Origin of the sequence: Streptomyces sp. NPDC086554 (assembly GCF_040686095.1) — a bacterium.
Lineage (GTDB): Bacteria > Actinomycetota > Actinomycetes > Streptomycetales > Streptomycetaceae > Streptomyces.
This window is the reverse complement of sequence record NZ_JBFBJK010000019.1, coordinates 166,239-216,656: the sequence shown is the minus strand read 5'-3', so window position 1 is coordinate 216,656 and position 50,418 is coordinate 166,239. Positions and strand designations below refer to the sequence as shown.

Annotated in this window: 43 protein-coding genes and 3 pseudogenes; 23 read left to right on the top strand and 23 right to left on the bottom strand. The window is 69.9% G+C overall.

Going from position 1 to position 50,418, the window contains the following annotated elements:
• Nucleotides 1-462: 462 nt before the first annotated feature.
• The 5 genes from AB0O76_RS29480 to AB0O76_RS29460 all read right to left on the bottom strand — a co-directional run bounded on the left by AB0O76_RS29480 (nt 463) and on the right by AB0O76_RS29460 (nt 6,404).
• A complete protein-coding gene (locus AB0O76_RS29480) occupies nt 463-1,209 on the bottom strand; it encodes a thioesterase domain-containing protein (RefSeq protein WP_365497102.1) in 747 nt (248 codons plus the stop codon).
• 171 nt (nt 1,210-1,380) lie between these two features.
• Entirely contained in the window at nt 1,381-2,577 is a 1,197-nt protein-coding gene (locus tag AB0O76_RS29475) for a beta-ketoacyl-[acyl-carrier-protein] synthase family protein (protein ID WP_365497125.1), read from the bottom strand.
• Nucleotides 2,578-2,609: 32 nt separating this feature from the next.
• Complete coding sequence (locus tag AB0O76_RS29470) at nt 2,610-2,876, bottom strand: phosphopantetheine-binding protein (protein WP_365497100.1); 267 nt, start codon at nt 2,874-2,876, stop codon at nt 2,610-2,612.
• A 140-nt stretch (nt 2,877-3,016) separates the two neighbouring features.
• Nucleotides 3,017-5,326 (bottom strand): MMPL family transporter, encoded by a 2,310-nt coding sequence (locus AB0O76_RS29465; protein WP_365497098.1) that lies wholly within the window; start codon nt 5,324-5,326, stop codon nt 3,017-3,019.
• Nucleotides 5,327-5,447: 121 nt separating this feature from the next.
• Nucleotides 5,448-6,404: an acyl-ACP desaturase gene (locus AB0O76_RS29460; protein ID WP_365497096.1), complete on the bottom strand. Its 957-nt coding sequence runs from the start codon at nt 6,402-6,404 to the stop codon at nt 5,448-5,450.
• Between the two features lie 560 nt (nt 6,405-6,964).
• Here AB0O76_RS29460 and AB0O76_RS29455 point away from each other — a divergent pair.
• Nucleotides 6,965-7,168 carry a hypothetical protein gene (locus AB0O76_RS29455; RefSeq protein WP_365497094.1) on the top strand — a complete coding sequence of 68 codons (204 nt, stop codon included), beginning with the start codon at nt 6,965-6,967 and terminating at the stop codon, nt 7,166-7,168.
• Here the strand turns inward: AB0O76_RS29455 and AB0O76_RS29450 are convergent, their stop codons facing one another.
• On the bottom strand, nt 7,169-8,341 hold the full coding sequence (locus AB0O76_RS29450; RefSeq protein WP_365497092.1) for a hypothetical protein: 1,173 nt from the start codon (nt 8,339-8,341) through the stop codon (nt 7,169-7,171).
• Nucleotides 8,342-9,024: 683 nt separating this feature from the next.
• Between AB0O76_RS29450 and AB0O76_RS29445 the strand changes: the two genes are divergently transcribed.
• Nucleotides 9,025-9,579: a GNAT family protein gene (locus tag AB0O76_RS29445; RefSeq protein ID WP_365497090.1), complete on the top strand. Its 555-nt coding sequence runs from the start codon at nt 9,025-9,027 to the stop codon at nt 9,577-9,579.
• Nucleotides 9,580-9,854: 275 nt separating this feature from the next.
• Here the strand turns inward: AB0O76_RS29445 and AB0O76_RS29440 are convergent, their stop codons facing one another.
• Nucleotides 9,855-10,094: an Imm49 family immunity protein gene (locus AB0O76_RS29440; RefSeq protein ID WP_365497124.1), complete on the bottom strand. Its 240-nt coding sequence runs from the start codon at nt 10,092-10,094 to the stop codon at nt 9,855-9,857.
• A 17-nt stretch (nt 10,095-10,111) separates the two neighbouring features.
• On the bottom strand, nt 10,112-10,519 hold the full coding sequence (locus AB0O76_RS29435; RefSeq protein WP_365497088.1) for a hypothetical protein: 408 nt from the start codon (nt 10,517-10,519) through the stop codon (nt 10,112-10,114).
• 117 nt (nt 10,520-10,636) lie between these two features.
• Here AB0O76_RS29435 and AB0O76_RS29430 point away from each other — a divergent pair.
• Nucleotides 10,637-10,789: pseudogene (locus AB0O76_RS29430) on the top strand (GNAT family protein); the annotation flags it as partial.
• Nucleotides 10,790-10,945: 156 nt separating this feature from the next.
• On the opposite strand, the gene AB0O76_RS29425 reads toward AB0O76_RS29430, so the two are convergent.
• The 3 genes from AB0O76_RS29425 to AB0O76_RS29415 all read right to left on the bottom strand — a co-directional run bounded on the left by AB0O76_RS29425 (nt 10,946) and on the right by AB0O76_RS29415 (nt 14,787).
• Entirely contained in the window at nt 10,946-11,944 is a 999-nt protein-coding gene (locus tag AB0O76_RS29425; protein ID WP_365497086.1) for an urea transporter, read from the bottom strand.
• A gap of 87 nt (nt 11,945-12,031) precedes the next feature.
• Nucleotides 12,032-12,598 carry a hypothetical protein gene (locus tag AB0O76_RS29420; RefSeq protein WP_365497084.1) on the bottom strand — a complete coding sequence of 189 codons (567 nt, stop codon included), beginning with the start codon at nt 12,596-12,598 and terminating at the stop codon, nt 12,032-12,034.
• A complete protein-coding gene (locus AB0O76_RS29415; RefSeq protein ID WP_365497082.1) occupies nt 12,595-14,787 on the bottom strand; it encodes a hypothetical protein in 2,193 nt (730 codons plus the stop codon). The genes AB0O76_RS29420 and AB0O76_RS29415 overlap by 4 nt, the downstream gene beginning before the upstream one ends.
• A 608-nt stretch (nt 14,788-15,395) precedes the next feature.
• On the opposite strand from AB0O76_RS29415, the pseudogene AB0O76_RS29410 reads away from it, so the two are divergent.
• Nucleotides 15,396-16,869, top strand: a pseudogene (locus AB0O76_RS29410) (NF041680 family putative transposase).
• A gap of 307 nt (nt 16,870-17,176) precedes the next feature.
• Here AB0O76_RS29410 and AB0O76_RS29405 read toward each other — a convergent pair.
• Nucleotides 17,177-17,944 (bottom strand): oxygenase MpaB family protein, encoded by a 768-nt coding sequence (locus AB0O76_RS29405; protein ID WP_365497080.1) that lies wholly within the window; start codon nt 17,942-17,944, stop codon nt 17,177-17,179.
• 347 nt (nt 17,945-18,291) lie between these two features.
• Here AB0O76_RS29405 and AB0O76_RS29400 point away from each other — a divergent pair, with 347 nt between their 5' ends.
• Complete coding sequence (locus AB0O76_RS29400) at nt 18,292-21,465, top strand: BTAD domain-containing putative transcriptional regulator (protein ID WP_365497078.1); 3,174 nt, start codon at nt 18,292-18,294, stop codon at nt 21,463-21,465.
• On the opposite strand, the gene AB0O76_RS29395 is transcribed toward AB0O76_RS29400, so the two are convergent.
• Together AB0O76_RS29395 and AB0O76_RS29390 are read right to left on the bottom strand one after the other, a co-directional pair.
• Nucleotides 21,446-22,237, bottom strand: coding sequence for an ABC transporter permease (locus tag AB0O76_RS29395; RefSeq protein WP_365497076.1), 792 nt, complete (start codon nt 22,235-22,237; stop codon nt 21,446-21,448). The two genes, AB0O76_RS29400 and AB0O76_RS29395, sit on opposite strands and share 20 nt — an antisense overlap.
• Nucleotides 22,234-23,205 carry an ATP-binding cassette domain-containing protein gene (locus AB0O76_RS29390; protein WP_365497074.1) on the bottom strand — a complete coding sequence of 324 codons (972 nt, stop codon included), beginning with the start codon at nt 23,203-23,205 and terminating at the stop codon, nt 22,234-22,236. Before AB0O76_RS29390 ends, AB0O76_RS29395 begins: the two co-directional genes overlap by 4 nt.
• Before the next feature lie 218 nt (nt 23,206-23,423).
• Here AB0O76_RS29390 and helR point away from each other — a divergent pair, with 218 nt between their 5' ends.
• Both helR and AB0O76_RS29380 read left to right on the top strand, forming a co-directional pair.
• Complete coding sequence (gene helR, locus AB0O76_RS29385; protein WP_365497072.1) at nt 23,424-25,613, top strand: RNA polymerase recycling motor ATPase HelR; 2,190 nt, start codon at nt 23,424-23,426, stop codon at nt 25,611-25,613.
• A 157-nt stretch (nt 25,614-25,770) separates the two neighbouring features.
• Nucleotides 25,771-26,328, top strand: a complete 558-nt coding sequence (locus tag AB0O76_RS29380) for a DinB family protein (protein WP_365497070.1) — start codon at nt 25,771-25,773, stop codon at nt 26,326-26,328.
• A gap of 83 nt (nt 26,329-26,411) precedes the next feature.
• On the opposite strand, the gene AB0O76_RS29375 is transcribed toward AB0O76_RS29380, so the two are convergent.
• Entirely contained in the window at nt 26,412-27,260 is an 849-nt protein-coding gene (locus tag AB0O76_RS29375; RefSeq protein ID WP_365497068.1) for an alpha/beta fold hydrolase, read from the bottom strand.
• Nucleotides 27,261-27,302: 42 nt separating this feature from the next.
• Nucleotides 27,303-27,683: a helix-turn-helix domain-containing protein gene (locus tag AB0O76_RS29370; protein WP_365497066.1), complete on the bottom strand. Its 381-nt coding sequence runs from the start codon at nt 27,681-27,683 to the stop codon at nt 27,303-27,305.
• A 105-nt stretch (nt 27,684-27,788) separates the two neighbouring features.
• Between AB0O76_RS29370 and AB0O76_RS29365 the strand changes: the two genes are divergently transcribed.
• Complete coding sequence (locus tag AB0O76_RS29365; protein ID WP_365497064.1) at nt 27,789-28,196, top strand: RidA family protein; 408 nt, start codon at nt 27,789-27,791, stop codon at nt 28,194-28,196.
• A 77-nt stretch (nt 28,197-28,273) separates the two neighbouring features.
• On the opposite strand, the gene AB0O76_RS29360 is transcribed toward AB0O76_RS29365, so the two are convergent.
• The gene (locus AB0O76_RS29360; protein WP_365497062.1) at nt 28,274-29,293 is read right to left on the bottom strand and encodes an aldo/keto reductase; all 1,020 of its coding nucleotides are present in this window, start codon (nt 29,291-29,293) and stop codon (nt 28,274-28,276) included.
• A gap of 188 nt (nt 29,294-29,481) precedes the next feature.
• Between AB0O76_RS29360 and AB0O76_RS29355 the strand changes: the two genes are divergently transcribed.
• A complete protein-coding gene (locus AB0O76_RS29355) occupies nt 29,482-30,075 on the top strand; it encodes a helix-turn-helix domain-containing protein (protein ID WP_365497060.1) in 594 nt (197 codons plus the stop codon).
• 546 nt (nt 30,076-30,621) lie between these two features.
• A complete protein-coding gene (locus AB0O76_RS29350) occupies nt 30,622-30,828 on the top strand; it encodes a hypothetical protein (protein WP_365497058.1) in 207 nt (68 codons plus the stop codon).
• A gap of 64 nt (nt 30,829-30,892) precedes the next feature.
• Here AB0O76_RS29350 and AB0O76_RS29345 read toward each other — a convergent pair whose 3' ends face one another.
• Complete coding sequence (locus AB0O76_RS29345) at nt 30,893-31,366, bottom strand: carboxymuconolactone decarboxylase family protein (RefSeq protein WP_365497056.1); 474 nt, start codon at nt 31,364-31,366, stop codon at nt 30,893-30,895.
• A gap of 216 nt (nt 31,367-31,582) precedes the next feature.
• Here AB0O76_RS29345 and sigJ point away from each other — a divergent pair, with 216 nt between their 5' ends.
• The 4 genes from sigJ (at nt 31,583) to AB0O76_RS29325 (ending at nt 35,134) form a co-directional block, all read left to right on the top strand.
• A complete protein-coding gene (gene sigJ / locus AB0O76_RS29340; protein ID WP_365497054.1) occupies nt 31,583-32,524 on the top strand; it encodes an RNA polymerase sigma factor SigJ in 942 nt (313 codons plus the stop codon).
• Nucleotides 32,525-32,600: 76 nt separating this feature from the next.
• Nucleotides 32,601-33,209 (top strand): hypothetical protein, encoded by a 609-nt coding sequence (locus tag AB0O76_RS29335; protein WP_365497052.1) that lies wholly within the window; start codon nt 32,601-32,603, stop codon nt 33,207-33,209.
• A gap of 106 nt (nt 33,210-33,315) precedes the next feature.
• On the top strand, nt 33,316-34,746 hold the full coding sequence (locus AB0O76_RS29330) for a serine/threonine-protein kinase (protein WP_365497050.1): 1,431 nt from the start codon (nt 33,316-33,318) through the stop codon (nt 34,744-34,746).
• Nucleotides 34,747-34,783: 37 nt separating this feature from the next.
• Nucleotides 34,784-35,134 carry a hypothetical protein gene (locus AB0O76_RS29325; protein WP_365497048.1) on the top strand — a complete coding sequence of 117 codons (351 nt, stop codon included), beginning with the start codon at nt 34,784-34,786 and terminating at the stop codon, nt 35,132-35,134.
• A 25-nt stretch (nt 35,135-35,159) separates the two neighbouring features.
• On the opposite strand, the gene AB0O76_RS29320 is transcribed toward AB0O76_RS29325, so the two are convergent.
• Entirely contained in the window at nt 35,160-35,924 is a 765-nt protein-coding gene (locus tag AB0O76_RS29320; protein WP_365497046.1) for a LysR substrate-binding domain-containing protein, read from the bottom strand.
• A 58-nt stretch (nt 35,925-35,982) separates the two neighbouring features.
• On the opposite strand from AB0O76_RS29320, the gene AB0O76_RS29315 reads away from it, so the two are divergent.
• Nucleotides 35,983-36,399 (top strand): DUF5997 family protein, encoded by a 417-nt coding sequence (locus AB0O76_RS29315; RefSeq protein ID WP_365497044.1) that lies wholly within the window; start codon nt 35,983-35,985, stop codon nt 36,397-36,399.
• A gap of 19 nt (nt 36,400-36,418) precedes the next feature.
• Here AB0O76_RS29315 and AB0O76_RS29310 read toward each other — a convergent pair whose 3' ends face one another.
• Nucleotides 36,419-37,231: an amidohydrolase family protein gene (locus AB0O76_RS29310; protein ID WP_365497042.1), complete on the bottom strand. Its 813-nt coding sequence runs from the start codon at nt 37,229-37,231 to the stop codon at nt 36,419-36,421.
• Between the two features lie 229 nt (nt 37,232-37,460).
• Here AB0O76_RS29310 and AB0O76_RS29305 point away from each other — a divergent pair, with 229 nt between their 5' ends.
• From AB0O76_RS29305 to AB0O76_RS29280, 6 genes and pseudogenes are all read left to right on the top strand, one after another.
• On the top strand, nt 37,461-38,957 hold the full coding sequence (locus tag AB0O76_RS29305; RefSeq protein ID WP_365497040.1) for an ABC transporter substrate-binding protein: 1,497 nt from the start codon (nt 37,461-37,463) through the stop codon (nt 38,955-38,957).
• Between the two features lie 41 nt (nt 38,958-38,998).
• Nucleotides 38,999-40,780, top strand: coding sequence for an ABC transporter permease subunit (locus AB0O76_RS29300; protein ID WP_365497122.1), 1,782 nt, complete (start codon nt 38,999-39,001; stop codon nt 40,778-40,780).
• Nucleotides 40,770-41,819: an ABC transporter ATP-binding protein gene (locus tag AB0O76_RS29295; protein ID WP_365497038.1), complete on the top strand. Its 1,050-nt coding sequence runs from the start codon at nt 40,770-40,772 to the stop codon at nt 41,817-41,819. Before AB0O76_RS29300 ends, AB0O76_RS29295 begins: the two co-directional genes overlap by 11 nt.
• A gap of 116 nt (nt 41,820-41,935) precedes the next feature.
• Complete coding sequence (locus AB0O76_RS29290; RefSeq protein WP_365497037.1) at nt 41,936-42,643, top strand: dipeptide/oligopeptide/nickel ABC transporter ATP-binding protein; 708 nt, start codon at nt 41,936-41,938, stop codon at nt 42,641-42,643.
• Nucleotides 42,640-43,860, top strand: a complete 1,221-nt coding sequence (locus tag AB0O76_RS29285; protein ID WP_365497035.1) for an MFS transporter — start codon at nt 42,640-42,642, stop codon at nt 43,858-43,860. The genes AB0O76_RS29290 and AB0O76_RS29285 overlap by 4 nt, the downstream gene beginning before the upstream one ends.
• A gap of 553 nt (nt 43,861-44,413) precedes the next feature.
• Nucleotides 44,414-44,524 (top strand): annotated as a pseudogene (locus tag AB0O76_RS29280) (IS5/IS1182 family transposase); the annotation flags it as partial.
• A gap of 38 nt (nt 44,525-44,562) precedes the next feature.
• On the opposite strand, the gene AB0O76_RS29275 reads toward AB0O76_RS29280, so the two are convergent.
• A complete protein-coding gene (locus AB0O76_RS29275; RefSeq protein WP_365497033.1) occupies nt 44,563-45,534 on the bottom strand; it encodes a GNAT family N-acetyltransferase in 972 nt (323 codons plus the stop codon).
• A gap of 110 nt (nt 45,535-45,644) precedes the next feature.
• Nucleotides 45,645-46,391 carry a phosphotransferase gene (locus tag AB0O76_RS29270; protein WP_365497031.1) on the bottom strand — a complete coding sequence of 249 codons (747 nt, stop codon included), beginning with the start codon at nt 46,389-46,391 and terminating at the stop codon, nt 45,645-45,647.
• Nucleotides 46,392-47,129: 738 nt separating this feature from the next.
• Between AB0O76_RS29270 and AB0O76_RS29265 the strand changes: the two genes are divergently transcribed.
• Together AB0O76_RS29265 and AB0O76_RS29260 are read left to right on the top strand one after the other, a co-directional pair.
• Entirely contained in the window at nt 47,130-47,894 is a 765-nt protein-coding gene (locus tag AB0O76_RS29265; RefSeq protein WP_365497029.1) for a DUF2071 domain-containing protein, read from the top strand.
• 41 nt (nt 47,895-47,935) lie between these two features.
• Nucleotides 47,936-48,916, top strand: coding sequence for an LLM class flavin-dependent oxidoreductase (locus tag AB0O76_RS29260; protein ID WP_365497027.1), 981 nt, complete (start codon nt 47,936-47,938; stop codon nt 48,914-48,916).
• On the opposite strand, the gene AB0O76_RS29255 is transcribed toward AB0O76_RS29260, so the two are convergent.
• The gene (locus tag AB0O76_RS29255; protein ID WP_365497025.1) at nt 48,847-50,130 is read right to left on the bottom strand and encodes a hypothetical protein; all 1,284 of its coding nucleotides are present in this window, start codon (nt 50,128-50,130) and stop codon (nt 48,847-48,849) included. The two genes, AB0O76_RS29260 and AB0O76_RS29255, sit on opposite strands and share 70 nt — an antisense overlap.
• Between the last annotated feature and the right edge of the window lie 288 nt (nt 50,131-50,418).

The following is a 50,418-nucleotide window of genomic DNA, read 5'->3' as shown; positions in this document are numbered from 1 at the left end:
GCGCCCACAAGACCATCGCTCAGCACCCGCCCCGAGCATCCGAATCTGCCCCGCTACCAGCACATATACCCGCCCAAACAGGAACGCAGCACTAGGGCCTGTGTGATGTCGTGATCAATCTTGCCGATCTGGACCTGCTTGGAAGGCGGATCCGATAGGAAGACGATCGTGACACGCAGACAACGAGCGTGCCTACCGCATTCAGCGCCTCTCCGCGGGTTCGAATATCCGACGCTACGCGGTACGCGACTACTGACCCAGGGTGGGACGGGGATGAGTCCGATGCCGACCATGCGGCTGTCGAGGATGTCGCTGCGCTGGTGGAGCTGTTGTAAGCCCCGCCGGACGGCAGCGATGAGGTCTTGCAGATCGGCGAAGCCCCGGTTGGCCAGGGAGGGTTCAGCGCAGGATGGACCAGATGCCCTCGACCGGTTGGAGGGCCGGTGCGTACGTGCCGTGTTCTCACCCAGGAGTGGTGAGGAGGTTGCTGATGTCAGTGGTGAGTTGGTGCAGTAGTGCTGGGGAGTGCTGTGCGGGGTAGGTATGGGCGCCAGGAAACAGGCGGGGCCTGACTGGTGCGGTGACCAAGGCATTCCAGGCTTCCAGTTCGGCGGTCGTGGTTACTGGATCGTGCTCACCTCCGTAGAGTGCCAGCGGGATGTCAAGGGGCGGGGCGGCCTGGTGTCGGTAGTGAAGCAGCAGCAGGAGGTCGGCGAGGACCGTTGTGCATACTGCGGCTGCGGCGGGTGTATCGAGGAGTTCTTCGGGGATGGGGCCGATGAGGTCGCGCAGCCCCTGCAGTCCGGCTGCCAAGCGGGCTGGAAGAGCGGCGGTGTAGGCCCCGAGGTGTGGTGCGGGGAGTGCGGAGACGGCCAGTAGTCGAGGCAGCCGCGCGCCGAGATCGCGCAGGTGTCGCACGGTGACGTAGGCCAGCAGGGCGCCTGCACTGTGGCCGAACAATACGTAGGGCCTGTCTTTTTCGCAGGCGCTGATGGCCGCCGCGATGTGGGCGCCGAGCTGCAGGGGGTCGGTCATGGAGGGCTGCGTGCTGCGATCGCCCCGTCCGGGCAGCTGTAGGGATCGCAGTTCCACCCAGGGCGGAACCAGTGAGACCCAGGAGCGGTAGTAGCCCGGCCCGGATCCCGCAGGTGGCAGGCAGTACAGGAGCAGGCTTGCCTCGGGGCGGGCGTCGAGGACGACTGGCTCCACCAAGGTAGGGCTGGAGGGCACCGTTGAGGGGTGTGCGCCAATGGTGGTAGCGGACAGTGGGACGCCACCGCCTTTCCCGGTCTGTGTGGGCGGGGAAGAGTTGAGGAAGCGGAGCCGCAGGGACGCCTGTGCGGAGGGGGCGGCGGACTGCGGCCCCGGGCAGGGTGTGGGTCAGGCTTGGACGAAGACGAGGACCGCGTTCTGGCCACCGAACCCGGCGGACGCGCTGGCCACGGCGCCCAGCCGGGTGGGGCGCGGTGACTTGGTGACGACATCGAGATCGATGTCGGGGTCCAGCGTCTCGTGGTTGGCAGTGGGCGGGATCAGTTGGTGTTGCAGCGTGAGCACGCTGGCGGCCGCCTCGATGGCGCCGGCGGCTCCGAGTGAGTGACCGATGATGCTTTTGACCGAGGTCACGGCAGGCGGCTGGGGGAAAGCCTGGTGCAGAGCGCGTGCCTCGGCCTGGTCGTTCAGGCGGGTTGCAGTCCCGTGCGTGTTGACGTGACCGATGTCGGATGGTGCCAGATCCGCGTCTGCCAGGGCTGCCGTCAGGCAGCGTGCCAGGCCGTCCCCATTGGGGTGCGGCATTGTGGGGTGATGGCCTTCGGCGTTGGTGGCATAGCCGGACAGGTACGCGCGTACGGTCGCCTGCCGTGTTCGAGCATGACGGGCGCTTTCCAATACGAGGACGGCGGCGCCTTCTCCGAGGACGAAGCCGTCGCGGTCGGCGTCGAAGGGGCGTGAGGCACCCGCTGGGTCGTGGTGGCGGGTGGACAGGGCGCCCATGCGGTGGAAGGCGGCTGCGGCGAAGGGGCTGGTGCAGGGGGATTCGCTGCCACCGGCCAGAACGATGTCGCAGGTGCCGGACCGGATTAGGTCCCGGGCGACACCGATGGCGGTGGTACCGGAGGCGCATGCCGTGCTCACGGCGAGGCTCGGTCCGAGGGCGCCGAGGTCAAGGCTGACCTCGCCGGCTGCCATATTCGGTGAATAGCGCGCGATCGCCGTGGGAGACACGGAAAGGTACCGGCGCTCATGAAGTTTTCGGAAGGTCTGCATGCCGGTGTCGTTGCTGCTGGCGCCGACGCCGAGCACGACCGCGACGCGCGTGCCGTCCCAGGAAGCCTTCTCGAGTGCCGCGTTGCGTACGGCTTCGCGGGCGGCCACCATCGCCATGTGCGTGAAGCGGTCCATCCTCCAGGCGGTACGTCGGCCCAGCAACTGGTCAGGGTCGAAGTCCGGCACCCGGCAGGAGAAGGACACGGGGACTTCGGCCTGTGCCATGGCCGGGTCCACGGAGGCGGTGGAGTGCCCTGCACAAAGAGTCGCCCAGGTGGATTCGGTCCCGACGCCAGCAGGTGTGACCATGCCGATGCCGGTGACCGCGACGTCGTGGCAGCTCACGAGGCCGCCCTGGCGGCAGCGAGGTCCTGTCGCGCTTGAGTGAGCAGCTCAGCGGCACGGCTCAGGGTGACGTCTGCGGTGAAAGCCGACGCGTCCTGCGTCAACTGCACACCCGTGCCTTCCTCCAAGATGACCAGCAGTTCAACGAGGGCGATGGAATCCATCTCCAGGTCATTGAACGTGCGGTCAGGGGTGAGCATTGCCGGGTCCAGGCCGAAGTGCTCGGCGAGGTGGCTGGTGATGAGCTGATAGCTGTCGTTCATCTGGTTCCTTCCAGGGAGTGATTGGCAGTCGGATTGCTGCCGGGCGAGTGGGGAGCAGGGGAGAAGCGGGGCTTCACTGTGGCGCGATGACGGCGACAAAGGCCCGTCCTTACCGTGCTGCTCAGGGCTGATCACAGCACTTACGGGACCGGTTCGCTTTCAGCGGGCGTCGCCGAGCAAGGAGCATGAGTGGCCACGCTGCGGTCCCTGCTGGCCGAGGGCGCTTGGAGGCGTGGATGCCGCCGTAGAGGCGGCATCCACCAGTTGGCACGTCCAGCCAGCTGCAGCACGGCAGGAACGAGGATGCCGCGGACGATGGTGGCGTCGACGACGACAGCAATAGCAAGCCCTGTCCCGAGGACCTTCAGCATGCTGATCCCCGATGTCGCCAATGCCGCCATGGCCACGGCTACGATCAGCGCCGCTGCCGTAAAGAGCCGACCAGTGTGAGCGATACCGGTGACGATCGCCTGCCGGTGGTCACCGCACGCCGAAAATTCCTCCCTGATGCGCGTCATCAAGAACAGCTCGTAATCGACCGAGGCACCGAAGGCGAGGGCGAGCACCAGCACCGGCATGGTCATCTCCAATTGTCCGGTCACGGCAAATTCACCGGTCAGGAAACGGCCGTGCCCCTCCTGGAAGATCCACACCATGGCGCCCAGGCTGGCCGTCAGACTCAGCCCTCCCACCAGCACCGCTTTCACGGGCACGAGGACAGAACGCGTGCACACCAGCAGCGTGCCCATGGTGAACAAGGCCGCCAGGGCAATCGCCCACGGCAAACGATCGCCGACTGCCGTAGCGGTGTCGACGGCGTGCGCCGTGCGGCCGGTCACCAGGCGCTCTCCAGGGGCCGGCACCTGGCGCACGCGGTGCACGACGTCCTTGGCGCCCTCGCTCTGAGCCGGTGCGCTCATCAGCACGGAGATGACCGTGCCGTGTACGCCCGACGGCGATGATCCACGCCCAGTCTCCGGCCACGCAGTCCCCGAGCTGTAGCTGCCAGTGGCCGCCCGTACGGCCGTGACACCGCCGATGCGGGACAGGCTCCGGGCGTAGCTGTCCACCTGTGCCGACCGGGCCTCGACGTTCACATCAGGCAGCACCACCTGCACAGTGCGCTCGCTGTCAACGGCGAAGGTCTTCGCAACGCGGTCACTGATGACACGTGCCTGCGCGGTAGCCGGCAGCACCCGCGCATCGACGACGCCAAAGCGTGCATGAAGAAAGGGCACCGCCAAGGTAAGCAGGAACACCGTACTGAGAACCAGCAAATGAACCGGATGCGCGGTGGTGAACCGGGCGATCGCCTGCCAGATACGGCCCTTCTCGGCGCCGCGGCCGCCTGCTGACTCCCGCCTGCGCCAGAGCCCGTGGCCACCGGGCAGACGATGCCCAATCAGCGCAAGCAGCGCGGGCAGCGCTGTGACCGTGACAGCGGCGCCCGCTGAGACCACGACGATGCCGGCGACGGCCAAAGACCGCAGGAACGGCAACGGGAGAACGAGCACGACGGACAGCCCTGCGACGACCGTGATGCCGCTGTATGCGGCTGCCCGCCCAGCAGTGCTCATACTGCGCACAATCGCTTCCTCCACGCCGCGCCCGGCGTCGAGTTCCTCACGAAAGCGCGTGACGACGAACAGCGCGTAGTCCACTGCCAGCCCAAAGCCGAGTGCAGCAGCGATGTTCAGTGAGAACACGGACATCGGCATCAGACCGTTGATCAGCCGCACGACGGCCAAGGACACGGTGACCGCACACACAGCGATCACCGTCGGCACCAGTGAGGCCAGCAGTGACCGGAAGGCAAGCAAGAGGATCAGCACAGTAAGCGGAAGAACGATCAGCTCCGCTCGCAGCAAGTCTCGTTGACTTTGCCGAGTGGTCTCCGCGTTCACCACGGCCGAACCGGTCAGCGCCGTCCTCAGGTCACCAGCGTGCCACTTCGCACCGGGGGCCAACCGCTCGGACACCCGCATGGCCGTGAACTCGTCACCCGACAGATCCAGGCGGATCAGAGCTGCCCGCCCGTCCGCCGACCGCAGCTCTGGCCGCCCGCTCGTCCAGTACGACACCACATGCTTCACACCGGGCTGGGCCCGGGCCCAGGCTGTCAGACGCCGGCCGGAAGCAGCAGCGACCGGGCCGTCCACTGAGCCGGTCGCTCGGGCATACACCGTGACGTCCGCCGTGCTCGCCCCAAACCGATCGGAGAGAAGTTGCTCGGCACGCGCCGCCTCGGTCCCAGTGGCGGTATATCCCCCAGAAGACAGCGTCGTGAACGCACCCACCCCTAGCACGAGCGCGACCGCAGCCACCATCGCGTGAGCGGCAAGGACAAGGCGCGCATGCCGGAGACAGAGCCGCGACAACCGAGCCAGGCGCCCGGCACCGGGGAAGCCTGCATCCGCCGCCAGCGCCGGTGTGCGAACGGAAACACTCATAGCACCCCTGTCGATTCAGCAACGACAAAACGGTGGACACGCTGGATCTGCCGGCCAGACCCCGGAGTACATCGAAGGAAGCAATCTGAACGGAGGCGCTCACAGATATGCCGACAAGTGCTCAACCCGACATCCGGCAGCCGCTTCGCGCGGCGGACAGGTGAGCCTTGACCTTCTCGAAGGCCCGGGCCCGCTCATCGATCCCTGCCAGCACTTGGGCAAGGCGCTCACGGGCCTGCTCACCCGCCGGTCGCAGTCCTGGCAGACTCCACACAGACAACGACCGCAGCAGCGGTACCAGCACCTCATCGTGATGCACCCGCAGGTCATAAACGCCAGCCAGAGCCACATCCATCGCCAGCTGGCCAAAACCAGGCATCTGCACTGCCGGCATCTGGAAACTCTCCACGCATTCACACATCGCTAACAGCACGGCATCGGCGTCGATGTGTAGCGCCGCTTCCAACAAATCCCGATAGAAAACCATGTGCAGGTTCTCGTCCTGCGCAATCCGCGACAACAGGCGTTCACACGTAGCATCACCGCTGTGGCGTCCGGCATTCCGATGCGAGACACGCGTGGCCATCTCCTGCACCGCCACATAGACAACGTTCGCCATCATCGTTTCTTGGCGAGGCTGATAGCCGGTGCGCACCTGAGACATCCGCATCCGTTCCAGCGTCACGGGATCAACCGCGCGACTGGAATGGATATAGGCCCGCAAAGCTGTACTGTGCCTGTCCTCCTCAGCTGTCCACTGGTCGATCCACTCACCCCACGCGCCCTGCCGGCCGATATGCGTCGACAAAGCCCAGTGGTAACCGGGTAGATTGTCCTCCGTCAGCAGATTAAGCATCAGAGCTGAACGAATTCCCGGAGAAAGCGCCGACTGGTGTTCCTCCCACGCTGCCCCGCCAAGAGGACCGTCAAAATTCCGTCCTTCACCCCATGGCACGTACTGATGCGGAAACCACTCCTGCGTCCGTGACAAATGCCGATCGAGCAGTCGACATACCACGGGTTCCAACTCGGTGAGCCAGCCCGATTCAAGAGTATCTGGGTCGGAGGCGGCGTTCATAAGGTGAAGTATTCACCGTCACGTCGTCCCGTCGCGATAGCGCGCGCAGGTAGACGCCGGAAGTGACCCCTATGGAGGGTCCAATATGATCAACTCATAGGCGTCATGCTTCATTCACCATCATCCGCCATTCGGTTTCACTGGCCCGTGCTTTCGACGGGGCGTCCGGTGTCGTTGCTGCGACGCAGGCACGGCGATCGCGAGGTGCCGGGCGCGTGCTCGTCTCGACGCCGGGCTGTACTTGGCAGCAGTTGCCTTCCGCCTCGTTCGGGCCCTGGGATGCGACGGCTCTCCGAGCAGCTCGGTGTGATCCCCGAGGAGTGGCTGCACTCCACCGTCCAGGGCATCCACCACGTCATCGATGACGACCAGATGGGCAAGCTGGGGCAGGCTCTGCGCGGCCAGCTGCAGGGCATGAAGCCGTTCCCGGTAGCTGGGCCCGGTGTGGCCTGGGATCACCGCGGTCACCGTGGCCGTCTACCCGGAGGACGGCATGGCGGCCCTGAACGCCCGCGTGCGCGCGGCCGCCGAAGAGGTTCCCGGTGTCTCCCTTCGAGAGCGTGAGCAGCGGTTTTGGGCTCACGCATCGCTCTCGTACGTCCGCCAGGACTTCGACGGCGACCGGCTCAATCGTGCCCTGCGGGGCGCTGCGTCCGCCGCGGGTCGACATCACGATCGACCGGGTCCATCTCGTCAGTCAGTACCAGCACCCGGACAAGGGCTACTACACGTGGGACACGATCGAGGAGTTCGCGCTGGGTTAGTTAGGAGGAGTTCGGGCTCATTTCGCGGCCCGGCCCGAGGTCTTGGAGCGGGCGGCCATGTCGGCGGCGTAGCTCATCCAGTCGCCGCCGCTTGCCCGCTGCCAGGCGACGGCGACGGATACGTGCACGCCGAGCATTTTCGCTAGGAGCCCTGCGGGCACCTGGGACGCGAGTGTGAACAGGGCCGTGCTGCGGCCCTGCCGCGCCTTGACACCGACTCTGGCCAGGCGCTGCTGCAGCTGCGACTCGTGGATCGGCCGACCCGCTGCACGGCCGGGGAACAGCCAGTTCCCCTTCGTGCCGGATCAGCGTGTTGCTCGCCCGGGTGGCGACCAGCTCCAGCATGAGCGCGTCCAGCGGTTCGGGCAGCTGGATTGGCCGCTCGCCGAGGTAGAGCAGGACGTGCTCCTCGTCCTGGCGTACGCGATCGCAGGTCAGCCGGAGGATGCTGCTGGTGGTCTGGGCATACAGCAGCACCAGGAGACCGGCGACGCGGTCTGCCGCGGACAGGCTGTCGTCATGCAGCAGTCGTCGGGCGACGGTCCAGCGTTCGTCCCCGTTATGCGGGCCGGCCGGGCCGGTCCACCGGATCGCGCGGGCTACGAGATCCGGTGCCGTGTAGCGGCGGTGGACCGCCCAGCGAATGAAGGCCGAGCACTGCTGTAGGTACGACGACTTCGTCCGGGCGTAAGTCTCGACGTCCGTCTGCGTGCACGTGCTGAGGGTCTTGCCCTGGCTCTCCAGCCAGCGCAGGAACGCATCGGCCGCATTTGCGTGCGCGCGGACGTTCCGGAGCTGCTGGTGGGAGGCGGGCTTGTTGTTCAGGCGTCCGCGAAGGCGCCGGAGCAGGTGCCAGTAGATGAAGCCGCGCAGGGCGCGCTGGTGTTCGCCGGGACCGAAAGCGTCGAACTTGTCGCGGACCTCGTCTTCGAGGCGGAGCAAGCCTTCGTCGCGGAACTCCAGCGCCCCGACGGAGACGAGCACCGAGCGGAAGTGGTCGAGCGTCTTGCTGCGCGGCATCGCGTCGAGCGCGGCGTGAGTGACATCGGGGTGCTCGCAGACCAGAGCGGTGATCGTGGCGCGGACGTTCTTCTTGCGCAGCCAGGTGATCGCGTAGTCCGGATGGTCGACCTGGACGAGGCGATTGCGCAGCAGGTCCAGTTCCGGTGCCACGGTGCCGTCGTCGCACGCGAACAGCCCGCGCAGCCCGGCGTCGAGGCTGCACCGTGTGCAGGGCGCGGTGGTCAGCTGCCAGGTCCTGTTGCACAGACGGCACCGCTTCCAGAAGTCGGGGTTGACGCAGCGGGCGCACAGCGGCTCGCCGAGAGTGTCGCCCCTCACGATGCCGCTGTCACCGCACCGTGAACAGACGATCCAGCGGCCCTTGCACAGGTCGCACAGGGGTTGTCCGGTGACGCGGGAGATGGTGCCCCGCCCGACTCGGCGGCAGATGCTACAGGTGCGCTGAGGGCGCGGCCGGCACTGCTGGCACACGGGCCCGGCCTTCGTGCGTCCTGCCACCCGGCGCCGGTTCCCGCACCCCGAACACACCTCCCAGTTCCGCGGGTCGCCAACCCAGCACGACGGGCAGAAGACCTCGCCGTTCTCCTCGGTGTGGCTGACCGGCTTCGCCTTGCCGCACCGGCTGCAGGTGGCGGCGTGCGCCCTGGAATAGCAGTACCCGCACACCCGCTTTCCGGCGAGCGGCGCTCCCAAAGGGACGAAGCCGACCGCACTCGGGGCACGGGGGCACGACCACCGACTGCGCACCGGCCGCGCGAAGGGCGTCGATAAACCGCAGGACCCCCGGCACCGGCGCCAAGACGCCCTCCCCGGTTAGCAGTTCGGGACGCTCGATGACCGCCGCAGCGATCTCACGGCGCCCCGCCGGCCGCCCATGCGCGGCCTCCAGCGACTCGATGATCCTCCCGGCGCTGAGCGACGCGACGGAGCACCTCAGCTTCGAACCGCGCTCCCAAGCGGAAGTGGAGCAAATCGTCGCCCGATCGATCGAATCGGCCACCACCGCCCCGCGGACCGAGTACGCCGTCGCGGTCGTTCTCCGGGACAACAGCGAACTGATCGGGTTCGGCCGCCTGGCCATGGACCCTCACCAGCAACGCGCAGCCACTTTCGGCTTCGCTCTCCGACCCGACGTGTGGGCCAGGGGCTACGGCCTCAAAACCGTCAACCTGCTGCTCGGGCTCGGCTTCGAGGACCTGAACCTTCACCGGATCTGGGGTACCCGCGCGCCGCTCAATGAGGCATCGGCGCGAACGATGCTTAAGGCTGGCATGGTCGAAGAGGGGTGCATCCGCGAGCACATCCAAAAGGGAGGGGCGTGGCGCGACTCCGTTGTCCACGCCATCCTCGAACGCGAGTGGAAGAACCGTGTGCTCCCCGCGGCATGACGCGAGTACAGCTCCTTCGGGTCCCGAAGGGGGCCCGTGTCTCAGTAGGGAGCCCGGTCGGTAGTCACCCGCCGACGCGGAGCCCGGCGGCTGAGGAGTCGGCCTGTTGTGATCTAACCGGAGGGTACGCCCGGCGCACGTGAGTCCGTCAACGATCAGCAGGCGCACCTGGCGCGACCGGACCCCACACCGCGTCCCACCGCAATGACGAGCCACCTCTAAACTTGAGTTTTAACCTTCGGCTGGCATGCCGAGGTGGCGGTGAGGGCACTGGTTCAGCCACTGACCGAAGGCGCGCCTTCCGGGGCACTGAGCACGGCCTGTGGCAGGTAGGCCGATTGGACGCGCAAGTCCCAGCCATGTACTTGGACTGCCAGTGCGGCCAGGGCGACGGTCTTGTGCGGCAGGAGGCTTCGGGGCGGTGCAGCGGACGGTGTGCTCTCCCGGTGATGGACAAGACGGTGCTCCAGGGCTTGCTCGAAGGCCGACTGGTCATCCTCCAAGAGCACGCGCAGCAGATGCTGATCCGGCGTCAGCGTATCGAGCGCACACAGCTGCCGCAGAGCTCGGCAGCGGTCACCGCCTCGCGCAGCTGCGAGACGAACTGGTCCCGACTGCGGAAGCGGGGAAGGCCGTTGACTGTGGCCAGAGTCTCGATCGCGTCGAGCCGGTAGCGGCGGACGACCTCGCCCAGTGCCTCCCACAGCACGTCGTCCCGCTCCCACTCGGGGTCGATGATCGTGAGCTGCCACGCTTCGACGACGCGGGCGAAGGCGCGGCGGCCGACGATGTGTTCGGGCCAGATGGTCCGCAGATCGCGGACGCTGGAGTGGCTGCCGAAGCCCGTGTCGCCCTTGCCGTCGACCGTGGTGACGGTCATGCCCTTGCGCTGTTCGCCGGGCGTCATGCCGTGGCGGATGACGGTGAGGTCGGCCTCCAACTTGCCGGCGATGCGATACGCGCCCCTGCCCTCTTCTGCCAGTCGTCGAGGTCGGACTGGATACGCCGGGTGTGGTGGTGATCCGGGCCCAGCACCCGCAGCTGGTCGGCAACGACTTCAACTGCCCGCGTGCTGGAGAAGCTCGGCTTCGTGCGTGAAGGGACGTTGCGGGAAGACTCTGTCGTCAACGGCGAGGTCTCTGACTCGTGGGTCTGCGGGCTGATCAGGCGGGAGTGGCAGCCGTCGTCCGAGCCGGTTTCCGCCCACTGAGTTCCGTCGCTCGGCACGCGGTATCGGCTAACCCCAAGCAACTGATCACTGCGCCTCATCCACACGCAACAGCAAACCGGACAAAGAGTTGCATACCATCCTCTGAGAGACAGGCCCTACGCGTGGGCCATGGGGCCAGTACTCGTCGCCGCCTCGTCAGGCGGTGCGCCGGATCCGGGAGAAGGCGGGGACCGCGGCGAGGAAAAGCCAGGTGGTGACGATGAAGGGCCAGGTGAGGGTGCGTCCGCCGAAGGGCGCGAAGTAGGCGTTGAGGGAGGCGGTCAGCACGGTGGTGGTGGCCACGCCCGCCAGGGTGTAGGTCGTGCTCGATACAGATCCGGCCAGGAAGATGGTGCCCAACGCGATGGCCACCAGGACCGCGTTGTAGCCGTAGACGCCCACGGCGACCGCACTCGGCGGGGCACCGAGTGCCCAGGCCAGGAGCACCGCGACGGCGCTGCCCAGGGCGGCGGCGAGCCCCGGACGAAGCCCGGCGACGAACAGCGCCACCAGCATGATCAGGCCGACATACCAGTGGGCCGAAAGCCCGATCTGGGAGATGTTGGTGAAGAACCCATGCCACAGATCGGTCCAGGTGTAATCGACGTCGGCGGTGGCCCTGACGGGCAGAGCGGCGGGGCTTCCGCCGTGCCAGACACGTGTGAAGGCGGGGGCTGCGACCACCACTACCGCGCAGACGATGCAGAACGGCGCGGTCAGCACCGGAATCTTCCACGGCGTCAGCGCGGTGGACAGTGCCGCGCAGAGCAGCACGCAGAGGACGGCACCGCCGACGGCCAGCAGGTAGGTGGAGGGGTAGTGGCCCAGAAAGACGAGCAGGGCGATGCCGATCAGGCAGCCGCTGAACCCTTGCAGTCCGATGTCGATGCTGCTCTTGTCGACGCCCAGGGCGTACGCCGTCGCGGTGGAGACCACGGTGCCGAGCACCGCGAAGACACCCGTCTGCCAACTCTCCACGAAGAGCGCAAGCAGGATGAGGCCCCCCGCCCATACGTTCGCCTGCAGGCTGAGCTGCGCGAAGCCACGGGCCAACTGCACCGTGAGGCGGACCGGCCCGGGCGGGGCGGCGGCCTCCGCGGTGTCCGGTGCCGCGGTGTCCGGTGCCGCCGTGTCCCAGGTCTCCGAAGTGGTCATGGTGGTCTCCAAGTCGGTTCGGGTGCGATGCTGATGCGCCGCCATGGGAGGGGGCCCCAAGGCGCGCGACCGCGCGACCCCGAGCCCTCACGGCAGGACGTGGGTCGCCGACGGGGCCGGGTCGAACTGCCACGGTCCGTCTTCCTCGCGAATGGCGAGGACTCGGCCGCTCGCCAGATGCACCCCCGCCCCCGCGAACCAGCGGGCTTCACTGGGATCCCACCAACGATTCCCGACCCGGAGCACCTCGTGGTGCACCACCGTCCGCCCGATCCATGCGTCGCTGGACTGTGCCTCGTTCCAGCTGGCTCGCCAGTGTGCGGCAGCCAGCGGTGCTGTCAGCAGCGCGGCGCGGCCACGTGAGTAGGGGATGGCTTCCCGCGCGAGGATCGACGCCGCCACGTCGGCGTGGACCCCGCAGTCGCCTCTGAGCTCGTCCTGGTGTGCTAGGTCGCACCAGTGCGCCGGCCACCGCACGGGCCCCCACCGGATGAGCACGGGAACGCTGGCGAGGGCGGCTCCCACATCCGCGTACTGCGTGAGCCGGGCGAACACGCCGTGCCTGACCGCTTGGCAGCACTGTTTCGCATGGCTGGCCATACGGGACAGGCCGATCCCGTCGAACTGCTTCAAATCTGCCACCAGGCCCGTCATGACTCCCCCAGTTCCCGCGGCACGGTCCCGCGCCCGAAGTCGTAGGCCATCGAGGTGTCGTACGCGCCGCACATGCCGAACGCGAGGTACTCGCCCTCCCGGACGTCGTCCAGGGAGAGCCGGCATGCGAGCACGTCGTGCTCCATGCAGGATCTGCCCAGAATCCTGCTTCGGCCGGGGAGCAGCGGTACCCAGCGCGATCCGTCGAACCGGGCCACTGGGTGAGGCCGGTGCGGCCCCTCGGGCATGTCGCCCGCGGCCGCGTCGACGACGATGTCGCAGCTCCGGCCGGATTCCCGGCGCACCAGGACCTGTGTCACGACGGCGGCCGTCGGCTGCGTGAGGAGCTTGCCCGGCTCCAGCACCAGCAGCGGATCTGCCTCGCGTGCTGCGGAGGGGCCGTGCGCGAGCACGTACTCCAGCGACGGACGCAGGTGCGGCATGTCGTCGACGTGCCACCCGCCGCCGACGTCCAGCACGGCCGGCGGCTGACCGAGCTGATCCGCCAGCGGATCGGCGGCTCTCAGCGCCGCCGCGCATTCGCGCTGCCAACGTGGCGCGCCCACGATGCTCTGGGCGCAGTGGAAGTGCAGCCCCCACCGGGCGCCGAGCCGTCGGGCCAGCGTGCCGAGCAGCCCAGCCGCCCGGCTCATGACATCGCGCTCGTGCAGCGGGATGCCGAATCGGCTGGTGAGGGCGACGGGGGCGACGCGGATGCCGACGACGTCGGCTGTCAGCTGGAAGCCGTCGTCCAGCAGTGTGTGCACTCTGCTCAGTTCCGCCACGGAGTCGGCGAAGAAGGCCCAGCAGCGCACGCGGTCGGCGGCGGGCCACCACTTCGCGGGCCCGTTGAGGATCGCGCGGTCGGCCGCCAGGCCGAGGCCGTCGGCCACATCGAGCTCGGCCAGGCTGATCGCCTCGGCGACCATGCCGAGGCGTGCGGCCTCACGCAGCACCGCGGGCTGGGGGCACGTCTTGACGCTGTGCGCCAGCCGCACCCTGCCGAGCCCTTCGACCTGCCGCTGCAGGGCGCGGACCTGCTCGGTGAACAGGGAAAGCAGGAGATGTCGGCGCGGAGTGACCCCGTGTCCTGGAGGTTCGAGCAGATCTTCGAACCCTCCTGCCCGTGCGGCTGTCGCGGTACGGCCGTCGATCGATTCCTCGGTCGCCGCAACGCGTTCGGTCGAGAGCAGCCGTCGCCGGCCCAGTGAGGGCATCCCTGACGGATGCTTGTCCGCCGGGCGGGACAACTCGCCAGCCGCCCAGGTGAACGGGGTGATGCCCAGAGACGGGTGGACCGGGATCTCCTCGACCACACGGGTGAAGCCAGGAGCCAGGGGCCTGCCCCGGTCGGCGGCACGCCCCGCGACCAGGGCCGCGGGCAAGTTGGCGCCGCACACCGAAGTACCGTGGATCCAGGCGGGCAGGCGTGGGTTGATCTCCATGAGCGTGAGTTCGCCGTTCCAGCCGCGGATCAGTTCCAGCTCGCCACCGCCGCTCCACAGGGTGTCGGCGACGAGGCCCGCCAGACGGTCATGCAGCGTCCCGTCCAGTTCCGCGACTTCCCCGGCCCACGTCTTGCCTTCGACCGTGATCATCGCCTTCGTCATGAACACCGCGTCGAGGAGTCGGCCGTCCAGGGCGCAGAACGCGATGCTGCACTCCTGGCCCGCGACGTGTGCCTCCAGATGCCATCCGCCGCCCCACGTCTGCTCGACGATGTCACCCAGAGCCATCGCCTCCCCGGCGGTGAAAGCCCGAAACGCGTCGTAGTGCTCGCCCTTCACCCACACGCCGTGAGGAGATCGGCGGACGAATCGTTCGATGGCCTGCCAGCTGGTGTCGGTCTCGTACTCCGGAGAGCGGACGCCGAGCCGTTCGGCGGCATCGAGGGGAGGCTTGCGGACCAGGTCGAGCGCCGACTTCGAAGGGGCCAGAACCCGGTCGTGGGAGCCCAGCTCCGTCGCGAGCAACCGGACTTCCAAGTCCAGGCAGGGGATCAGAAATGCATCGTCGGGCGCCAGAAGGCGGTCTATCTGCTCGCTCCAGGTGGCGAGGTGCATGCGGCTCCATGGCGGCAGGCACACCAGATCGTCGAGGATGTCCGAGTGCAGTCCCGAACTCTCCGCCGAGTAGTCCACGCCGACGAGCCGGAGATCGGGCCAGGCGAGACGCAGGGAGCGTGCCACGCTCAGGCCTGGTGACGGGTTCGGGCCGCTATGCATACCGCTGATGAAGACCGTGCCGACGGTTGTCGCGGGTCCGAAGGGAACCGCCGCCTGCTCCCGCCTGGCTGCGAGGGTGATCTCACGGCCCGGCCGGAACGGCGTGCGGTCACAGGAGACCGCCTCCAGCGCACGGTATTCGCCTGGATATTGCCCTCGACCGGCAGCTCGCCGAGCGCGCTGCACCGACCACCGAGCGATCCCCTTCGACGCCTCAAGTCTCGTGACATCTCGGCTTGCGTCCACTGACTGGCGGAGAGTACGTGCTCGAAGCCCCATGCCGACATCATCAGCAGATGTCTCTCCCACACGCACCCGGTGGCATCCGGCAGGGTGAGATGACGCCCCAGCGCACCGAAGCGGCGGCCTGCGACGGCGCCTCTCCCTGTCCCGGACGTCACCGTGTCGGGCAGACGGCGCGCCTGTCGGCGAAACCTCAGCTTGTCATTTCTGGTCCGGTGTCGAACGCGGCTCGAACTTGGTCGGCGTTTTCGCAGTTCAGCGGACGTGAAGGCGGCCTCCGTCTGATCCTGTGCTCCGTCACAGAGTGGATCAGCGCGAAGGCCGTGGTCGTGAGTTTGGTGCATCAGGGCGTCCTGCGGGATGCGTTCGCGGAAGTGTCACACTTCCGGTCGGAGCTGTACGCGTGTCTGACCGCGCGGGGCGACGCGTTGTTCGAGTTGCGCGACGCGCCGTTGTGCACGGACGGGCCGGTGCGGACGCTGGTTGATCTCGCGCTCGCGCCTGAACACCGTCGTGGTCACGGGGCTCTGTACGGCGGGCTGAACCAGGGGCGGATCGATGTCGCAAGGTTGCGTCGTGCCCTGGTCGGGGCACCGTTGCCGAGGGCTGCGGATGGTCGGCTGGTGCTGGCTGTTGGATGTCTCGCCGTGGCTGCGGCCGGACGCCAACACGTGTGCTGACCGGGCCTTTTGCCACGCGTTCGGCCGGGGCGATGGCAAGCATCATATGGTCCCGGGCTGGCCGTACTCGGTGGTGGCTGCTCTGGAGACCGGCCGCACGTCCTGGACGGCGGTGCTGGACGCGGTCCGCCTGGAGCCCGGCGCCGATGTCGCCGCGGTGACCACGGTGCAGGTCCGCGAGGTCATCGAGCGGCTGGTCGCCGCCGGCCAGTGGCGGCCGGGTGACCCGGAGGTCCTGGTCGTGCTGGACGCGGGATACGACGCTCCGCGCATCGCCCACCTGCTGGCGGGGCTGCCCGTCGAGATCGTCGGGCGGCTCCGTTCGGACCGCGTGATGCGGCGGCCGACATCGCCACGGGTCTACGACCCCGAGGGCGGCCTGCCGGCCAAGCACGGTGGCGAGTTCGTCTTCGGCGACCCGGCAACCTGGGGCACCGAGCAGGCCGTGACGGCCACGGACACCCGGCTCTATGGGAAGGCGACCGCGCAGGCGTGGGACCGGCTGCACCCGCGCCTGACCCGCCGGGCCGCATGGCTCGACCACAACGGCCCGCTTCCCATCATCGAGGGCATCGAGGGCACCGTCATCCGGCTGGTCGTGGAGAAGCTGCCCAGCGGCGGGGTCAACAAGCCGGTATGGCTGCGGTGGTCGGGCACCGGTGCGACCGAAGCGGACGTCGACCGCTGCTGGCAGTCCTTCCTCCGACGATTCGACATCGAGCACACGTTTCGCCTGTTCAAGCAGACACTCGGCTGGACCAAGCCCCGGCTCCGCGACTCGGAAGCGGCCGACCGGTGGACGTGGTTGGTGATCGCCGCCCATGCCCAGCTCCGGCTCGCTCGCCCACTGGCCACCGACCTGCGGCGGCCTTGGGAAAGGCCAGCCGAACCGAACAGACTGACACCCGCCCGCGTCCGCAGAGGCTTCAGAAACCTGCACGCGAAGACCGGGTCACCAGCCGGTGCACCGAAACCGTCCTGGCCCGGACCAGGTCGGCCCCCGGGTTCGAAGAACCGCTGCCAAGCCACCCGCCATGACGTGGGCAGAGTCCTCGCCACCGGCGAGGCATACAGCCGACCCGCCCACCACAAGGTCGGCACCAAACCCCGCAGGGCAGGCTGACAAGCGACTTCGAGGATCAGCACACTGAGCGCATGCGATACGAGGAGAAAGCGAAGCTCACCACAGCGAGGGTCCTGGTCCCGGTGGCCATCCTTGTCACCTCGCCAGTGCTGCTGATAGCCGGAGCACCGGTCCGTCGCCGATACCTCCGCTACGTCTACCGGGATGAAGCTCCACTGATCCTGGACAAGAAGCAGGGCCGAATCAGCGTCCACTGGTTCGTGGTCACCAGCCCTCTTCTCGAATGGCTCTGCTGGCCCACAGAGTCACTCGCTCGACTCATCTCACGCCGAGGTTAAACGACAAGCTAAGTGGCTATGTGCGCGAGTTGTGGGTTCTGATGGGAGCGGCGTACACGTCGGGCGCGCAGCCTCATGCCGGACGAGACAAGAGAACGTATGGCAGCAGGGGCACGGCTGGCTCCACACGCGTGGCGAAGCGGCTCGTCCAGCAATGCATCAGCGGCCGTGCGGACCAAGGGACCGAGGGCAGCCGGGAAACGGTTGGCGAGGAGCCCGCGGGTGGCGCCCCAGAGCTCTGCCGCTTCCGGGGTAGCGGCGAATCTACTCTGCTCGTAACGGTCCATCCAGTGGGCGAACTCACCCCATGTCGGGGGGACATGGCGTATCCCCATACGTCGAGCAAGGCCGAGGTAGAGGATGTGAGAGGCGTCCTTCTCCGCCGGGGTGGATGACCGCCAGGCGTAGGCGTCGCACCATCGCATGGGAGCGACGTCGAAGCAGGCCAGGACATACAGAAAGGCGTCGTTGGAGATGCTCCAGCGGAAGTGGATGCGGTTGAGGGCGGCGACAGTCTCGGAGCCCTGCTCGCTGTCCAACCCATGGCGGAACAGCTGGTACATCATCTGGCCTGTCGCCTTGGCGCGCAGCTCCGTCTGCCCCGTCATCCGCCCGGTGGAAGCCAGGAGTTGGGCGATCTCAGGCACAGCGAACGTACGGTAGAAACCAATGTTGAGACCAAATGCCAGATCCTCGCTGAATTCCGTGAAGGCGACGTCGCGGTAGATCGCCTCTGCTCGCGACAAGGCTGCTTGGCCGTCGAAAGCAGACTCCATCCTGCCCCTCCTCTGTGTCCTCGTACGAATTGTCCCTGAAGGTGTTGGGAGACCAAGACGAGATCGCGGCGCTCGTCGCCTGGTTCGGCGTCCGCGCCCGGGGTGTGCTCGCAGTACTGGGCCGGGCGCTGCCGAGTCCGCAAAGCCCGGACACCGCCGGCAAAGGCCGCAGCCGCGATCGCAGCCGCCCGCTCCTGTGGTGCCAGCCCGTCGTGCTGTGCCGAACGGCGACGTGCCGTCTCGACAACGTCCGCGGGAACCCACGGGATCATCGCCCGCGTCTGACGCGGGCGAACGCGCGGCAGCAGCAGGAGTCGGAGGGCCGGAGCCTTGGTTAACCTGCACTGGTGACCACCGACCTGACCCTGCTGGAGCGTGTCGCCTATCGCGGGCAGGAGGTCACCGCGCCCCGGCTCCGCGGCCTCCTCGCCCTGCTCGCGGGTGAGTTGCGCACAGGCTGCAGCACCGAACGCCTTGTGGCGGGGCTGTGGCCCGACGCGTTGCCGGAGCGGCCGGCCAAGGCGGTGCAGGTGCTCGTGTCCAGGGCTCGGGCGCAGTTGGGCGCCGATGTCATCGCCGGTACGCCGACCGGATACCGGCTCGCCATCGCCGAGGACCAGGTCGACAGCTCCGCCCTGCTGCTGCACGCCGACGCGAGCGCGGAGCGGGCCCAGGCCGGGGACCACGCGGGCGCGCTGGCCGCGGCCGAGGCCGGGCTCGCCCTGTGGGAGGGCGCCCCTGACGGGGTGGGCAACACTGAAGACCCGGTGGCCGCCCTGCGCGCCGAACGCGCCCCCGTCCGCGGTGCGCTCGTCCGCGCGCAGGCGCTCGCGCTGGCCCGTCTCGGGCGGCACTCGGAGGCGGCCGGGCCGCTGGCCTCGGCCGCATCGGAGCATCCGCGCGACGAGGAGGTGCTCGCCGAGCTGCTGCGCGGCGAGGCGGCGACGGCGGGCCCGTCCGCGGCCCTGGCCCGGTACGAGGCCTACCGCCGCGAGCTGCGCGAGGCGCTCGGCACGGATCCGGGCGCCGGGCTGAAGGCCGTACAGCAGGAGCTGCTGCTCGGCGATGCGCCTGTCGTCAGGCACGGTGTGCCGCACGAGCCGAACCAACTCCTCGGCAGGGACGAGGACATCGCTGCGGTGCGCCGCCTGCTGCGCGCCTCGCGCGCCGTCACCGTCGTCGGCCCCGGCGGCCTCGGCAAGACCCGGCTCGCGCACACCCTCGGCCGTGCGGCCGAGCAGCGCGTGGTGTACCTCGTGCCGCTCGCCGCCGTCACCGCGGACGAGGACGTGGCCGCGGAGGTGGCCTCCGCGCTCGGCGCGGGCGAGGGGCGGCACGGCGCCCTGAGCGGCCACGCCGCGGCAGACCCGGTGTCCGGCATCCTCGGCGTGCTCGGCTCCGGGCCCGCACTGCTGGTCCTGGACAACTGCGAGCAGGTCGTCCGGGGCGCCGCCGACCTCGTACGGGCCCTGGTCTCGTCCTCGAAGGACGTGCGGGTGCTCGCCACCAGCCGGGCCCCGCTGAACCTCACGTCGGAGGCGGTCTACGCGCTGCCGGAACTCGGTCTCGACACCGCCGTCGAGCTGTTCACGCAGCGGGCCCGGGCCGCAAGGGCCGGCGTGGAGCTGCCGCCGGACGCGGTGGCCGAGCTGTGCCGCCACCTCGACGGGCTGCCGCTCGCCGTGGAGTTGGCCGCGGCGCGGGTGCGGGTGCTTTCGGTGCCGGAGATCGCCCACCGCCTCGGCGACCGGTTCGCGCTGCTGCGGGGTGGGGCACGGGACGTACCGGAACGTCACCGCACGCTGCACGCGGTCGTGGAGTGGAGCTGGAACCTCCTGACGGAGGACGCCAGGGCGGCGCTGCGCACGCTGTCCGCGTTCCCCGGCGGCTTTGTGGGCGATGCGGCGGAGCAGGTCCTCGGCGCGGACACGCTGCCGCTGCTTGAGCAGTTGACCGAGCAGTCGCTGCTCACCGCCGCCGACACCCCGGTCGGTGTGCGGTTCCGGATGCTGGAGTCCGTACGGGAGTTCAGTGCGGCCCGGCGTGCGGAGGCCGGCGAGGAAGACGATGCCATCGGCCGATTCCTCACCTGGGCACGGGACTTCGGTGTCGCGCACCACGACGTGCTCATCGGCCCCGATGCTGCTTCCCCGAGCCGCTCGAGCGACGAACACTCCCTTACCGCCCGGGAGCGGATCAGGGCCGAGCAGGACAACCTCGTGCCTGCCCTACGGCACGCCCTGGCCCGTGCGGACGGCGCCACCACGGCAGCCGTCACCTCCGTCCTCGCCGCCCTGTGGTTCACCGACTCCAACTACCCCCGCCTCGCCGCGCTCGCGGCAGACACCGGCCCGCCGCTGTCGCGCTACCGCCCCGGTCCTGCGTACGTCGAAGTCACCCGCGCCGCAGCCGTGTTGTGCGCGGCTGCCCAGTTCATGAACTACGGCACGCACGGCGTACGCCACCTCGCGACCCTCCGGCGGCTCCCTGCGGCCCCGCCGGACACGCTGCTGCGCGCCACCGCGACGGTGCTGAGCGCGGTTCCGGAGATGCTGCCTCCCGATCACGCGGTTCTGCTCAAGCTCTGCGCGAGCGAGCAGCCGTTGGTCGCCGGTATCGCCGAGTGCGCGGCCACCTACATCTGGGAGTACGAGCACGACATCGAGCGGGCGATCGCATCGGGCCGCCGGATGATCGCCGCGCTGACCCCGCTCGACCATCCGTCCCTGCAGCTCATGGGTCACTCACGGCTGAGCGAGCTGTGTTTGCGGACGGGACAGGGCGAGGTGGCGTACGGACATCTCAAGGCGGCGCTCGATGCGCTGCCGCGGGTCGGCCACGAGGACGACTACATCGGCATCCGCTCGGCCCTCGTCCTCGCCTGCCTGCAGCGCGGCGACCCGGACGAGGCCGAGTACTGGCTGCGGCAGGCGGACGGGGCCAACACCCCGCAGGAGGACGCCTTTTACAGCCCCGACCTCGGCGGGCACGCCGAGATCGCGCTCTCCCGCGGGCTGACGGAGCTCGGTCTCGGCCTGTGGCGCGGCGCCGTGCAGCGGCTGCCAGAGACCGGCTCGATGCACGGCGACGACCCCTGGCTCGACCCGTGGGCGCTTCAGATCCAGTCGGCGGCGGTGACGGCGCACGCCCACGCCGACCGTCTCGGGCTCGTCGCGGAACCGGTCGACCGGCTGCGGCAACGACTGCGAACGCTGCTTGACGGCCCGCCGCGTACGCCGTTGGAGCTCCCTGTGTTCGGAACGGTGCTGCACGCGCTGGGCATGGCGGAACTCGCTTCCGGCGACGCCGGTGCCAGTGCCAGCGCCGTACGAATGATCGCGCTGGCCGAACGGCTGCGCGTACTGCGCGAGTTCCAGCCGACGATGTCGGCGGCCCGCGCCCGTCAGGCGGCCGAGAACGCCGACCGGGCGGCGTACGCCGACGCTGTGTCGGAGTACGCCGCCCTGGGGCGGGACGAGCTGTGGGAGGCGGCCCGCGCGGCTACTTCGGGTCGCGGCTGAACAGCGCCGTCGACCAGCGGTAGCCGAGCGCGGCAAGGCCCACGCACCAGATGACGGTGATCCACCCGTTGTTGCCGATCTCGCTGCCGAGCAGCAGTCCGCGCAGGGTCTCGATGGCCGGCGTGAACGGCTGGTACTCGGCGAACGGCCGGAACCAGCCCGGCATCGCGTCGATGGGGACGAAGGCACTGGAGATGAGCGGGAGGATGATCAGTGGCAGCGCGTTGTTGCTGGCCGCCTCGGCGTTCGGGCTGGCCATTCCAAGGCCGACCGCGATCCAGGTGAACGCCGTGGCGACCAGCGCGAGCAGCCCGAACGCCGCCAGCCACTCCAGGACTGTGGCGTCGGTGGACCGGAAGCCGATGGCCACGGCGACGGCACCGACCAGGAGCACGCTGAGGAGCGCCTGCAGCACGCTGCCGACGACGCGCCCGATGAGCATGGAGCCGCGGTGGATCGCCATCGTACGGAAGCGGGCGATGATGCCCTCGGTCATGTCCATGGAGACGGAGATCGCGGTCCCGGTCGGGGTGGCGCCGATGGTCATCAGCAGGATGCCCGGGACGAGATAGGCGATGTAGTCGGAGCGGTCGGCGCCGCCGCCACCGATGCCCGCGCTCATCACGTCGCCGAAGACGTAGACGAAGAGCAGCAGCAGGACGATGGGCGTGAGCAGGATGTTGAGGGTGAGGGACGGGTAGCGGCGCGCGTGCAGGAGGTTGCGGCGCAGCATCGTGGACGAGTCGCGTACGGCTAGGGAGAGGGAGCTCATCGGGCGGCCGCGCCTTCCTTCTCGGGGCGGCTTGTGCCGCTGGTCAGGGCGAAGAACACGTCGTCGAGGTCGGGGGTGTGCACGGTCAGCTCGTCCGCCTCTATGCCGGCCGAGTCCAACCAGTCGAGGATGGAGCGCAGTTCGCGCTGACTGCCGTCGCTGGGGATCTGCAACGACAACGCTTCGTCGTTCCTGGTGGTCTCGCGCAGGGCGTCGGCGGCGGACCGGTACGCGACCGGGTCGGAGAAGCGCAGCCGCACGTGGCCGCCGGGGATGAGCCGCTTCAGCTCGTCGGCAGTGCCCTCGGCGGCGATCTCGCCGTCGCTCAACACCGCGATGCGGTCGGCGAGTTGGTCGGCCTCTTCCAGGTACTGGGTGGTGAGGAAGACGGTGACGCCGTCGGAGACGAGTTCGCGGATGATGCCCCACATGTTGTGGCGGCTGCGCGGGTCGAGGCCGGTGGTCGGCTCGTCGAGGAAGATGATCCGCGGGCCTCCGACCAGCGTCATGGCGAGGTCGAGGCGGCGCTTCATGCCGCCGGAGTAGGTGGCGGCGGGCTTGGTCGCGGCCTCCGCCAGGTCGAAGCGCTCCAGGAGTTCGGCGGCGACCCGCCGCCCCTCATGGCGGGCGATGTGGTGCAGGTCCGCCATGAGGAGCATGTTCTCCTCGCCGGTGATCAGCCCGTCGACGGCGGAGAACTGCCCGGTGACGCCGATCGCGGCCCGCACGGACTGCGGGTCGGTGGCCAGGTCGTGGCCGCCGACGCGCAGGTCACCGGCGTCGGCGGTGATGAGCGTGGAGAGGATCTTGACGGCGGTCGTCTTGCCGGCGCCGTTGGGACCCAGGAGGGAGAAGATCGTGCCCTGCGGCACGGCCAGGTCGATGCCGTCGAGGACCGTCTTGTCCCCGTAGGCCTTGCGCAGCCCCGTGGCCGCGATGGCGAGTGGGGGCGATGTCGTGGTCGTCATGGAGCAGAGGGTGCGGCAGCGCGCATTCAGCGCGGTTTCACGATGGTTTCAGCGTCCGCGAGAGAGCCCGTGCGCCCGGGAACAAAAAAGGCAAGGAGAGAACTCGCTCCTTGCCACTCTTAACTTATAGCGCACTGGGGGGCTTGCGGCAAGGCCCCGGTCGTGCCGCACAATCACTCGCCTAAGCCCTGGACCTGAGGAAATAGGTGATTCACGAAGTGCGTGCATTGTTGTCGGTTGATGAGTCGTGCGGTGACAGTGCGTTTGACCTTCCCGACACCCTCTCCCCCAAGGCCGACCCGACGCTGATCGACGGCGACGAGCGGCACTTCGCGGCCATCGCGGAGAGCCTTGAGCAGACGATCGCCGAGGTGTCCGGCCGCCTCGACGCCGAGCGCATGGCGCCCGGCGGCATCGGCAGGGAGGCCATGGACCGGGACCTGGAGATCCACCGGCTGACCGGCCGGCTGCGCGCCCTGCGCCGCTTCGGTCTCGACCTGTGCCTCGGACGCGTGGTCGGCGCGGACAGCCCCGAGCCCGTGTACATCGGACGGCTCGGCCTCACCGACAACGAGGGTCGCCGGCTGCTGCTCGACTGGCGCTCCCCCGCGGCCGAGCCGTTCTTCGCGGCGACCCACGCCAACCCGATGGGCCTGGCGAGCCGCCGCCGGTACCGCTGGACCCGCGGCCGCATCAGCGACTACTGGGACGAGGTGTTCACCGCCGACGGGCTCGACGGGCACGCCGCGCTCGACGACCAGTCCGCCTTCATCGCCAGCCTGGGCAGCAACCGGTCGGACCGGATGCGGGACGTGCTCGCCACCATCCAGGCCGACCAGGACGCCATCATCCGGGCCGGGTCCCGCGGCGCTCTCGTCGTCGACGGCGGTCCGGGCACGGGCAAGACCGTCGTGGCGCTGCACCGCACCGCCCACCTCCTGTACTCCGACCCTCGCCTCGGGCACCGTCGTGGCGGCGTGCTGTTCGTCGGTCCGCACCAGCCCTATCTGAGGTACGTCGAGGACGTCCTGCCCAGTCTCGGAGAGGAGGGCGTGCAGACCTGCACCGTGCGGGATCTCGTGGCCGAGGGGGCGGGAGCGGTGCAGGAGAGCGACCCGGACGTGGCGCTTCTGAAGTCGTCCGCCGACATGGTGAAGGCGATCGAGAAGGCCGTCAGGTTCTACGAAGAGCCGCCCACCAAGGGGATGACGGTCTCGACCGACTGGGCCGACGTCTGGCTGAGCGCCGACGACTGGGCCGAGGCGTTCGAAACACCGGGACCGGGTACTCCGCACAACGAAGCGCGCGAGGAGATCTGGGAGGAGCTGGTCGCGATCCTGCTGGACAAGGCCGACGGCGACGTGCCGATCGACCTGTTCCGCAGGTCGCTGCGGCACGACGAAGAGCTGGTCACGACCCTCAATCGTGCGTGGCCGATGATCGAGCCGACCGATCTCGTCTCGGACTTGTGGTCGGTGCCCGCCTATCTGCGGATGTGCGCTCCCCACCTCGGCCCCGACGACGTGAAGAAGCTGCGGCGCCCGGAGAACGAGGCCTGGACGGTGTCCGACCTGCCGCTCCTGGACGCGGCACGGCAGCGGCTCGGCGATCCGGAGGCGGCACGGCGGCGGCGCCGGCACGAGGCCATCCTGGCCGCCCAGCGCGAGCGCATGGGGCAGGTCGTCGACAACCTGATCGTGGCCGCCGCCGACTCGGGGGCGGACGGTGACGACGGCGAGGGCCTGGTGACGATGTTGCGCGGCAAGGACGCCCAGGTCAGCCTGGTCGATGATGCCGAACTGCCCACTGCCGACCCGGACTTGCTGGCTGGACCGTTCGCGCACATAGTCGTGGACGAGGCCCAGGAGCTGACCGACGCGGAGTGGCAGATGCTGCTGCAGCGCTGCCCGTCCCGGAGCTTCACCATTGTCGGCGACCGCGCCCAGGCCAGGCACGGGTTCACGGAGTCGTGGCAGGAACGCCTCGAGCGGGTCGGCCTCGACCGGATCGACGTGGCCTCCCTGAGCATCAACTACCGGACGCCGGAAGAGGTCATGAAGGAGGCCGAGCCGGTCATCCGGGCTGCGCTCCCGGACGCCAATGTGCCGACGTCCATCCGCAGCAGCGGCATCCCGGTCACCCACGGATCCGTCACGGAACTGCACTCGACCCTCGACACCTGGCTCGCCGCGAACGCCGAAGGAATCGCCTGCGTCATCGGCGATCCCACGTTCCGGGCAACGTCCCGCGTCCACTCGCTGACCCCGGAGCTGTCGAAGGGGCTCGAGTTCGACCTGGTCGTCCTCATCGACCCGGAGTCGTTCGGCGAGGGAATCGAAGGAGCGGTCGACCGCTACGTCGCCATGACCCGAGCAACCCGGCAACTCGTCGTTCTCACAAGCCGGTGACGACATGACGTCCGGGACCTGGCTCGCAGGTTCCGGACGTCATTGGTTCCGCGCCCGACCGGCATATAGGCCAGAATCCGACCTCGATGGCTCTTAGCGTGTTCCTTGACCGACGGAGCGAGAAACACCGAAGCGAGAACACCGGAAGGCTGAGACCATGACTGCAGACGAGCCGATCACCCGCGACCTGGACGAGGCGCCCGCCGTCAGCGGTGAGCGCGCCGAATGGTTGGCGGCGCTGGCCAAGAACCGGCATTTTCTGCGCTTCACCACCCGTGACCTCACCGACGAGCAGGCCGGGCTGCGAACCACCGCCAGCGAGCTGTGCCTCGGGGGTCTGATCAAGCACGTAGCCGAAGTCGAGCAGAGCTGGGGGGACTTCATCCTCGGCGGCCCGTCGGCGATGCCCGACTTCACGGCCATGACCGAGGCCGACTGGGCGCGTCGGGCCGACAGTTTCCGGATGCTGCCCGGCGAGACGCTGGCCGGTGTCCTGGACCGCTACGCCGAGGTGGCCCGCCGTACCGACGAGTTGGTCGCCACGGTGCCCGATCTGGACGCCACATGGCCGCTGCCGAAGGCCCCGTGGACGGAACCCGGCGCGCAGCAGTCGATCCGGCAGGTGTTGATGCACATCATCAGCGAGACCGCTCAGCACTCCGGTCACGCCGACATCATCCGTGAGTCCCTGGACGGCGCCACGAGCATGAGCTGACCGGCGACGGTCCGGCGCGCTGCCGCGCCGGACCGTTTCACGTACGGAGATGACGTGAAAAGGCACTGCCTCTGCGGCAGTTGTCAGCTCGCCGCGAGGTTCGCGAGGAGTTCGGCGGCGGGCTTCGGGCGGACGAGCCAGTGCAGGTGGCTCCCCTCGAGCGTGCGGACGTCGAACGGGTTGTCCGGGGTGAGTGTGTCGGCCTCGCGGATCATGCGGTCCTGCATGGCGAGCGGGATGCTGGCATCGTCGGCAAGACGTACGAAGGTCTTGGGAACCTTCCCCCACGTCGCGGCCTGTGCCCGGTCGGCGGCTGTGCCGATGTCGAGATTCTCGTCGGGCTGGAAGGTGTTCAGGAACGTACGGAACTCGTCATCGGTGAGGTCGGCGGCGAAGGCGTGCCGCATCGCGGCCAGCACCCCGGGTTCGGCGATGCGGAAGTTGGTACGGATCAGCCCGAGTTCGGCGGGGTTGCCGGCGATCGCCGGAGCGAAGGCAGCGGGGTCGACGTCCGCCATCTCCGGCTCTCCGTAGTAGTCGGTGAGCTCGACGGGGCACCAGGCGGATACGTACGCGATGCGGTCGATCAGGTCGGGCCGGGCGTTGGCGACGGCGGTGATCGTGATGCCGCCCCGGCTGTGGCCGACGAGGATGGTCGGCCCGTTCCGCTTCGCGCGTTCGAGGACTTCGATCACGCGGGCGACGTTGTCGGCGAGGGTGACGCCCCGGATGCTCCCTGGTGCCTCGGCGAGCGCGGCGAGATCCTGGGGAGCCTGGTAGGCGGCGGGGAACGTCGCATCGAACCCGTGCCCCGGAAGGTCGACCGCGGCCGATCGGTGCCCGAGCAGGGCGAGTTCGGCCTGCAGCGGTGCGAACGAGAACGAGTTCGCGAAGGCGCCATGAACGAGTACGAATGTCGGAAGACTCTGCATCCCCGCACCTTCCACCGAAACAATCTTCGAATCAAGAAGATCTCAGGAGTCGAAGCTGTGGCGGGAGGCTTCGATGTGGCCGATGTGCTGGTGGGTCCAGTCGCACATGCGGTGGACCAACTCGCGCAGGGCGCGCCCCGGTTCGGTGAGGGTGTACTCGACCCTCGGCGGCACGGTGGGGTACACGGTGCGCTCCACCAGGCCGTTGCGTTCCATCATCCGCAGGTTCTGGGTGAGCATCTTGTGGCTGATGCCCTCGACTCCCTTGCGCACCTCGCCGAAGCGCAGGGTGCTCTCACCCAGCGCGTCGATGATCAGGAGCGCCCACTTGTTGGCCACGTCCGTGAAGATCTCCCGCGCCAACGAGTCCGCGCGCGTCAGGTCCGCGTCCTCGGGCGAGCCGCTGAACTGCTTGGTCACCATGAGGTTCCTCAGTCACCGAAAAGTGCGTTCTTCCAGGTCATCGCACACTCTCCTACAGTTCCCGAGTAACCACAAGAGAGCACGTCATGACATGGAGGCACGCACATGGCCATCACCCTGGTGAACCCCGTCGGACTGCCGGAGATCGACGCGTACCGGCAGGTGTCGATCGCGACCGGGTCGAAGCTGGTCTTCATCGCCGGGCAGGTCGCCTGGACGGCCGACGGGGTCACGGTCGGCGAGGGTGACCTCGCCGCCCAGGTCGAGCAGTGCTACCTCAATATCGGCACTGCCCTGACCGAGGTCGGCGCGACCTTCGACGACGTGGCGAAACTGACCGTGTACGTCGTCGACTGGACCCCCGACAAGATGCCCCTGCTCATGGAGGGAATGGCCCGGGCAGCCGCGAAGCTGGGGAGCACACCGGTCCCGCCGGCCACGCTCATCGGCGTTGCGGCGCTGGACGTCCCCGACCACCTGGTCGAGGTCGAGGCGACCGCGGTCATCGAGTGAGCGGCTCGTTCATGACGATTCGCCTCGGTCATCCGCCGGGGCGCGGGCGTCCAGCCGGAGTGACTGCCCCCGGACGATCAGCGGCGGCGCAGTGACGGTTCGAGGAGTGAAGGCGGGGTGTCGTGCTTCTCGTGGGCGGCCAGGTCGGTGCCGGGAGCGACGATCGCGTCGATGGCGTCGAGTACGTCGGCGGAGAGCACGGTGTCCGCGGCGGCGAGTTGCCCGTGCAGGTGGTCCAGGGTGCGGGGGCCGACGATCGCGCTGGTCACGGCGGGGTGCGCGGTGACGAATCCGAGCGCGAGCTGGATCAGGGTGAGGCCGGCTTCGTCGGCGACCGTGGCCAGCCGCTCGACGGCGTCGAGCCTGGCCCGGTTGGCCGGGATGGTGGTGTCGAAGCGCTGGGGCATGGACTGCGCGCGGCTGGTGGTCATGGCCCGGCCCTCGCGGATCGCGCCCGACAGCCAGCCCGAAGCCAGCGGACTCCACACCAGCACGCCGAGGCCGTACTGCTCGGTCACGGGCAGCACGTGGGTCTCGATCCCCCGCTGCAGGATCGAGTAGCTGGGCTGTTCGGTGACGTACCGGCTCAGGTGATGTTCGCGGGCGGCCCACTGGGCCTGGACGATGCGGTAGGCGGGGAACGTCGATGAGCCGAAGTAGCGGATCTTTCCCGCGCGTTGCAGGTCGGTCAGGGCCGAGAGCGTCTCCTCGTCGCTGGTCTTCGGGTCCCACCGGTGCATCTGATAGAGGTCGATGTGGTCGACGCCCAGGCGGCGCAGGCTGTTGTCGAGCTCGGTGACCAGCCAGCGGCGCGAGCCGCCCTGACGATTGCGCTCGTCACCCATCGGCATAGTCGCCTTGGTGGCGAGGACGATGTCGTCGCGGCGGCCGGCGATGGCCTTGCCGACCATCTCCTCCGACTCGCCGCCGCTGTACATGTCGGCGGTGTCGATGACGTTGATGCCGCCCTCCAGCGCGGCATCGACGATGGCGGTGGCCTCGTCCTGGCCGGTGCGCCCGATCGCGCCGAAGTTCATCGCGCCGAGCGAGAGGGAGCTGACCTGCACGCCGGTGCGGCCCAAAGTGCGGTACTGCATGACCGTGTTCCTCCATTGCGGATGAAGCGTGGTGACAGTGCATGGCTTGGTCGACTGCCGTCCGTCCGCTCTGGCATCATGGGCAAACGGAACGACGTCCCGTTTGACGATACGGAACGCTGTCCCGTTTAGCAATCCCGGCATCGGAAGCCAGGCGACGGAAGCCCGGCAGCGGAGAGGACGGCGCGGTGCACGACAGCGACGAGGACACGGGGCACGCGGCGGTCCGGCCCAAGCGTGCGGACGCCCGGCGCAACAAGGAGGCCCTGCTCGACGCGGCAGCCGCGGTCTTCGTCACCTCGGGCGTGGAAGCACCGGTGCGTGACATCGCGGCCGAGGCCGGGGTCGGGACGGCCACGATCTACCGCCACTTCCCGACGCGGGCGGATCTCATCATCGCCGTCTACCGGCACCAGATCGAGGCCTGCGCCGAGGCCGGTCCCGCGCTCCTGTCGACCAGCGCGACGCCGCACGCCGCACTGGGGCAGTGGATCAACCTCTTCGTCGACTTCCTGGTCACCAAGCACGGTCTCGCCGCGGTGCTGCAGTCCGACAACGCCGGCTTCGACGCACTGCACGCGCACTTCCTCGACCGCCTCGTGCCGGTGTGCTCCCAACTGCTCGACGCCGCGGCCACCTCCGGCGAGATCCGTGCCGACGTGGCCGCGTACGAGCTCATGCGGGGCGTCGGGAACCTCTGCATCGGCGCGGACAGCGACCCCCGCTACGACGCACGCCGCCTGGTCGGACTTCTCGTCGCGGGACTTCGTCGACCCGCCTGAGCCCGGTCGCCGCCCGCCTCAAGGCGTAGGCGCTCCAGGCACCCTGGTTCGCCCGGGCCGCGGCCCACGCGTTGTAGCTGCTGGCGCCGGTCTGGGTCCAGCTGCTGAGGACCTGGCCCTTGTCGGCGGGGACGGCGCCCGCCGGCGCGGCGACCGCCACGCTCAGGGCGAAGGCGGCGGTGGTGGCTGCGGCGGTCAGGGATGTGGCAAGGAGCTTGCGGCGCACGGGTTCCTCCAGTGGGGTACGAGGACTCGGACTGGATACGTGCGTCGGCACGGGCGCGCACGCCACATTGCTCATACCCGTTTCTGATCCCCCATCAGACAACTTGCGTCCGAACGGAGCTCAGGCACAGGATCCTGGCATCGGCCCTGCCGGCGCCGACAGATTCGCACCGCTCCACCGCTGTCACGTGGCATGCAGACCAACGCCGGGAGGCATCGCCTCGTCATGTGGTCCGGTGCGCGACGTGAGGACTTCCATGGCGCTGAACATCGAGGACCGCATCGCCATCTCCGAGTTGATCTCGATGCACGGCCACTCCCGTGGGTCACCACGTCACGAACATCGTCCTCAGCGAGGGAGAGGGCGGCCGGGTGCTCGCCCGCTCCAAGGGCATCGGCGTCAACGCGGACGGCACGAGCGGCAGCGTCACCTACGAGGACACCCTGGTGCCCACCGATCAGGGCTGGCGCATCAGCCACCGCAAGGTCGTCGCACGGCGGGTGCCGCTGAGCGGGCGCAGCAAGTGAACTCCCCCGCTGCTCCCAGGGGGCCGGGTCTTCTTCGGCCCGGCCCCCTGGGGGCGACTACCGGTCAGCCGAACTGGCCGGGCTCGTAGTCGCCTCCGGGCCGCTGAGTGATGACGTTCAGGCGGTTGAAGGCGTTGATGATGGCGATGACCGACACCAAGGCGCCGAGCTGCTCCTCGTCGTAGTGCTTGGCTGCGTTCGCCCACACCTCGTCGGAGACGCCGTCGGCCGCGTCGGCGAGGCGGGTGCCCTCCTCCGCAAGTGCCAGGGCGGCCCGTTCGGCATCGGTGAACACCGTGGCGTCGCGCCAGGCGGCGACCAGGTGGAGCCGCACCGAGGTCTCACCGGCGGCTTCGGCCTCCTTGGTGTGCATGTCGATGCAGAAGCCGCAGCCGTTGATCTGACTGACGCGCAGCAGCACCAGCTCCCTCGTCGCGGCCGGCAGTGCCGACTCCGCGACCGCCTTGCCCGCCGAAACGAAGCCCTGTACGGCCTTGGCCATCACCGGGTTGGTGAGGTAGTCGAGTCGTGTCTGCATGGCGATCTCCCTTTCGTGCCCGGCCGTTCCACCCCGTGGACGGAACAGCTGTTCGCGGGACCGCCTTGGTCCCAGCACTACCGACGAGGCGGCCCCGCGGATTGTGAGGTGACGCGCCGACGTCACATTTCGCGGGGCCGTCTCGTCGTACTGGTGACCACAGGCACAGCCAGTCGTACTGGCGACCAGAGGCTCAGCCAAGGGAGCGGCGACACGATGAGGACCCCATCCGCGCCGGGAGACGGCCGAATCGATCCGGCCCTGAGCGCGATCATGAGCGAGCGGCGTCAGCTGACCGGCCTCGCCTACCGGCTGCTCGGCTCACTGGCCGACGCCGAGGACGTCGTCCAAGAGACGTACACCCGCTGGTACGCGATGTCTCCTCACCAACGCGCGGCCATCGCGTCCCCCGGCGCCTGGCTGACCAAGGTCGCAAGCCGCGTCTGCCTCGACCTGCTCGGCTCGGCACGCGCCCGCCGCGAACGCTATGTGGGCGAATGGATCCCCGAGCCCCTGCCCCACCACACGGACTGGGTCAACGGGCGGCCGGGCGGCACGAGCGCCGACCCCGCCGACCGCGTCACCCTGGCCGAGTCGATCAACATGGCCTTCCTCGTCGTACTCGAATCGATGACCCCCGCCGAGCGCGTCGCGTTCATCCTCCACGACGTCTTCCAGTACCCCTTCGCCGACGTCGCCGAGATCGTCGGCCGCACACCCGCCGCATGCCGCCAACTGGCCACCTCCGCCCGCCGTCGCATCCGGGCCTCCGAGGCACCCGCGACTTCCGCATCCCGGCGGGCCGACATCGTCAAGGACTTCAAGCGGGCCTGGGAAGCCAGGGACATCGCCGCCCTCATCAGCCTGCTCGACCCCGACGCCACGGGACTCTCCGACGGCGGCGGCCTGGTCAGGGCCGCGCTCGAGCCCATCCACGGCGGCGAACAGCTCGCGCGCTACTTGATCACGCTCACCATCGCGACATCGGACCGCGACCGGACTCTCCTGGAGCGCACGGTCAACGGCCAGCCCGGCCTGGTCGTCCAGGAGGACGGTGTCACCACAGGGGTGATCGCCTTCGACATCACAGGCGACCGGATCAGACAACTCTGGGCCGTGCGCAACCCGGAAAAGCTCCGCCCGTGGAAGACGGGCTGACGCAGACCGTCGCACCGCCCCTGCCTAGAATCCGCACCGTCGAACTCCGCGATGCCACCGAGGAGAAGAGCCGTCGATGACATTCCGCCTGCACCTGGGGCAGGTTGCCGCGCGCACCCTGGCCGAGTTCCCTGAAGAGGTGGCGTCCGATATCTACGCCGTCACGTTCCGGATCGACAGCGTCGACCAGGATCCTCGGTTCCCTTATCTGGCGATCGGCTACAACACCGAGACCGAGGTGGCCCGGCTGCTCGCCGAGACAAGTCCCGCAGAGGCGTGGGAGGCCCGCTGGAACTACGCCTACTTCCCGCCATCGGGCCTCGAAGGCGTACGCATCACCGGCCACGATCCCCAACATGACCCGGTCGGCGCCGAGTTGCACCGCCGTGAAGCGATCGAACGAGGCCTTTGGTACGAGGATGACCAGGCCGAAGGGGAACGCCTCTCCGAGCAGGAGCAGGACGAGCGCGACGAGCGGCTCGCGGAGGAGTTCCACGAGCTCTGCGTCGACCTGGCCCGGGAGCTCCACACGGAGGGCCACCTCGTCCGCGCCCTGGGGCGGCCACTGCCGGTGATCCTCTACGACATGTTCGCCCCTGACGAGATGTTCGCCCTCACCCGGGCCGCCAACCCGCCAGAGCTGGTTGCGGAGTTCCTCAGCGAGGATCCCGGGGACCAGGCCTGACGTGCGGGCGGGGGGCGACCTCGACCACCCCCGATTCCCCACACCACGCGTCCGCCTCTGAAAAGATCTGCCTCCAGGGGAAGTTGGCCGGAGACGGGGAGTGTCGATGGAAGCTCTGCAGGCAGGCGACCCGGACCGGGTGGGCGGCTACCGGCTGGTGGGACGCCTTGGCGCGGGCGGCATGGGGCAGGTCTTTCTCGGCCGTTCCGCGGGCGGCCGCCCGGTGGCGGTGAAGGTGGTCCGCCCCGAGTACGGAACCGATGCGGGGTTCCGTCGCAGCTTCGCCCGGGAGGTGGAGGCGGCCCGGCGGGTGGGCGGCTTCTACACCGCCCAGGTCATCGACGCCGATCCGCACGCGGAACGCCCCTGGCTCGTCAGCGCGTACGTACCGGGGCCTTCGCTGCAGACGGCGGTCACCGAGCACGGCACGCTCCCGGCCAAGACACTGCGCGTACTGGCGGCGGGACTCGCCGAGGGGCTCGGCGCCGTACACAACTGCGCCCTGGTGCACCGCGATCTGAAGCCGGGCAACGTCATCCTGGCCACCGACGGGCCCCGCGTCATCGACTTCGGGATCGCCCGCGCCCTGGAAGCCACCACCCACACGGCGACGGGCGTCATCTCCGGCACGCCCGCCTACATGTCGCCGGAACAGGCCCGCGGCGACACCGACATCACCCCCGCCAGCGACGTCTTCTCGCTCGGCTCCGTGCTGGCCTTCGCCTCGACCGGCACCTCCCCCTTCGGCTCCGGGCATCCGGCCGCCGTGCTCTACCGGATCGTCCAGGAAGAGCCCGATCTGTCGCTGGTCGACAACGAGTTGCGCGGTCTGGTGTCCGCCTGCCTGGCCAAGGATCCGGCCGCCCGGCCGGAGATGGCCGAGATACTGCGCGCGTTCGCCGGTGCCGACGCGAGCGACGACTGGCTGCCGCAGCGCGTCACCACCTTGATCGGCGACGTCGAAGCCGAGGTCGGCTGTGACGCCGATGAATCCGATGCATCCGATGCATCCGACGACTCCGAGCGCGACGGTCTCGGTGGCCGTGCGAGCCGTGACGGTGCGACCCGCCGCGACACGGCCGCCCCGGACTCCCGGCCCCGCCGTGGCCTCTCCCGGTTCGTGCCCGGCCGTCGGCGGGCGGCGGCCGACACCCCGCGGACCCTCGCGGAGCCCGACTCGGTCGAATGGGGCTGGAACGGGCTGCCGTGGGGTGCGACGGTCGCCGATTTCCGGGCGCGGTTCTCCGCTGCCACGCAGGAGAACGGCGAGTGGTGGGTCACGGGCCGAGGCCCGGAGACGTTCTGCGATGTCGTGATGAACACCCAGTACGGCTTCAACGAGCGTGGCCGGCTGTATCTGGTGGTCTTCTACCCCGAGGCGGAGGACCGGGAGCGGCTGCCGGTGGCCGTCTTGACGACGATGGGCGCACCCGACGGCTCGACGACGAAATGGACGAGGGGCGAGGTCGTGGTCGATGTGAAGGTGGCGGGCATAGCCGCCAGCATCACGCATCTCGGCTTCGACGACGCCCGCTGACGGGCATGGAGGGTGGGCCCGATCGGGGGGGGATGCGATGGGCGTGCTGCTGGCGCCGCCCAGCGTCGACGAGGCGGTCGACGGATATCTGGAGACGGACTTCGTGGGGCCCGCCACCGTCCGGGTCGGCGCGTATCCCGGGATGGCCGCCAACGATGTCGTCACCGTTCGCTGGGTGACGTGGAGCCACCGCTGGGAGTCGCGGCTGCGGATTGCGGGCTCGTGGGTGGGCGCGGCGGTGAGTGTCCGGATTCCCCATCTGTACGTCACCGGGTCCGCGACCTGGGTGTCGTATGCCGTCGACCGGTTCGACGGGGGCGGCGCGCAGTCCGGGGTCCTGGGGCTGAACGGGGCGGACCCGGCGGACCCGGCGGGCCCGCGCCTTTGACGGCGCCGGGACCGGTCCGGGGCGGCTACTTGCGGCGCGGCTTTCCGCGCTTGCCGCCCTTGGCGGCGCCGGAACCGCCGCGGGAGCCCTTGCCGGCCGGCTTGCCCGCCGCGGGCTTGCGGCGCGCGCCGCCGGTTTCGGGGCGCTTGCTCTTGGGCTGCTTGGCCGGGGCCGGCTGCGTACGTCCGCGGGAGCTGTTGACCGTCCGTCCGCGCACGATGCCGATGAAGTCCTCCACCAGATCGGTGGTCTCATCCTCCGGCCAGGACAGGGCGATACGTGACTCCGGAGCGCCGGTGAGCGGCCGGTAGGTGAGGTCCTTGCGGTGGTGCAGGCGGGCCAGGGACTGCGGGACGACCAGGACGCCCACGCCGGCCGCGACCAGTTCGATGGCGTCGGCGGTGGTGGCGGGGCGCTCGTCGGCGGGCCGCCCCGGAAGCTGCTCCCAGTCCAGGGTGTCGTCGAGGGGGTGCAGCACGATCTCGTCGGCGAGGTCCTCGCAGGACGCCTCGTCGACGGCCGCCACGACGTGGTCCTTGGGGATCACGACCACGGTGGTCTCGGTGTAGAGGGGGATCGCGCTGAGGTCCGTACGGTCGACGGGCAGACGTACGAAACCGGCGTCGGCGTCAGGGCCGCGCAGCAGGTCGAACGCTTCGGCGGCGGGCACCGCGACGAGGGTCAGCGGGATGTCGGGCAGTCGCTCGTTCCAGATCCGCACCCACTTGGTGGGCGTCACCCCCGGGACGTAAGCGAGCCTGAAAGAAGGGGCTACCTGCGAGTCTGTCACTCCGCCAGATTACCCGGCGTGGTCAGCGGTAGCTCACATGCTCGATACCCTTGGCACCATGACGTCGCACCAGACCACCCAGACCATGAAGCCCGCGACCGCGGCGAAGAAGCTGGGTGTGTACCTCGAGGCCACCCCCGCCGAGTTCCAGGAGGGTGTCGTCTCGCGCACCGAGCTGAACTCCCTGCAGACCGATCCGCCCGCGTGGCTGAAGGAACTGCGTGCCAATGGCCCGCACCCCCGGCCGGTGGTCGCGGCGAAGCTGGGCGTCTCCATCGCCGGTCTCGCGCGCGGCGGGGTCACCGAGGCGCTCACCACGGAGCAGATCGAAGCGCTGAAGACGGACAACCCGGAGTGGCTGCAGAAGGAGCGCGCCACGCAGGCCGAGGTCCGCAAGGAAGCGGTGCGGATCAAGGAGAAGCAGAAGGAGAAGGACGCACAGCGGGCCGACAAGACCCGCGGCCCGCGTTCCTGACCTTCCCCTCGGAGCGAGGTCAGAGACCGAAGACCCGCCGAGCATTGCCGGACAGGAACAGTTCGGTGGCCTCCTCGTCCAGGTCGAGATCACCCAGGTGCTCCAGGGCCTGACCTGGCGCGATCATGGGGTAGTTCGAGCCGAACAGGACCTTCCCGCGGCCTCGCCCGCGTACGTAATCGACGAGTTCACGCGGGTAGCGCCGTGCGGTGTAGGCGCTGGTGTCGATGTGGACGTTGGCGTGCTTGTCGGCGACGGCGATCATCTCCGTCGTCCACGGGTAGCCGATGTGTCCGCACACGATGGTCAGCTCGGGGAAGTCGAGGGCGACCTGGTCGATGTACGGGATGGGGCGGCCGGTCTCCGACGGGCGCAGCGGGCCGGTGTGCCCGACCTGGGTGCAGAAGGGGATGCCGAGGTCGACGCAGGCCGCGTACAGGGGGTAGTAGAGCCGGTCGGTGGGCGGGAGCTGCCACAGCCAGGGCACGATCCGCAGGGCCACGAAGCCGAGTTCCCGCACCGCGCGGCGCAGTTCGCGCACAGCCTCGACGGGTCGGGTGAGGTCGGCACCCGCGACTCCGCGCAGCCGCCCATCGGATTGGGCGACGAAACCGGCCACCTCATCGTTGCTGATCAGCGGCCCCTGAGGGCCGTACCAGGCGGCCGCGAGCCCGATCTCGACATCGGCCGCGGCCAGCGCGGCGACCGTGGTCTTGACCGGCAGTGGTTCCTCAAGGAGCCCCTGCCCCGTCCACCGGCGCAACGACTCGAACATCTCGTGGTTGGAGTGGCGGAGCGTGGGGTGCTGCATCCACGCGTCGATGACCGGCACGGGCTGCCTGCCTCTCTCTCGTGACGCGGCCTGCCGTCCCGCGGAGGGGGCGGCTAAGCGTTCGCTTAGATGGGACCTTAGTCGCACGAGCCCTTGGACGGCCACCGTTCAGGCGGCATCCGGACCGACGCTCAGGGACCGCATCCCGGACTCTTTTATTGAAAACGATTGTCATCGTGCTACGGTCGGCGCCTTCTCCTTGACCACCCCTTTACCCGGAAGGGCTCCCGTGCGCCTGCCTGCCCGTCTCCTCCCCATGGCCGCAGTCACCGCCGCCTCCTCGCTGCTCACCGGCTGTTTCGCCGCGACGGACGCGGCGTCCGACGGAGCCGGGGACGGAGGAGAACGGATACGGGTGGCGATGATGCAGCCGCCGCGCTCCGGTCTTTCGCCGCTCTCCGACGACGCCTTCAAGCTGTCACGCTGGTCCACCGCCGAGACCCTCGTCCGGCTCGACGCCAACGGCGATGCCAGGCCCGCGCTCGCCACCGGGTGGAAGCAGTCCGGCAAGACCTGGACCTTCACCGTCCGCGACGGGGTCACCTTCCATGACGGCACGAAGCTCACCGCCGACGCGGCCGTACGTTCCCTCACCGAGGCCGCGTCCGCGTCGCCCAAGCCGCGCATCCTCGACGGCGTCGACCTGACGGCCGAGGCCCAGGGCGACCAGGTCACCGTCACCACCACCGCCGCGGACCCGCTGATCCCGCACCGGCTGAGCTCTCCGCAGCTGTCGATCCTCGCGGCCAAGGCGTACCGGGGAAAGACGGTCAGCCCGCTCGGCACCGGCACCGGGCCCTTCGAGCTGACGGATGTCAGAGGCACCTCGTCCGCCGCCCTCGAACGCTACGACGGCTACTGGGGCGCCAAGGCCAAGTCCCCCGGCATCGACGTGAAGTTCGTGCCCGACGGCACCGCGCGGGCCGCCGCCCTGCGCAGCGGTGAGGCCGACATCGCCGAGGCCGTGCCGGTCTCGCAGGCCTCGCTCCTGGACGAGGACCAGATCACCGAGGTGCCGATGCCGCGCACCAACACCCTCTACCTCAACACGGCGAAGGGGCCGTTCCAGAAGCCCGGCCTGCGCGCCGCCGCACGTACGGCGATCGACGCGAAGACCCTCGTCAACGGCGTCTACGAGGGCCGGGCCGATGTCGCGGACGGGCTGCTGGGACCGGCCCTCCCCTGGGCGGCCGATCTGCGGCCCAAGGACGTGCGGCGCACTAAGGCCGGTGATCCCGACGGCGCGGCCATCACCATCGGCACCTTCACCGACCGCGCGGAGCTGCCCGAGGTCGCCGCGACGCTGCAACAGCAGCTCCAGAAGGCCGGGTTCAAGGTGAAGCTGGAGGTCCGCGAGTACGCCGCCATCGAATCCGACGCGCTGGCCGGCGAGTTCGACGCGTTCATCCTCTCCCGGGCCACCGTGCTCGACTCCGGTGATCCGGCCGCGTACCTCTACAGCGACTTCGGCTCCGACGCCTCCTTCAACATCTCCCAGCTGTCCGACCCGGCCGTCGACAAGGCCCTGGAGAAGGCCTCCGCCGCCCCGGCCGGCGATGCGCGCCGCAAGGCCGTCATCGACGCGGAGGGCGCGGTGCTCGCCACCGATGCCGCGATCCCGATGCTCCACGAGCGGGTGATCCAGGGCGACGCGGCCTCCATGGTGGACGCCGCGCACGACCCGCGTGAGCGCGAGCTGGTCACGGCCAAGACGTACGTCAAGTGAGGCTCACCGCGCCGAAGGCGGGCCCGCGTGCCGGCTCCCGGGTGGCGGGTGCGCTGACCCGGGCCGGGTGTCTGGCCGCCGTGCTCGCCACCGTCGGGCTGCTGCCCTGGCTCTCGGGGAACGATCCGGCGCTCACCGTGCTGCGGGCCCGATCCGCCGAGCAGGAGGCGACGGCCGAGGCGCTGCGGGCGATCCGTGTCGATCTGGGTCTTGACGCCGGTCCCCTTGCGCTGCTCGGGAGTTGGGCGGCCGCGTTGCTGCGCGGTGACCTCGGCACGTCATGGGTGTCGGGGACCGCGGTGCTGCCGTCCGTGACCACCGGGGTGCAGGTGTCGCTGACGCTGATGGGGGCCGCGCTCGTGGTGGCGGCCGTGGTGGCCTGTGCGCTGGTGCTGCCGGTCCTCGTGCGGGGGCGCGGGTCGGCCGGGGCATTCGCCGCGATGCTCGCGGCCGTGCCCGAATTCCTGCTCGCCACCGTCGCGTTGCTGGTGTGCGGGGTATGGCTGGGCTGGCTGCCGACGTCCGGCTGGCAGGGGCCGGTGCACCTGGTGCTGCCCGCCGTCGCGCTCGGGGTTCCCGCGGGCGGCCTCCTTGGGCGGCTCGTCGCGGACGCACTGCCCGGGGTGCTCGACGAGCGGTGGGTGGAGCTGTGGCGGGGTTCCGGGGTGAGCCGCGCCCGCGTCGCGGGGGCCGCTCTCAGACGCGTACTGCCGCCGCTGGTACCGCAGTTCGGGATGGTCGCGGTCGGGCTCACCGGTGGTGCGGTCGCCGTGGAGAGCGTGTTCGCGGTGCCCGGCATCGGGCGCAGCGCCCTGGGTGCGGCCAAGGCGCAGGATCTGCCGCTGCTGCAGGGCGCGGTCCTCGCGCTGCTTGCGCTCGGCCTGGCCGCGGGCCTGCTCGCCGCGTGGGTGCGGCGCAGGCTGTTGGGGCCCGCGCTGCGCGATGCGGGGCTCACGCTGCCCGCGGCACGCCCGGCGCGGGTGCGCCCCGTGGTGCCGATCGCGCTCGGCGGCGTACTCCTGACGGCCGTTGTCTGGGGGCTGCTGCGTGATCCCTACGCGGTGCGGACCGGCGCCCGGCTCGCGGCGCCGTCCTGGACGCATCCGCTGGGCACGGACGGCCTCGGCCGCGATGTGCTCGCCCGGCTCGGGCACGGGGCCGCGTCGACGGTGGGCACGGCGGCCGCGGTGTGCGCGGTCAGCCTGCTCCTCTCGCTGGTACTCGGCTTCCTGCCGACGTTCGCCGCGGGGGCCTCGGACATCGCCAACGCCCTGCCGCCCGTGATCGTCGGCATTCTCGTCGCGGCGGTGGCAGGACCCGGCACCGGCGGTGCCGCGCTGGCCGTCGGGCTGATCTCCTGGCCGCCGCTGGCCGCCCACGCGGCGGCGCTGACGCAAGAGGTGCGGGCCTCGTCGTTCCTCACCGCCCAGAAGGCGATCGGCGCGCCACCCCGCTGGATCCTCACCCGGCATGTACTGCCATCGGTGGCAGGACCGGTCGCACGCCACGCGGTGCTCCGACTGCCAGGCATCGCGCTCGCGTTGGCCTCGCTCGGCTTCCTTGGCCTGGGGGCGCAGCCGCCCGCGCCCGAGTGGGGGCTGCTTCTGGACGAGTCACGCGCGTATGTGGAGCGCGCGCCGTGGGCCGCGCTCGCCCCTGCAGTGGCGCTGGCGCTGCTTGCGGGGCTTGCGGTGTCGCTGGGGGCGAGTCTGGGCGGGGACGGGCGCTCCGGCAGTGCCGGCGGTTCCGGCGTGCGCAATCGCCCCCGATACCGCTCCCGTTTCCGCCCCCGTACCTGGAAGGAACTCCCCCTTGAAACCTGAGGCGTCGCTGCCCGATGTCCTGCTCTCCGTACGGGACTTGAGGGTCGCCTTCGATTCCGGTCCTGCCGTGCGGGGTCTCTCCTTCGACGTACGCAGGGGCGAGGTCCTTGCGGTGGTCGGCGAGTCGGGGGCAGGCAAGTCCGTCACGGCGCGGACTGCCCTCGGCATGGCGCCGCGCGGCGCGTCGGTCGCCGGCGGCGTGACGCTGCACGGGCGGCCGCCCGGCACGGGCACGGCGGCCGTCGAGCTCGTCGGCAAGGACCGTGCAGCGCCTGCCGCCCTCTGGGGGCGCCGGGTGGCGCTGGTACCCCAGGACGCGCTGTCCGCCCTCTCCCCCGTGCACCCCGTGGGCGATCAACTCGCCGCCGCCGTACGGTCGGTGCGCGGGGTCTCCCGCGGCCGGGCGCGGAAGCTTGCCGTGACCGCGCTGGAGCAGGTGGGGATCGCGGATGCGGCGCGGATGGCCCGCGCCCATCCGCACGCGTTCTCCGGGGGAATGCGGCAGCGGGCGGTCATCGCGATGGCCACGATCAACGAACCGGAGCTGGTCGTCGCCGACGAGCCGACCACGGCCCTGGATCGCGAACGGCGCGCCCAGATCCTTGATCTGCTGATCGCCCGGTGCCGGGCGGCGGGTGCGGCACTGGTCCTGGTCACCCACGACCTGGAGGTGGTACGCGGCCATGCCGACCGGGTCCTTGTGATGTACGCGGGCCGGCAGGCGGAGTCCGGTCCGGTGGCGCAGGTCTTCGCACGGCCGCACGCCCCGTACACCGCCGGGCTGCTCGCCTCTCTGCCGCCTACAGAACCACTGGCAGGCCGCCGCCTCCCGGCAATCCCCGGCACACCACCGGCGCTCGACGCCCTGCCACCGGGCTGCGCCTTCGCACCACGCTGCCCGCTGGCCACCGAGCGGTGCCGCACCGAGCTGCCGGAACCGGAGCAGACGTACGGCGACCGGACGGTGTCCTGCCACCGCTGGCGTGAACTGCCCGCGTCACCTGCCGAGTTGTTCCTGGAAAAGGCCTCCGCGATGTGATCCCGCCGCCCCCACAGGGGACGTACAGCAACCGGACGACTTCCTGTTCCTGCCACCGCCGACCTGAACTGCCCTCGCCCGCCCGCCTAGTTGTTCCTCGAGAAGGCCCCCACCACATGACTTCCCCGCCCCCTCTCCTCGACGTCCGCGACCTGGTGGTCCGCTACGGCGACGCGGTCGCCGTCGATCACGTCTCGTTCGACCTCGCCGCCGGTGAGACCCTGGCGCTGATCGGACCCTCGGGCTGCGGCAAGTCGTCCACCGCCACGGCCGTCCTGCAGTTGCGGCGCCCGGACGGCGGTGAGGTGTGGTTCGAGGGGCAGGAGCTCACCGCGCTCGACGAACGCCGGCTGCGGCCGCTGCGGCCGGCGATGCAGCCGGTCTTCCAGGATCCCTACGGCTCCTTGAGCCCCCGCCACCGCATCCGCGATGCCGTCGCGGAGCCGCTGCGGGTGCAGGGGCGCTGGGGCGCCGCAGGCCCGGACCGCGTCGCCGAGCTTCTCGATCTGGTCGGCCTCGCCGCCGCGCACGGCGACCGGCTGCCGCACGAGTTGTCCGGCGGACAGTGTCAGCGGGCGGGCATCGCCCGCGCGCTGGCCTGCGAGCCGCGTCTGCTCGTTCTCGACGAACCGGTCTCCGCGCTGGATCCGTCGCTGCGCGCGGGCATACTCAATCTCCTTGCCGAGCTGCAGGAGCGTCTCGGCCTCGGCTATCTCTTCATCAGCCATGACAGGGCTGTCGTACGGCACTTCAGTGATCGCGTGATCGAGATGCGCGCGGGCAGGATCATCACCGCGTCCGCCGGGCAGGGGACGGACCGTTGAGCCCGCTGGCCCGCCTTCTCGTCTCCAGCCAGTTCGCCTTCAACGTCGGCTTCTTCGCCGTACTGCCCTATCTGGCCGACCACTTGAGCGGATCGCTGGGTCTCGGTGGCTGGCTGGTGGGGCTGGTCCTGGGGCTGCGGACGTTCAGCCAGCAGGGGCTCTTCGTCGTCGGCGGGGCGCTCACCGACCGCTATGGTCCGCGGCCGGTGGTCCTTGCCGGGTGTGCACTACGGGTCTCCGGGTTCTGCTGGCTCGGGTTCGCCGAAGGCACGGCGGCCGTCATCGGGGCGGTGGTCCTTGTCGGCTTCGCCGCCGCGCTGTTCTCACCCGCCGTGGAGACCGAGATCGCACGCGAGGCGGTGTGTCTGGAGGAGGCCGACGGCATCGCGCGTACGCGCGTCCTTGCGAAGTTCTCGGCCGGCGGGCAGGCGGGCGCGCTGATCGGTCCCGTGCTCGGCGCGCTCCTGCTGTCCGGCGGCTTCCGGGCGGCCTGCCTCGCGGGGGCCGGGGTCTTCGCGCTGGTGCTCGCGGGGCACTGGCGGCTGATGCCCCGCTCCGCTGCGGCCCCGGCCGCCCGCCGTGAGCGGGTCGACGTCCGTGTCGTACTCCACCATCGCCGCTTCCTCGCGCTCGCCGTCGCCTACGCGACGTATCTGCTGGCCTACAACCAGCTGTATCTGGCGCTGCCCGCCGAGCTGGAGCGGTCGACCGGTTCGCAGTCCGCGCTCGGCTGGCTGTTCGCGCTGTCGTCGGCGATGGTCGTCGCCGGGCAGCTGCCGCTGGAGCGATGGGCCGCCGCCCGGCTGTCCTGGCGGGGCTTCGTGATGTGCGGGCTCGTGCTGCTGGCGGTCGCGTTCGTGGTGGCGGGGGTGCTTTCGCCGTTGGGCGGGCTGTGGGCGTCGGCGGCGTTCGTGGTGCTGCTGACGCTGGGGCAGATGCTGGTGGTGCCGGCCACCCGGGCCTGGCTGCCCGACCTGGTGGATGCACGCCGACTCGGCCTGTTCACCGGGGCGTTGTCGTCCCTGGCGGGCATGGTCGTCCTCGCGGGAAGCGCGCCTGCGGGCGCGCTGCTGGAGATGGGCGGGCTGTGGCCGTGGCTGGTACTCGCGGCGGTTCCACTGACGGGTCTCGCGCTGGTGCCGGGCCGGGCGGGCGAACGGGCGACACCCGCGACTACTCGGACCGCTGAGGGGGTGCAGGGGGCTGGGGGTGGGTGAGGCGGGGCTGTGCGGGGGCGGGGCTGTGCTGTGCAGGGCGGGGCTGTGCTGTGCAGGGCGGGGCTGTGCTGTGCAGGGCGGTGGTCGAGCTGCGGGACGGGACGGCATCGGACGGCCGAGGCTTGCGGGGCTGGCAGCCTCGGGCCGCGCCCGTGCGGGCGGAGACCCGGGGGGCTGTGCTGTGCGGGGCGGTGGTCGACCTGCGGGACGGGACGGCGGTCGACGGCCGAGGCTTGCTGACCAGTGCAGCTCTGCGGGGCTGGCAGCCCCGGGCCGCGCTCGTGCGGGCGGAGACCCGCACCCCCAGATCGCGACGGCGGTCGACAGCTGAAGCCTCGGGGGCCGCAACCCTGCGGGCACCATGCGGGGCGAGCAGTCCGGGCGCCCGCACCTCTGCGTACGGAGGCCACCCCGATCTGCGATACGGCGTTCGACGACCAGGCCCACAAGCCGGCGCAGCTCTGCGGGCCGGGCAGCCCCGGCCGCGCCCGCGGGCGGAGACCACACCCCCAGACCCGCGACGACGGTCGACAGCCGGAGCCCGCCGGGCGGGCACGGCTCCGGCCTGGGCGTGTACCGGTGGGTCGTGGAAGGAGCGATCGCGCTGCTGCACTGGTTCCGCCGCCTGCGTATCCGCTGGGAGATCCGGATTCACGGGTTCTGACAGCACCGGCCTTCCCAGCGGGCCGAGCGCGGCGGTGGTCAGCGCCAGTCGTCGATCACATACGCGTCGGGGTGGCTGTACCCGGGTTCGTTGGGCCTGTGCATGGTCACGCCCTGCAACCAGGTGCGGAAACCGCGGTCGATCATGCGCCGGTAGGCATCCGGGCGCCCCAGGTTCATGCCGGCGTCCAGTTGCCCCAGCCCGCGCTCGGCGGCCAGCCGCTCGCATGCGTCGAGCAGTCGCTCGAACCGGTCGGCGGCCTCCGGACCAGGACGTACGGCGCCGAATTTGACGAAGCACACGTCCAGGCCGGCCTCCGACCCGGCTCCGCAGTGGCAGACGGCCAGGCCGTCGAGCTCGGAGCCGGCGCCATGGAGCAGGATGGTGTCACCGAGTCCCTGCGCGTGCGCGGCCACGATCTCGCGTTCCAGGCTCAGGCCCTCGTACACGGCTCCGGTCAGTGCGCGACAGAGGCTCAGTGCGTCGGGCCGCTCGGCGGCGGGCAGTTCGCCGTAGAGCACCCGGCCGGGGACTGCGGCACCTTCTGTGACCTGCTTCTTCATGATGGCTGTGAGGAATCGAGGCCAGAAACCGTATCGGCGGTAGAGCTCAAGATGCTTGGGACTGTGCGCGAAGGTGAACAGGCCGAGGTGGCGATTCCCCCAGGCGTCGAAGCAGTCGATGACCGGCTCCATCAGACGCCTGCCGATGCCCTGGTCCCACAGATCCGGACGTACGGTCAGCGGTCCGAAAAACCCGACGCTGCCCCAGTTGGCGGCGAAGTTCGATCCGACTACTTCGCCCTCGACCGTCGCCGCGAACGCCGCCTGCGGGTCGGCCGCCCAGCGGGTACGGACGTAGTCGACGGTCCCGAACGGATCGGGTGCCCCCAGGAAGGTCCCGAAGGCGGCCCTGCAGATCTCATCGGCCCGATCCAGGTCCGCCTCATCCAGCGGGCGGACTGATACCGGGGCCGCGCCGCTCCTGGGCTCCGCTGCTGGTGGGACCATCGCTCTCTCCTCCCTACCCCCGTTCCCCCCGTTCCATCGCACCACGGAGGTGCGCCGCAGGCGAGGTGAACGGTCCGACGACACCCCCGAGGAGTCGGGCCCGCGCAGCCTCACATCCGGGATCTCAGTACGTCGATCTCGCAGCCCGGCGCGGAGGGGTCGAAGCCGTGCTCGATCAGCCAGCGAACCGCCAGCAGGCTTCGCAACGACCACCACGCGTGGATCACGTCGAGGTCGATGTCGGTGCCATAGCCGTCGATGACGTCGTCGAGGTGCTCCTCGTGTCCGAGCGTGAAGGTGGCGAGGTCGTACAGGGCATCACCCTGGCCCGCCTCGGACCAGTCGATGATGCCTGTGACCTCGTCGCCGTCGACGAAGACGTGTGCGATCTGCAGGTCGCCGTGCGTGAACGCCGGAGTCCACGGCCGGAGCGCGGCCTCGGCGACCTGGCGGTTGCGGGTGACCAGGTCGGCGGGCAGGACACCATTCGTCACGAGCGACTCGCACTCGTCGTCGAGTTCCGCCGCCAGCGCGACGACGCTCCGGCCGGCCCGGCCCGGCAGGGGCGGCAGGGGCGCTTCGTGCAGCTTCCGGATGGCGGCACCCGCCGCGGCCCACGCCGCCGGCGACCCGGTCGACGGCCCGCCGAGGCGCCCAAGCGTCGTCCCCGGGAGTGCGGCGATCGCGAGCACGGGCGGCTTGCGCCACAGGACCTCCGGGGTCGGGACCGGCGCGAGGGACATCGCATCGACCTCGACGTCGATGCGCGCCTGATCGGCATCCACCTTCAAGAACACGTCGCCGACGCGCAGAGTCGCGCGCTCGGAATGGGCGACGACGACTTCGACCTCATCCATGGGCGACCAGTGTCCCGGGGATGATCGCCGACGTCACCCGGTTTATCGCGTGCGATGACGCGGCTGACCGCGTCCCGCTACCCGGCGGCCTCGTGCACGACACCGACCTCTGGCCAGGTCAAGCCCACCCCTTTTGTCAGGAGTCCCAAGCCGCGACGGCCGTCGACGACCAAGGCCCACAAGCCGCCGCAACTCTGCGGGGCGGGCAGCCCGGGGCCGCGCAGGTGCGGGCGGAGCCCCCGGCCGCGCATGTGCGGGCGGAGCCCCCCCCCCGGCCGCGCTCGTGCGGGCGGAGACCCGCACCCCCCAGATCGCGACGGCGGTCGACAGCTGAAGCCCCGGGTGCGCCGCACTCCGTGTACGGAGACCATCCCCCGATCCGCGATACGTCGTTCGACTGTCAACGCCCACAAACCGGCGCAGCTCCACGGGCGCCGGGCAACCCCGGCCGCACCCATGCCGACGGGCACCGGACCCGATCCGCGAGGCGGTCCGCCGCCCAGGCCTCAGCCGCCGCAGCGCTGCCAGCCGGTGAATCCCGCGCCGTGTCCGTACGGACGGAGACCACACCCCCGATCCGCGACGGCGGTCGACTGCCGAAGGTCGCGAGCCGCCGCAACTCTGCGCCGGCCAGTGAGTCCCCGGCCGCACCCGTGCGCATGGAGTCCCCTGCTGATCCGCCGACCCCGAAGCCACCCCACCCATCCCCCCGCCCAAGCCCCCTGCAATTCTGATCCCGTGGCCCTCACCTCCTCCTCGCCGGAACCCATAACCGCCGACCCGCCCTCCTCCGCCGTGAACCCGCTGCTCACGCAGTCGTGGCTGGATCTGGCGTTTCTGCACTGGGCCGTGGATCCGGACGACGTGGCGCCGCTGTTGCCCGCCGGCACCGTGCCCGATGTCCATGGAGGGGTCACCTATGTGGGGCTCGTTGCGTTTCGGATGCACCGGGTGGGCTGGTTCCGGCTCCCCGGTATTCCGTACCTGGGGACCTTCCCCGAGACGAACGTACGGCTCTACTCGGTGGACGGCCACGGACGTCGCGGCGTCGTCTTCCGGTCCCTCGACGCCTCGCGGCTGATACCGGTGGCGGTCGCGCGTGGTGCCTTTCGGCTGCCCTATCAGTGGTCCCGGATGAGCATCCGGCGCAGCGGCGACATCGTCACGTACACGAGCAGCAGGCGCTGGCCCGGGCCGCGCGGCGCGCACAGCCGGATCGCGGTGCGGGTGGGCGAGCGGGTGGCGGAGCCCACCGAGTTCGAGCATTTCCTGACGGCGCGGTGGGGCATGCACAACACATTCTTCGGGCGGCAGATGTTTTTGCCGAACGTGCACCCGCGCTGGCCGCTGCACCGCGCGGACCTGGTGGCGTGCGACGAGGACCTCGTCGTGGCGGCGGGGCTGCCCCGGCCCGTGGGTGACCCGGTGAGCGTGCTGTATTCGCCGGGGGTGCCGGTGCGGTTCGGGCGCCCGGCGCGCCCCGGCGGCATTCCCACTCCCTGACCGGGCGGAAGCCTCGACTCGGCCCGTCCTATGCTGAGCGCATGATCGAACTACCGCTCTCCGCACTGGAAGTTGCCATGGTCGAGGCCGGTACGTCGGCCGCCGACGCGCTGCGCAACTGCGACGGTGCCGCCCAGGAACTCGACCGTCTCGGCTACCACCGGCTGTGGTTCGCCGAGCATCACCGCTCCCCCGCCATCGGCGCCTTCCCGCCGCCGATCATGACGGCACGCATCGCCGCCACGACGTCGCGCCTGCGGGTCGGCTCGGGCGGCGTACTCGCCCCCAATCACGCGCCCTTCACCGTGGCCGAACAGTTCGCGACGCTGGCCGCGCTGCATCCCGACCGGATCGACCTCGGGATCGGGCGTGGCCCTGGGACGTTCGACGAGGGAACGGCGCGTGCGCTGCGCCGCGGGGCGGATCCCGCCACGGACGAGGAGTACGGCCGTGATGTCGCCGCCACGCTGGAATTCCTCACCGAGGTCGGCCTCGGCGAGCTGCCCGAGCCCTGGCTCCTCGCGTCGAGCCGCGCGGGGGCGGCACTCGCCGCCGAACAGGGCCTGCCGGTCGCGTTCGCCCACCACATCCGCCCCGAGAACACCATCGAGGCGCTCGCGCACTACCGCGAGGCGTTCCGGCCCTCCGTCTGGTGCGAGAAGCCGCGCGTCCTGGTGTGCGTGGAGGTGGTGTGCGCGGAGACCCAGGAGCGGGCCGATGAGCTGACCCGGCCCATGGCCGTCGTGAAGGCGGGCCTGCTCCAGGGGCACAGCGATGTGCCCTTCCCGAGTCCGGCGACCGCGGCGGCGCATCGATTCGATGCGCGGGAGGAGGCGGCGCTCGCTGCGTTCGCCGCTTACCAGGCCCATGGGACACCGGAGTTGGTCGAGGAGCGGCTTACGCGGCTCGCGGAGGTCACCGAGGCCGACGAGCTGATGCTGGTGACGCCCGTCTACAACCTCGCCGACCGTGTCCGGTCCTTCCAGTTGGTGCGCGAACTCGCGGCTCCGCTCGGTACGTGACCTCGCCGCGGTGCCTGGCATGGCTCAGCGCGGCTCCGGCGCTGGGTCCAGTGCCAAGGCGACGGCTTGGTCGACGCTGAGCTGGGTGCCGCGCGCGAAGGCCATGTCGAAGTCCTTCTGTCCCAACTCCTTGCGACCGAGGGTGCGGGCGGCATCGTGCGGAGCGTTGAAGTGTGCAGAGCCGAAGAGGGGAAGACCGACCCTCCGCCAGATGCGGTGGGCCGCCCCTTGAAGCACGGCGGCGTGGCGGCTGCGGCCGCCGACCGCATGGAGCAGGGCGATGAATTCGATGGGCAGGACCACGGCGCAAACGAGAGGACATACAGCACATACGCCTTGCCCCAGCGCTCGCCATGCACATCGCAGATGTGGCGGGCCTGTTGGCAGACTTCGACGGCGCGCTCAAGGTCGCCCTGGAAGGCGAATGCCATGGCCAGCTCGATCCGGGCCATCAACACGTTGCTGTTGAGTTCCCCCAGGGCTGCGTATCGGGCGAGGGCGGTTTCGAAGTACTTCTGTGCCACGTCGTGTTCATCACGGATCAGCGCGGTACAGCCGAGCCGGTGGGTGGCGTATGCGTACGCGGCGTCGTCGTCGATACGCAGTGCCTGGGCTCGGCAGTCTTCCAGCATGGACACGGCCACCGCCGAGTCCCCCTGGAGAATGGCCACGTATCCGGTGCCCCAGAGGGCCTTGAGCCGATCGGGAGTGAGGCGGGAGGCGGCCGCGAGGGCTCTGTCCAGCCAGTACCGGCCGTCGCCCAACAGCCCGCAGCCGACCCAGTAGAACCAGAGCGTCCCGGCCAGCCGCAGGCCGGCCTCTTCCTGGCCGGGCGTGGACAAGGCGGAGTCGAGCGCCGAGAAGAGGTGGGTGTGCTCGCGCCGGGCCGAGTGGAAGACAGCGGCCTGGCCGGGGCCGAACCAATCCCGCTCGCCCTGCTCGGCGAACGCCTGGCACCAGGCGAGGTGACGGCTCTGCTGCGATTGCTCCTCGCCGAGGCGCCGCAGCCATTCGCCGCCGTACGCCCGTACGGTGTCGAGCTGGCGACAGCGCTCGCCGTCCGGCCACTTGTCGCGGACGAGCAGAGACTTTGTGACGAGCCCGGCGAGCAGATCGGCGATCTCCGTTTCCCCCAGAGGAGAGTGAGCGCACACCTGCTGGGCGGCGTCGAGGGAGAAGTCCCCGGCGAATACGGAGAGCCGAGCCCACAGCAACCGCTCGTGCGGCTGACACAGCTCGTGGCTCCAGCCGATGGCCGTACGGAGCGTACTGTGCCGGTTCGCCCCACCGGACGTGGACGTCTGCGGATCTGCCCCCGCGGCCTCCTCGACGAGGACCTGGAAGCGGTCTTCCAGACGACTGCCGGTTGCTGTCGGTGAGTGCGAAGCCAGGACACGCCTCGCGGGCGCGCTGCGCGAAGAGCACCGCCGCCCCGTCGACGACCGGCATCGGCTCGACCAGGAACTGCTGCGCGTCCTGAAGGGGAAAGGGCTGCCGACTGG

Bases quoted from the DNA above. Each gene is read 5' to 3' on its own strand.
- AB0O76_RS29475 (WP_365497125.1), bottom strand. From the start codon at position 2,577: ATGGTCACACCTGCTGGCGTCGGGACCGAATCCACCTGGGCGACTCTT.
- AB0O76_RS29470 (WP_365497100.1), bottom strand. From the start codon at position 2,876: ATGAACGACAGCTATCAGCTCATCACCAGCCACCTCGCCGAGCACTTC.
- AB0O76_RS29465 (WP_365497098.1), bottom strand. From the start codon at position 5,326: ATGAGTGTTTCCGTTCGCACACCGGCGCTGGCGGCGGATGCAGGCTTC.
- AB0O76_RS29460 (WP_365497096.1), bottom strand. From the start codon at position 6,404: ATGAACGCCGCCTCCGACCCAGATACTCTTGAATCGGGCTGGCTCACC.
- AB0O76_RS29445 (WP_365497090.1), top strand. From the start codon at position 9,025: ATGACCGCCGCAGCGATCTCACGGCGCCCCGCCGGCCGCCCATGCGCG.
- AB0O76_RS29425 (WP_365497086.1), bottom strand. From the start codon at position 11,944: ATGACCACTTCGGAGACCTGGGACACGGCGGCACCGGACACCGCGGCA.
- AB0O76_RS29420 (WP_365497084.1), bottom strand. From the start codon at position 12,598: ATGACGGGCCTGGTGGCAGATTTGAAGCAGTTCGACGGGATCGGCCTG.
- AB0O76_RS29405 (WP_365497080.1), bottom strand. From the start codon at position 17,944: ATGGAGTCTGCTTTCGACGGCCAAGCAGCCTTGTCGCGAGCAGAGGCG.
- AB0O76_RS29395 (WP_365497076.1), bottom strand. From the start codon at position 22,237: ATGAGCTCCCTCTCCCTAGCCGTACGCGACTCGTCCACGATGCTGCGC.
- AB0O76_RS29390 (WP_365497074.1), bottom strand. From the start codon at position 23,205: ATGACGACCACGACATCGCCCCCACTCGCCATCGCGGCCACGGGGCTG.
- AB0O76_RS29380 (WP_365497070.1), top strand. From the start codon at position 25,771: ATGACTGCAGACGAGCCGATCACCCGCGACCTGGACGAGGCGCCCGCC.
- AB0O76_RS29375 (WP_365497068.1), bottom strand. From the start codon at position 27,260: ATGCAGAGTCTTCCGACATTCGTACTCGTTCATGGCGCCTTCGCGAAC.
- AB0O76_RS29370 (WP_365497066.1), bottom strand. From the start codon at position 27,683: ATGGTGACCAAGCAGTTCAGCGGCTCGCCCGAGGACGCGGACCTGACG.
- AB0O76_RS29365 (WP_365497064.1), top strand. From the start codon at position 27,789: ATGGCCATCACCCTGGTGAACCCCGTCGGACTGCCGGAGATCGACGCG.
- AB0O76_RS29360 (WP_365497062.1), bottom strand. From the start codon at position 29,293: ATGCAGTACCGCACTTTGGGCCGCACCGGCGTGCAGGTCAGCTCCCTC.
- AB0O76_RS29345 (WP_365497056.1), bottom strand. From the start codon at position 31,366: ATGCAGACACGACTCGACTACCTCACCAACCCGGTGATGGCCAAGGCC.
- sigJ (WP_365497054.1), top strand. From the start codon at position 31,583: ATGAGGACCCCATCCGCGCCGGGAGACGGCCGAATCGATCCGGCCCTG.
- AB0O76_RS29335 (WP_365497052.1), top strand. From the start codon at position 32,601: ATGACATTCCGCCTGCACCTGGGGCAGGTTGCCGCGCGCACCCTGGCC.
- AB0O76_RS29330 (WP_365497050.1), top strand. From the start codon at position 33,316: ATGGAAGCTCTGCAGGCAGGCGACCCGGACCGGGTGGGCGGCTACCGG.
- AB0O76_RS29325 (WP_365497048.1), top strand. From the start codon at position 34,784: ATGGGCGTGCTGCTGGCGCCGCCCAGCGTCGACGAGGCGGTCGACGGA.
- AB0O76_RS29315 (WP_365497044.1), top strand. From the start codon at position 35,983: ATGACGTCGCACCAGACCACCCAGACCATGAAGCCCGCGACCGCGGCG.
- AB0O76_RS29290 (WP_365497037.1), top strand. From the start codon at position 41,936: ATGACTTCCCCGCCCCCTCTCCTCGACGTCCGCGACCTGGTGGTCCGC.
- AB0O76_RS29275 (WP_365497033.1), bottom strand. From the start codon at position 45,534: ATGGTCCCACCAGCAGCGGAGCCCAGGAGCGGCGCGGCCCCGGTATCA.
- AB0O76_RS29270 (WP_365497031.1), bottom strand. From the start codon at position 46,391: ATGGATGAGGTCGAAGTCGTCGTCGCCCATTCCGAGCGCGCGACTCTG.
- AB0O76_RS29260 (WP_365497027.1), top strand. From the start codon at position 47,936: ATGATCGAACTACCGCTCTCCGCACTGGAAGTTGCCATGGTCGAGGCC.